Genomic DNA, 49,972 nt, shown 5'->3' on the forward strand with positions numbered 1-49,972 from the left:
CTGATTGGCTTGCTGATACAGATGCTGAGTGACTTGCACTTACTGATGCTGAAGCTGATTGGCTTGAGCTTACAGAAGCACTTACGCTTGCACTTGCTGAGGCACTTTGGCTCGCACTTGCTGAGCTTGAGGCTGATTGGCTTGCACTGATGCTTGCTGAGATAGAAGCTGAAGCGCTTTGGCTTGCACTTACTGATGCTGAAGTTGAGTGACTTGCACTTACTGATGCTGAAGCGCTTTGGCTAGCCGATACAGATGCTGATTGACTAGCACTTACTGACGCTGAAGCGGATTGACTTGAGCTTACTGATGCTGAAGCACTTTGACTTGCTGATACAGAGGCGCTGGCTGATTGGCTTGCAGATACTGATGCTGAAGTTGAGTGACTTGCACTTACTGATGCGCTAGTTGATTGGCTTGCACTTACTGATGTTGAAGCACTTTGACTTGCAGATACAGACGCTGAAGCGCTTTGGCTAGCTGATACAGATGCTGATTGGCTTGAACTTACAGAAGCTGAAGCTGATTGACTAGCTGATACAGATGCTGATTGGCTAGCACTGATGCTTGCTGATACTGATGCTGATGCGCTTTGGCTTGCACTTACAGACGCTGAAGCTGATTGACTTGAGCTTACTGATGTGCTAGCTGATTGGCTTGAACTTACAGACGCTGAAGCTGATTGACTTGCAGATACTGATGCTGAAGCCGATTGACTTGAGCTTACTGATGTGCTTGCTGAACGACTTGCGCTAAGCGATGCGCTAGCTGACGCACTGGCCGAACGGCTCGAACTTACAGAAGCTGAAGCTGAGCGACTTGCAGATACTGAAGCTGAAGCTGATTGGCTTGAGCTTACTGATGCGCTAGTTGATTGGCTTGAGCTTACAGAAGCCGAAGCTGATTGGCTTGAGCTTACAGAAGCCGAAGCTGATTGACTAGCTGATACAGATGCTGATTGGCTAGCACTGATGCTTGCTGATACTGATGCTGATGCGCTTTGGCTTGCACTTACAGACGCTGAAGCTGATTGACTTGAGCTTACTGATGCGCTAGCTGATTGGCTTGCACTTACAGATGCTGAAGTTGATTGACTTGAGCTTACTGATGCGCTAGCTGATTGACTTGAGCTTACTGATGCTGATTGGCTCGCACTGATGCTTGCTGATACAGATGCTGATGCGCTTTGGCTCGCACTTACAGACGCTGAAGCTGAGCGGCTTGAGCTTACTGATGCGCTAGCTGATTGACTTGCACTTACTGATGCTGAAGCTGAGCGACTTGCAGATACTGATGCGCTAGCTGATTGGCTTGCACTTACAGACGCTGAAGCTGAGCGACTTGAGCTTACTGATGTGCTTGCTGAACGACTCGCGCTGAGCGATGCACTAGCTGAGGCACTGGCCGAACGGCTTGAGCTAAGCGATGCGCTAGCTGACGCACTGGCCGAACGGCTCGAACTTACAGAAGCTGAAGCTGAGCGACTTGCAGATACTGAAGCTGAAGCTGATTGGCTTGAGCTTACAGAAGCCGAAGCTGAGCGACTTGCGCTAAGTGATGCACTCGCTGAAGCACTGGCTGAACGACTTGAGCTTACAGAAGCTGAAGCTGAGCGACTTGCGCTAAGCGATGCGCTGGCTGATGCACTCTGACTAGCACTCAAGCTTGCTGAGTGAGATTGACCGGCGCTAAGTGAAGCACTCGCTGAAGCACTTTGACTTGAACTTACTGAAGCTGAAGCACTTTGACTTGCAGATACTGATGCTGAAACTGATTGGCTAAGGGATCCGCTTTCTTTAACATTTACTTGAATGTCCTTAAAGTTAAGCTGTCCCGCTTCGTCAGTGATCTTATATTTAAGTGTTACAGTTCCTGTTCCAGTAGGCGTTCCAGAAATTTGGATAGATGGGATATAGCCAGTTTTACCAGCCCCTGGTTCATTGCTTTTAGTAGTAACTGTTAATCCAAGTGCTTCTAGTTCTTTCTTACCATGAATCAGTTCAACCGCTTGATCTGCAAGGTAAGAACTTTGCCAAGAGCCAACAGACTTATCTCCTTTGTTATTACCATCATGAACATATAAAGTTTCATTAACTCGTTTACCGACTTCAACCTCAGGAACTAGTGGTTCAGGGGAAGGAGTTAGTGAGTCTTTGCTCTTGTTGATAATTGACTCCTGCGCAGCCTCAGTTACAACTTCTTCTGGACGGCCTAGATAGGTAAAGAATTCAGCATCCTTACCTCCCGATCCATTAGTATGTCTGACGAGCATATTAGGATTTTCAGTTAAAACCGTCCCTGTAATAGTGAGTTTTGGAACATAGGTGAAATCAGCACGCCTTTCCACCCCTGTAACAAACCTCAAGCCACTATATTTGGTTGTACCACCATTACCAGTGTACAAACGCATAGAATTTTTGGCATCTTGCTCATATCTATACTGTTTATCATTATGGAAATATAAAGTTTCATTAACTTTTTCGCCTACTTTATATTTTGCAAGAGGAGCCAATGCTTCTTTTTTCCCTTCAGCATCATACGTTACGGCAGGACCCTTAAACTGAGTAGTAGTAAGGTTTATGAATATGCTGGTTTGAGGAAAGCTACGTCCATCAAAGGTCACATCCAGATTGATACTACTTCTAAATGCTTTTGGATTATCACTCTTGAAAGTTACATATGGAATATAACGTCCAGGAGCCACTTCCACACGACCTGTTTCCGAGGTAATATTATATTTCTCTTGTGCTTCTTGCCAGTTTCGAGTCTCTAGAGTTTGTCTTGGAGAAAGTCCTGCAAACTCACTATCCTTATATGAACCGTAAGGATATTCGTCCGCATCAAATTGAGACTTATGCATATAATATGTCACTGAGAAAGGAACACCTGCTCGTCCCAGAAAGACCCGTTGTCTATTTAAACGACCACTTGTTTCTGGAGAGTTGATGCTATATGGATCGGTATTTAGAAAGAAAGGTTCTTTTGATCCAGTATCGATCGGATTTGCTCTAAATCCAGAATACCCTGTCTTTGGTGCAGTCGCTACAGTATTGTCAACCTTTTGGTTTTTCTCAGCTTGCTTGGTTGTATCCTTACCTTGGGCTTGGTTCTTATCTGCTACAACACCAGCTGCGATGTTGTTGCTAGTCGTTGCTGCTTGGCTTGTGCTAAGAGCTGCACTTGCCAAACTTTGGTTAGCACTACCTGATACAAGACTTGCCGCAGGGTTGACCTTAAGGTTGAGCGATGCAGAAGCTGAGGTAGACACAGAAGCCTGAGCTGATGGTTCGCTAACAACTGATGTACTCTCAACTACAGAGGCAGGTGCTTGAGCGCTTGCTGACGCTGATGGTGTAGAGCTTACTGATGCAGATGCTTTTGCACTTGCTGACTCAGATGATGGAGCAGTTGACTGACCTGCTGATGTTGAAGCACTTGCAGATGCCGACTGACTTGCTGAGGCAGATTGACTGACTGAAACTGACTGACTCGCACTCGCTTGATCCTCAACAGATTGACTGACTGATACAGAAGCTGTTGCAGATGCTTGTTCTGCTTGAGCTTTCTTTACTTCTGCTTGCGCTTGAGCGATGATTGAGTTAGTACTTGTTTCAGTTGTTTCAGCCGCTTTCGGTTCAGCTGCGATGACTGTTTTATCCTTTTCTGCATACTCAGATGTTTCATCCGCATAAACAGTTTGCTCTTGAGTCATCACAAATCCTGCAGCCCCCGCGGCCAGGATTCCCCCTATACCCGCTAGCGTGTTAAAACTAAGGTGTGCGTGATCAAGTTCTTCAGTGTCTGACAGGGTACTAGAGACAACTTCGCCCATCCCACCGATACGGAAGAGATCCAATTGAGAGTTCGAGGCTTTTACCCAGTCTTTACCCGACTTGTAAAGCTTATAACGCTTTTTCTCATCTACGATCTCGAAATCTTTGTTAAATTTTTTACTTCGAAACATTCGATTCCTTTCTTTTATCCAATTGCGACCCTTTGTTAATCTCATGACCATTAACAAAGCGTAGTTGCGCTGTCCTCTCAAAACCAAAGCCAATAAAAGCCACAGTCAGTCTCAGTTTTTATCCCTTTGACTCAGAAAAAGCAGATTTCAACTGGTATATACCAGTTGCTTTTATCTAATATATACCACCTATTATTTTACCAAGACGGCTCCTCCTTTTCAAGTATTTATACTCTAAATAACCAATGAAAACGCCTAATTTTTACCTAAAATTCGCTTTTAAGTTTCAAATTGTTGAAAGCGTCTTATTATCTTTTGAACCCCTACTCCCCCCTTTCACACTAGTTCAATTAGAGAGAGGCAAAAAAAACCTTGACGATTTGCTCGTCAAGGTTCATCTTTTCCAGAGACCTCCTCCATCCAGAAAAAATCCTAGAAAAAGTGTCCCAACTGCATGAGTAGCGTGACCAAAAGGGTGATGAGAAAGAGAACTCCGCCCAACACAGCAATCATGCTAAAATCTTGCTTCTCCCTTTTTAGGGGTTTCTTTCGATTATCTAGCTGTTCTCGTATATGTTCTTGTAAAATGCCATTGTCCTTGTTAGACATCTGCTCCTCCTTTTCTGTTGATAGAAAGGAACTTGCTTTCATCAAAAGCAAGCCCTTGTCTTATTAGCTTATAAAATTGCCTTGTAGGCTTCCAGATCAGCCTGATTCGCCACCTGTTTTTGCTTAGCAAGAGCAGCCTCCATTTCAGACGGAAGAGAGAGGACTCCCTGAATCTTACCCACCATTCCTGAGACATTTTCTGGTGTATAAATGTGATCATCCGCAATAAATCGACGGCTATGACAAGTGTTTGTAAAACTGAGAATCAGCATGTTGTTCTCAAAAGCTGTGCGACATGCATTGAGGATTTCATCGCTGATATTGATATCTAGATACAAGTCACACCTCTCAAAAAGCTCTGCAACCTTTGCCGGACGAATATTTGGATAAAGCGAAACATTCGGATAACGATTGAGCCCCATCAAATGGCCAGACATTTCTGTGATGGCTCCAATATGGAAATGCACAGTTGGCAGCTGGGTCAAGAGTTGCTCTATTTGCTCAAGCTGATCGCTATTGGTCAAAATCAAGGCTTCTGGATTCATATTATTAAGGCGTTGGTATTGATAGATATAACCAATATTGTGGAAATAGATTTTTTCTTCTGGTGTTGCCAAGCTTTGAATTTTCTCATATACCTGCCTGTCCTGAACAGCGATGCGGATATTGCGATGAGGCATTTTCATAGCTACTTTCATATTTCCAGGTAAGGCTTCTCCGATAGGCTCCTGCCAGAAAAGAACATCTTCTGCACGACCATTTTTAGGACGAAGAGCGTAGGCCACCAAGAAGGGGGTTGCTAGAGAATTATAAATAATACGATCTGTATCATATCCACGATATTGCAGATAAAAGACGACAAATTCTTGTTTGGATTTAAAGATGTGACGCTTTCCTTCAAGTGTCAAGATGATATCACCAGTCAGATGATTTTCCATAATGACCACGACATTGTTCTGGTCAAAATAGCGAGTATGGGTCGGGCGTTGTGTCTGATCGTAGGTTATTTGTGCGAAAAGGCGTCCTTTGCGATTATAGATATCTGCTGCTCGAACCTGCCCCTCTGTATCCAACCATTCGACAGCCCGTACACGTCTTTCATGCGTTGGTTGGCGATAGAAAATATTCGCACGCTTCTTGCCCATATCCAAGATTTCGCCATTTACATTGCTGGAGCGAATCTCCCATAGGTGCGGTTTAGGGACAAGGTTAAAATAAATTGGCCGGCCTTCTGGTGTATCCAAATCTCCCGTGAAATAGCTGTAAGGAGACTCGACATCTGGTGAAAGATAGCCATCGTCTTGTACAACAACAACAGGACAATCAAGTCCTGTTGCTTTTAATGAACGTAACAAATCAAAACTTGCTTGATCATAGCGGTCAAACAAACAAATCATAGTGGTTATGCCTTTCTTTCTGAATCCTACTTACTTGGTCTGAGCCGATCGAACCAGATCAGACCAGCGCTGGGCAATATGCTCATCAAGGTAAGGCTCAGCTACCTCATAGGATACACGGGACAACTCTTCTTGAGAATGTTGAGTTAATAGCTGAACAATCTTTTCTGCATACTCTGTCGTCATAGCATCTAGATCATCTGGACGAGCCTTAGGAATCAGGTAGCCATTTTCTCCATCGCGGATAAAGGTCGGATTGCCATAACGAACATCAAAACCAATGATGGGCAGGCCAGAACCAACTGCTTCCAACAGAGTCAGACCAAAACCTTCACTTGTAGATGCCGCTAGATAAGCGGAATAATTTTTGTAAATATCCGCCATATGATGATGCCCCATCAGACGGATATACTCTTCTGCTTGCAGATCCGCAATCAGCTTCCGCAGCATAGCTTCCTCACCACCTGTACCATAGATATCAAAGGTGATTTCCGGTAGTTGTTCATGCGCCTTCACTACAGAGTGAATCAGCCAATCAATATGCTTTTCACTGGCCAAACGAGAAGCTGTCATCAAACCAAAAGGTTTCCGCTGACCTTCTGGTCGGCGCAGCTGATCCAAGCTACCCACAGGAATAGTTAAAATATTCTTCGGCTTGATGTCGGTATATTGAGCAAACTGCTCTTTCAGAAGCTCTGTTTGGGCAGCCGTCGAGTTGATGATGTAGTCCACTTCTTCTGCGTATTCAAATTGATACTCGTAGTAATTGTTCCACAGGATATAGTCTTGTTCCGCGGGATTTTCACTGAAGTGGTCTGCGTGAACGATAACAGCTAGTTTAGCAGCCCCCTTATTGGCGAAGATTGGCTGGCCAATATCTGTCTCTCGGTCTAGAATCAGTAAATCCTTATCTGTCAACTTCAAGCTTCTCATGAAATGAGCAACAAACTCCTGCTTGGAGTAAAAGACCTGATCTGGAAAGCGATAAACTTGAGTTTCCGGCTTACCGTCTACTTCATCGATAATCTCTTCGTAAGCCACGCTGCCATCTTCATTGAGCCAAGTCCGTTGGTAGAGACGAGCCCGACCATCTACAGGACTATAATACTCAATAAAGTTTTTGGTATATGTATAATATTCTTTCTGAATGAGGCAGCCACGCGAAACAATCTCAGCCCGCTCAATCAGCTCATTATCCATATCGCAAGCATAGCACGTTACGAAATCATTGTCTCCAAACATGACTCGGAAGGTCTTGTTCTCAGGATTCCGAACGATTTCTAGAGGTTCTCTATTAAAACTAGCTAAAACATGTGCTAGAGTGTAGGTCGTTGGAGCAATCTTAACATCTGTAAAATACTGATAGAGCCAAATGACCTCAGAGTCTTCAAAGCCGATATTCTTCGTCAAATGTTCAATATTATCGGCTGAAATAAAATCCATAAAGATGAATTTTGCCTCTAAGCCCACACTGCGAAGCAATTTTGCACGATAAATCTGCGCATACTCTACTCCACTGCTTGCCCAACCAATTCCTAGGTTGATGTTATAAATTGTCATAAACCATGTTCCTCTTACAAAAGATTATCTTTTTTAATTCTTGAAAGGCGTTTGATGATTTTTCCTTTCTTCTTTTTGTCTTTTTCTTTATCTTCGTCTTTAGACTTCTTGACAGGAGAAGTGAAGTAAGTAACGGGAACAGAGCTATCTGTACCTGTCTTAGCAAATGTTTGCTCGATATTGACAACTTCTTTTTGTGGAGCAGAGATTTCTACTGGGACTTCTTCCTCACCAAAAACATCTGATTCATTTACTTCTTCTTCGTGCGCTTCAAGAGAAGCTTCATCAAATAAACTTTCAGCTTCAACTTGCTCATTTGAAGCCTCGTCTTCTTCCAAAGGCGTATCAAACAAACGCGTAGCTTCATCTTCCTCTAAAGGAGTATCAAATATGCTTGCAAATTCGTCATCTTCCGAAGCTTCCTCGATTAGACTTGCGATGTCAATTTGACCCTCTAAAGTTTCTTCGTCTAGAATCTGACCAATTTGACTAAGAAGCTCTTTGATTTTTTCCTTTTGTGCCTTATAAAGCTGTTCCGTTTCAAGACGTTTTTTCGTCAATTCATCGATTTCTTCAAGGATAGACGATCTTACTTGTAAGAAGTCTTTCTGAGCTTTTTCTAGAACCTCTTGAGCCTCTTTTTCTGCCTTTTCATGTGCTTCAATAATCAGCGATTTAGCATAAACGACGGCTTCACCGATTTCTCTTTCTTGGTTCTTTAAAGCATCAATTTTTTTACGTAAAGATTCAATTTTCTCATTCTTTTTACGAATTTCACTATCAAATCCTTCTTCTAACGATTCAATGTATTCTTCAACTTCCTTGGCACGATAGTTACCAAATAGGGTCTTTTTAAGTCTCATTCTGCTCCCTCTATTCTTCATTTATTCTAATTATATACTATCTTATCAATTGTAGCATAAAATGACGCTTATTACCATTGTTTTATAAGTCTCCGAGCAAAAAAATCCAACACCACAGGAGCAAATAAGATTCGATTTATCCACTAGCTCTATGCTTTTCTTAGTTTTGTAACCTTATTCTTTTATAAGCAAAAACACCTGAATAGATGACATATAATCCATTCAGGTATTTTCTTAAAAGGTAACTAGATGTAAACGCATCTAGTTTAGAAATTGAGATCTACCCAGCTAAGAGGTGTATAGCCAAGAAGCTCAACGCCATCATATTCTACTGTTTTAACGATCTCTTGAATATTCGTTTTTAGCTCTTCTATTGATCGGCTGTCTGACTCATCTAATACTAGATCATCTTCCACAATAAATAGTGGCTTTTGATAGCGGTCATAAAGATTATTCATAGCTAGGCGAAGACCTACAGGATCAATTGGATTTTTATCGGTATTATTATAGCCATATTTATTGATAAAGACTTCTTGAGAATTACTAGATGCATGGTAGCTAAAGCTAACAAAATCAACCTTTCCGACTCGTAGGTCAAAGAAGTCATCATTTTCAATATCTAAAGCAATCTGCTCACGTTCTAAACGGCGCAAGAAATGGTTTGGATAAGAACCACGAACTTGTACATCTGTAAAGACATAGTTTTCACGGTTCTTAACTTCTGCTTCCATCGCATCAATCGCACTATCTAGATTTTGACTATAGTTACGACTAACTACCAACATGCCGCCAAATTGAAATTCTGGATTGATTGATTTTCCAAGCTTAACAGCACGTGCCGAAGCGACCAATTGATAGTGAGCTACCTGCCAGATTCGTTGGTTCCGATTTTCTCCATCCTCAAAAGACAGACCGCCACCAAGATATGGTAAATGGTGTAAAATATTAAATTCATTAAAAGTAATCCAATATCTTACCTTGTCTTTAAAATGTCTGAAAACAGCTTCTGTATAATGCTCATAAAGTTCAATCATCTTGCGGCTCTTCCACGCGCCGTATTTTTCATACAGGTGGAGAGGAAGATCGAAATGACTTAAAGTTACAATCGGTTCAATGTCCTTTTGCAACACTTGATCAATGATAGCTTCATAATATTTCAAACCTTCTTCACTTGGCTGCACTTCTTCTCCAGTTGGGAAAATTCGTGCCCAAGAGATAGAAATTCTGTAAACATTGAAGCCCATCGATTGAATCATATTCAAATCACTAACATAATCCGGTTGACTCGCTAAAGTAAATTGTCCCAGAAGATCATAGGCACCTATTGGTACTTTTTTGTAGTTGATTTCCCCTGTCAGTACTCCTATACGTGGTTCACTAATTGGTAATACATCCGTCGTTCCCAAACCTTTATTGCTGTTGGGCATCGTATTTCTAATCATAATGACTCCTTTTGATTTTGTGAATATATGTGGATACTATTGCATCCTCTAGTATCTTTAAAATTATCGCTGATCTTTCTTATTTTGAGCGATAGAAGCCAATCCAGATAATGTACTAGCGACATTTTTTAAGTCAGGAGAAATTGGCTGTAAACCTGGTCTTACCATCTGATATGCCTCTTGATCTGTCACGCTCAAGTTTGGAGTTGTAGAGACTTGAACAGACAAGCTTTCTTGATATAGTGCAACTGCCTCTGAAAGTTCCTGAGATGCAAGGTTCATACTATCAAGCGATTCTTGTTGATAAGCAAGAAGCATTGATTCTGTTCGAGACAAGCTAAGTGACAGAGATTCTGAAACTTGTAAACTATGTGATACTGACTTAGACTCTGAAACACTCTGTCTGTAAGAAAGCAACTCTGAGACTGAAACACTATAAAACTCAGATAAGGAAACTCTCACAATACTTTGACTGAGGTGCTCTGATTCACTTAGGGAAATCGACTCACTCAAACTAAAGGAAGTTGAGATGCTGACACTATGACTAAGAGATTCTGAAAGACTAATAGAGACTGATGTACTCTGACTAACTGACTCTGAAACTGAAATTAACTTGCTCTCATATGCAGATTGGGCAACAGAAGCACTAACTGAGAGTGAAGAACTGATCCAATTATACTCTGAAATTGATTGACTCAAACTTAAAGAAGTTGAAAGGCTTGCACTTTCACTTAATGATTCAGAGATACTGAGACTCTGGCTAAGACTTTCAGACTCACTCAAACTCAAGGAGCTTGAAACACTCAGGCTTTGACTCAAGGATTCTGAAACACTGAGGCTCTGGCTAAGGCTCTCAGACTCACTCAAGGAAACTGATTTACTTAAACTAAAGGCAGTTGAAAGGCTTACACTCTGACTGAGAGATTCTGAAACACTCAGAGAGATTGAAGCACTCTGACTAATAGAGTCGGAAATCGATGTTAACTTGCTTTCCAATTCAGATTGGGCAACAAAAGCACTAACTGAGAGTGACGAACTGAGCCAAGTATATTCGGAAAGCGATTCGCTCAAACTAAAGGAAGTCGAAATGCTTGCGCTCTGACTCAAGGTTTCTGACACACTAAGGCTCTGGCTCTCTTGTTCAGATTGACTGACTGAAATTGACTCACTGAGGCTCAAAGAGAGTGAAGTGCTGACACTCTGGCTCAAGGATTCTGAAAGGCTGAGACTCTGACTAAGGCTTTCAGATTCACTCAAGAAAGTTGACTCACTCAAACTGAAGGAGCTTGACGCACTGAGACTTTCGGATTCACTCAAGGAAACTGACTCACTCAAGCTGAAAGAAGTGAAGACGCTCACACTCTGGCTGAGAGATTCTGAAACACTAATAGACTCGGAAATTGATGTCAATTGGCTTTCCAATTCAGATTGAGCAACAGAGGCACTAACCGATAATGAAGAACTTAACCAAGTATACTCAGAAAGTGATTGGCTCAAACTCAAAGAGCTTGAAAGGCTAAGACTTTGACTGAGAGATTCTGAGACACTAAGACTGAGACTATCTTGCTCGGATTGGCTCAAGGATTCAGAAACACTGAGACTTTCATATTCGCTCGAGGAAGCCGATTCACTCAAACTAAGAACTTCTGAAAGACTGGTACTTTGACTAATAGACTCTGAAATTGAGGTCAACTTGCTCTCTAATTCAGATTGAGCTACAAAGGCACTGACTGACAATGAAGAGCTTAACCAAGTGTATTCAGCAATAGACTCACTCAAGGATGTTGACTCGATAAAAGAGATGGACTCGCTAAGACTGAGAGATTCCACTATCCATCTACTCAAAGATTCTGAAGCAGAAAGTGATTCACTAGCATAAGCTGATTCTGATAGCTGCTGACTCTCCTTGGCTGATTCAGACTCGAAAAGAAGTTGAGAAAATGCTTCACTCAAGGATATAGATTGACCGATACTCAAAGATTCAGATGCCGAAAGGCTAAGTGAAGTAAACTCAGACTGAGCCAACCACTCAGAAATAGAGAGGCTCAGACTAGTGCTGAGAGAAGTCAAGAAGGTATCTGGATTACTTTCACTTACTGAAGATGATTCAAACTCGCTCGAATCTGAAAGGCTAACTGAGGCCGCTTCTAAGGCACTTAAAGACTCAGACTCAGATAGGCTCTCACTCTCGCTAATAGAAGCAGAAAGTGATTCACTAGCATAAACTGATTCTGACTCGGAAAGACTGAGAGACTCTGACTCTAACAGACTCCAGTAAACAGACTCAGATAGACTCTCACTCTCGCTAATAGAAGCAGAAAGTGATTCGCTAGCATAAACTGATTCTGACTCGGAAAGGCTGAGAGACTCTGACTCTAACAGACTCCAGTAAACAGACTCAGATAGGCTCTCACTCTCACTAATAGAAGCAGAAAGTGATTCACTAGCATAAGCTGATTCTGACTCTGATTCTACTAAACTCCAGTAGGTAGACTCAGATAGACTCTCACTCTCGCTAATAGAAGCAGAGAGTGATTCACTAGCATAAGCTACTTCTGACTCAGATTCTACCAGGCTCCAGTAGGCAGACTCAGATAGACTCTCACTCTCGCTAATAGAAACAGAGAGTGATTCACTAGCATAAGCTACTTCTGACTCAGATTCTACCAGGCTCCAGTAGGCAGACTCAGATAAACTCTCACTCTCGCTAATAGAAACAGAAAATGATTCGCTAGCATAAGCTACTTCTGACTCAGATTCTACCAGGCTCCAGTAAATAGACTCAGATAGACTCTCACTCTCGCTAATAGAAGCAGAAAGTGACGCGCTAGCATAAATTGATTCTGACTCAGAAAGACTGAGTGACTCAGACTCTACCAGACTTAATGATTCTAATTCTGAGCTTATTATAGTTGATTCATGGGAAGCAACTTCATGAATGTCATCAGAACTTTCCGATGTCCATAGTTCTTCATGATATTCATTTGAACCATTGTAGACTTCTGTTGACGCTGAAAGTGCCGCATCCTGATAAGAAGATTGACCTACCAAATAATCTTCATCCGACTGTTCAACAATGTGAGCAAGAGAATCCTGAGAAGAGACCTCTAAGGAATCATTCTCCCACAGCGAATCTTGAAGAGAACTCTCGCTTGTTGAAACAGAGTCACTATCGAAATGTTCAGCAGACAAACTCATTGAGGTCGAAACGCTCATTGATAAACTTTGGCTGACATTTTTTATCAGATCATCTACTATCAAGCTATTGTTGGCTTGAAAATCCTCAAAGTCTTCCATAATAGAAATTGGTTCTGTCTGTGGTTTTAATTCTTCATTAACACCTAACACAACCTGATTCTGTTCTTGAGGTTTTCGGCTAATCGGTTTTAAGATGGCTGCATCCGGATCATAATAATTATCATCCTCCGTCACCAATCGTTTAAACTTCGATATAACGCGCTTAAACCCCTTTGCTTTTGCTTTATTATTCTTACCCATAAATATACATTTTCTCCCGAATGCAGTTATATCCTTATTATAAAGTGTATAGCACAATCTGTCAAAACTTTAGCCAAAGAAAACCTCTAATTTCCCTGTAGGCTGAACATTGACATAGCTAAGCGCCATATTTTTTATAATTTTAAGATTCATGTCTGCATTCATTCTCTTATATGACTCAAAAGCCTCTTTATGAAACTCATATACCGGATTCTTTTGCGCATAACCTTGACTAACCACTAAAGTTTGAAATTGTTGGAGGTAGTCAACTTGCTCCACCCAGCAATCATCTACTGCTCTTAGCACTGCAATGCGTTGAAGCTGCCCAAACAGTTCTGAATCCTCAATTCTATCGCGTTTTCGCTGATATTCTTCAATGAAAAGCTTAGATAGAAACTTTTTAACTTGACGAATGTTTGTCACATCTAAATCTCTCGGAATGCCTTGACAATAGTAGCTAATGTTATCCAAAACAAATCGATACAAATCGGCCTGCTCTCTAAATGGATGCTTCTTCATATAGGCGTCCATAGCATCTGATAAAACAGATAAAAAATATTCTAGTTTAAAGTCAGGATGAGCAATAATGTCATTGCGCCTGTTATAAATGATCTGCCGTTGAATTCGGATACTTTCGTCATACTGCTCCGTTGATCGTCTTGAAGTAGCTGCCGCATTATCGCTGTTTCTCTGAGCTTCTGTTACCTCATATTTAATACGAACCGATTTTAGACGAACCTTCTGTTTTTCCTCTGGCTTGGCGACTTCTTTTTGATAAAAATCATTGATCCACTTACTGCCAGTCTTTGTGATAATATCATCTTCAAGTGAAACAAAGAATTTACTTAGTCCAGGCGCGCCTTGACGGCCTGCACGACCACGAAGCTGCAAGTCCACTCGTTCACTGGACATTCTCTCTGTTCCAATAACCGCCAGTCCGCCTAATTTAGCAACACCTTCTTCTAGGATAATATCCGTTCCCCGACCAGCCATAGAAGTTGCGACGGTTACCGCAGAACGCCGGCCAGCCTGTGCAATCATCTCTGCTTCTTTTGCTGCATTGTAGGCATTTAGCACGTTATGAGCAATTCCTTCCTGCAACAGGAGCATGGAGTAAATTTCTGACATTCTTACCGATCCTGTCGCAATCAGAACTGGCTGCCCCTTTTTGTGTAGTTTTTTAATATAATCCAAAGAAGCATAAAGTTTTTGAGGGATCGTTAGATAGATCTCATCTGGATAATCAATCCGTTGATTGGGTTTTCTAGTTGGTACAACAACCACTCCCAAGTCATACACTTCACGAAATTCATCTTCACAGACCTTCCCTGTACCCGTCATCCCCGCCAATTTAGGGAACATCTTGAACAGATTTTGATAGGTAATAGAGGCCATGGAACGTGTTTCTAAGGAAATCTTTACGCGTTCTCTCGCTTCCAATGCTTGGTGCAAACCAGATTGGAGTTTATTCCCTTCTAAAACTCGCCCTGTTGCCTCATCCATCAACTTGACTTCGCCATTTTCTACAGTATACTGACGATCTTTTTCAAATAAATGATTGGCCCTTAAAGCCAAATTGATTTGGCGGATCAGTTGGTAGTTATTTGGATCGTAGGCATTTTGTACACGGAAGTATACTTCTGCTTCTTTGACACCTTTTCTCGTCAACCAGACTGAAGTCCGAGTCGAATCCAGCTTGAAGTCTTCCCCTTCTTTCAAGGTCTTAACAAACTCATCACAGGTAATAAATAGATTGGACTGAACCCGCGGAGAGCCTGATATAATCAGAGGCATTTGCGCACTGTCTAGGAGAGCTGCATCAACCTCGTCAATCAAACAGAAATAGAACTTAGGCAAGAATTTCTTTGCTTGAGAGGTTGCTAAGTTTTCCTCAAGGTAGTCAAAGCCCAGCGCACTATGTGTAGTATAAACGATATCACTTTGATAAATCCGCTGCTTTTGCGCAACCTTCAATTTTTTAGCTGGATTTTCTGAAACACCAATCCCAACTGTCATCCCTAAGTAATGAAAAACAGGAGCCATTTGTTTAGCATCGCGTATCGCCAAATACTCATTGGCCGTAACTAAGATGGTGCTGTTTCCAGTCAAAGCATTTAAATACAAGGGAAGAACCGCTGTCAGCGTTTTGCCCTCTCCTGTCCTCATCTCGGCAATCTGATTGTCTTGCATGACTAAGGCACCTAAGATTTGTACATCGTAAGGATAAAGCCCCAAGACGCGCTTAGCCGCTTCACGAATAGTGGCATAGGCTTCTGGTAAAATTTCCTGCAGCCTTTCTCCCTTAGAAAGACGGCCTTTAAACCATTGAGTTTTAGACTGCAATTCTTCATCTGACATGTCTGCATAATCGTCAGAAAGCTGATTAATCTTTTCTAAGATCTTTTTATACCGCCTTAGTTTAAAGGAATTAGCTAAATGTAATTTTTTAGGCTTCATTCTTTCTCATCCACTCTTCCGTTTTCCCCAAGTCTATTTTTTGAAGCAAAAAGGACTGATCCAACAAATAATCAATTTTGGTTAGTACCCGTGGCCTATTTTTCAGATGGGCATATTCTTTTACTCTAGCTGAGTTGAAGCGTTCCAGTAGCAAATCTCTAAATAAAGGATAATTCACCCTATTTCGATAGCGATCAAGAACATGCTGATAATCCAATTCTGACATAAAATCATCAGTCACTAAAGCATAGGCATTTTCAAATTGCTGTGAGTAGAGTAAGGCTGCCATATTTGAAATCGGCCCATAGCCAGCAAAAGCTACCTTTTCAAAAGAATATTCTCGCGACAGCTTTTCAATTGTTCCAAGCAAGATTTCGAAGAACTCTTTTTCCATATACAAAAGAGCGTCTTTATAGGAAGAATTGACTACCAGCAAATTTGGAAAATGTTCCCGAACGATTTCTGGAATGTAACCCGTCCGATTGAAATCAGGCTCTGTAAAGCATACGTAAATCGTATCTTCATTCACATCCTTATGCAACAATTTCGAAATCCAATAGCGATCGATTGTATAATCTGCCACACCTTCTTCGGCAATATAGATGCTTTCAAACAAGAAACGATGGCAACCAGAACTCACTAATTGAATTTTATAATGATGGGTATTGTTCGGAACGCGAACGCTCATGGTTTCACCTTGCTTAATGATTTGATTAAAAATCTCCTCATCACGCGCATTCATAAATTCAATCTTCAAGTAAGTCGAATTTTCAGGAAGAGTCTCCAGATGGCTGCCAAAGATATATTTTTCTCCTCGCTTCAATTCAGGAAGCTGGCTCGTATTTCGTAAAGCCTGATAGTTTGCCTGCGAATGCCATTCATGAATAACTGTCCCAGATGGCATGAATTGATTCTCATATAAGACACGCCCATCTGCTAGCAGCTTAACAGACGATCCATATAGATACTGAGATACACTTTGCATATCCCAATAAGCAGAATAGATTTCTTCCTTGTATCTCACGAATCAAACTTCCTTTCAAAACTATTCACTAATAAAGTTTTATATTGATTAAAGAACCATTCGACAATTCCTTGCGTATCATCATTGTGTCGTCCAGTCAATCCTTTACTAATGACATTAACGCGATAAGCTCGCTTCCCTAGCTCTTCTAACATATCAGGGTAGGCCGTACCATCGTAATCATCATGATACATATAAGACACAATAAATTTCGTCCTTGAAAAATCAGCCTCTTTGAATGCTGACCAGAAGTGCTCATTAAGTTGAGCTGTTCCTTCCTCTGATAATTCTCCTGTTGTACGAAGCACCAAATCTAAAGAAGTAGGAAAACCTCCAGGACGAATCGTGGATTCATTCTCTGCAATATCGCCTAAATTTACTAAGGGCTTACCAACAATCACTGCATGAGGCTCTAACTTGGAAGCATAATACAGGGCTCCAAAGGTCCCCATTGATAATCCAGATAAAGTCAACTGATCCCTTGTAAAGCCTAATTCATCTAAACAATGATGGATGACTTGAATCAGCTTTTGCTCAAGCTCCTCTGAGCCGAGATAGAAAGCTCCCCCCTCAGATCGCGGATCTCCAATCAACAAGAACGGGGCTCCCAAATTGTTCATCATCCAGTATCCCTCAAATCCTTCAGCTGGACGATAACCAGAAAAATAAATATTGAGAGGTGGCTTCAGATCACCAGGATGGAAGTAGTAAATCAATTCCTCCCGATTTTTATCCACAACACGATTTCCACCAATCAACAAGTCCCCATAACCCAAATGAGACTGGCGATGGTGGAATGGTCCAATTTTCACAATTCCTTGACCTTTTACTTGAACACTGACGCTTAGGTAATAAGAATCGCTGGTATCCAAAACGAGAGGCTTCTCAAAAGATTCTTCATCATAAATCCATTCTTGCATAGGAGAATTGCCAACTGGATAACCCTTGATGACATAACGAATTGCGCAATCTTCAGAATTTCTGAACTCTGGCCATAAATCCAAAGGGGCATCTGAACCCAGGAAGATATTGTACTGATAGGTTGCTACAGTTTGATAATCCTCACCATATTGACCACACAGACGGAGATAGTTAGTTCCTTCATAGTTAATCTGACCTGAGAAGGAGGGATTGACGGCTAGATGATTAACACTGAGCTTGGTACCACTTTGCTTAGAAGAAAAGCCCCGTGAAAATAGATACAGCATCTGAGCTGGATCTTCAAAAGTAGACTGAACTGCCCTTTTGCGTAAAAGGAATCTTTCCAAAGTTTTTGTAGTGATCTGACAGCGCTCATGATAAAACAAACGATAAACCTGAATTAAGCTGTCCAATACTGTGATGTACTCAAAATGCTCAACAGTATCTACCAAGACAACATCATAGGGCTTAGTAGCCTTTGGTTTCTTCCCATCATTTTTTAAAATACCAATATCTTCTGGCAAGAGAGACATGATATCTTCTGGTTTAACAAATGTCCATGCGATATTACTAGGAATCTCATATTGGTGCTGCCAATTCTCATTGGCAATCTGTAGGACACTAATTCTGTTCATTTAGCTTTAATTCCTTTATCGTATTTTTCCACATTTCGACAATTTCTCCCCTTGTATACAGCTCAATCCTCTTAACCGAATGTACCAAAGACTGATTCCAGTGTTCCAAATCTGTGAGGTAATACAAGAGTGCCTCTTTCAGGTTAGAAATATCATTCATGATCCAACCATTTTCGCCATGCTTCACATAGGAAGAATTATACAAATTCACTTGAGGAATCCCTCCGCTGATACCTGCAATTTGAGTTCGGATATCTGCCGGGCTTCCCAAATCCAAGATGACGCGAACATACTTCAGAGCCTTCGCCAAATCGGTATCACTATGAATCACCACAGTATCAATTCGCTCTCTGAGGCTATCATCATCTTCTAAGCGTGGATCACCACTCTTGGCAGCCTTATCTTTGTCAACAAGGAGCAATTTTTCTGCATACTTTGTTGATGATAAAGATTCCTCAAGAAACTGTAGAATAGAAGCTTCTCGACCAAAATCCTGACTCTGCGTCCCAACCAATAAGTCAATCCACTCATGTTGCAACATCATATCAAACAAGGAAGTAAAAACATATTGAAGATGATGTTCTGGTAAAGTATCGAAATTGACATAGATAATCAACTCTTTTTTCCGCTGACTATGCCCAAGATTCAACTGTGTATCATAGGGTGGAATCTCATAATAAGCAGGGAGTTGCTCGTCTTCTACTTCTCCTACTTGTTCTGCAATCTTCACGATTTTATCTAAGCTATCTACCACAAAAAATGGGGTGTCTTTTAAATCAGAGAATAATTGTTCTGTATTCGTAATCGGATAACGATTGCCAAAGAAGGACTGAACAACAAGATGGTCCTTCTTAATCTGTTGGAAAAAATGATTATGCTGCACATCTGCTGAAACAATAATCGAATCATCCTTGGTTAAAACAGAAGCCAAATGCTGCTCTAGCTTTTCTTTAACAAGCTCCTCAATATTCTGATAGACATCCTTAGCAAATGTGCCCTGTGCCTCAGGATTGATAATGACCTGCTGGTTATCAGCTGTCAAAAATTCTCTGAATTGCCATATCCCTTGTGCATTCAGATAGTCCTGATAATAAGGCTGATTATGCTCAAAATAGATAATACTGGAGACAAAGCCACGGTCATCAAAAACAAGCTGATAATCTATCTGATTATTTTCAAAATAGGTAATATCAAAAATATTACCTATTTGTGAAAAATTAATCTGAGCATGAGGTAGGTGATCGACGTAAACATCTACAATAAAAGGAGTATAAAAGATTTCTGCTCCCTGAGGCCATTTCAAATCATCCAAACGAATTTTTCGTGCAGGCACATCTGTCAGACCTTGTATGCTATCAAATAGATTCCACATTTCATCTGATGAAAGTCTTTGTTGATAAAAGAAAGTCCGGATATGAGGTGAATAATTCAAAATCAGGACAGAGTTGGCTTCTCCTGATTGTTGAAACATCCGCAATAAATTTACGGCATCATCAAACATCATATTTTTTGGTTGCAGATAGAAAGGTAGGGCAGTAGAATACCATTTTCGATCTTGTTTATACCAAGACGGTACAAAGTAAAACATATCCCTCTATTCTCCTTTTACTTCTAGTTCTTTATGATAATAAGTCCCGATTCTTAAGATTCGTATTTCTTCACGCAAGGGCAAGAGCATGCTGATCAAAATGACTAGTGTGCTTGGCAAGGTCAAAAAGAAACTTGGTAAAGGCAAGAAGAAATTAATAAAATAGGGCAGGCCGACATACAAGATGAGATAGATAGCTCCTATATTTGATTGCAAAGAAATATAGTGTTTTAACACTTTTAAGGTTTCTTTCCCAGGCTGAATATAGTCAAAATACTCACCCTGACGCTGCAAGCGTTTCGCTGTCTCTTCCGGTTCCAAATTGATATAAGCAAACAAAATAGCCAAGAGGTAAATTGCAACTAGATAAATAAGGAGACTCAAAGGTTTTGTAAAGTCAAATACATTTCCAATTTTTACTGAAAATCTTTTTCCCGTCCAGTCTAGTAATAATTGGAACAACATCAAGACACTTGTTGCATACATAATGGGCATTCCACCAGAAGGAATGAACTTAATTGGCAAATAAGATTTATCATAATAGCGACTGCTTAACATGATCCGATTGAGAGGCAGACGTATCTCGGCTTTCTCACATACGACAGCAACAAAGGTCAAGAGAAGATAGGCCAATAGAGCCACAACTAAAATCATTCCTCCTCGGACAGAAGACAAGGATTTCCCAAGCAAGACTATTAATTGGTCAGCAAACTGGAGTAAAATCCCTGAAATGATAATAATGGTTGACCCTCCCACTCCTTTACGAGTATTAAGACTTGACAACCAAATAATGATAAAACTGCCTGTCACAACTGTGAGTAAAACTGCTAGATTATAGAGCCAATCATCCACGAGAAGTAGAAAGCGACCATTTCCTCTATAAGCGGTGTACATAATGGCTAGTCCCTGCACAATCGCAAAGAACAAGGTTAGGATTTTTTGAAAGAAATCTGTTTTTTTAAGAGACCAAGATTGTATATTCCAGCTTTTCTTTAGGTTCATGACTTGCCATACAATCATGGTCGTAATCCAAGGCCCTAGGCCCAAAGAAAATACTGAAATCTGAGAAACATCAATTCCTGCCAGCAAATACAAAGCGGCCAAGGGATTGTCTTCCTTTACCCGAAAAGCTTCCATACTGCCATTGTAGCCTGGAAGCAAGATATGTCTTCCTAATATATAAATAGTAATGATGAATAGGGTAAAGAAGATTCTCTTTCTAAAAATATTCTGACGCTTCTTTTTCTTAAGACCAAAGTGCTCCATTTATTATCCTTTATTTGCATTGTGGACTTGCCCAGAGCCCTCTTTTCATACATAAACTTGTCTTTTAAGTCAAAGACTTAAGAAAGCAAGCCCATTCCATAGAATTATAGATAAGGAATCAACTTGCTTTCTCTATTTCGATTACAAAATGTGGGGCAATTCGTCATTTAATTAAAATCTGATCGAATTTTTTCCACCATTTCCTGATAATTCTCATGTGAGAATACTTGCTCTGAAACCCCTTCTGTTTGAACATTATCAAAGGCGTAGACAGGCTTACCAGACTCTTGAAACTCCCTAATCACATTGTCGAATTTCTGGTCATGATTGATATCTAGATAAATATCACTGCTCGCAAGTAGATCTCTTAAAGGATAGGGTAAAATCACAGGGTGCAAGCGAACATTTTCATAAGCCATCAGTTTGAGTAACTTATCAGACATCTGTGTGTAGGCAGCAATATGAAACAGGCAGTTTGGCAATGCTTTCACTAAATATTCAATTCCCTCTAACCTATCCGAGTTAGTCAAGGTTACGCAGTGGAGAGCAAAGCCTTCATCCCTCTGTTTAATAGCTTTCTCGATACCAAATTCATCTGTCTCGATAATGGTCGACCAATCAAGAGTATTGTAAAACCACCATACTTCACGCAGACGCATGTTAGAAACAGTGTTCCATGGTTTTTGACCAGAAATATAATGCAGAACAGCAGGCAGTGGGGAAAGCGGAATTTCGAAAATCCAGTCATGCTTATCTAGCGCAGCTCCCATGTCAAAGCCGATTTGAAAATTGTAAGTATCTTCCAAATCAAGTTTTTTGCCCTCAAACATCAAATTCAAGATGGACTGATCACCTTCAGTAAAATTGGCTAATTCTCTATCTGTCAACTCGACCAATTGCTGAGCCATGTTTTCTTCACGCCAACGCTTATTATTGATGAGCATCACTCCAGAATTAAAGCCCAAGCCTACTCCATACGTCGCGCGAATCGTTGCTACATAATAATCTTCCAGATCCATCTCAAAAAGATGATCCAGATTTCGTGTCACAACAATATCACAATCTAAATATAAGACTCTATCTGCTTCAACATAATTCGGTATAAAATAGCGCCCGTAAGCCATGTAGTTGATGTGAGCATAAGTTCCAGCTTCCCATTTCGATTTCACCTGATCGTCAATCTGATCATTAAACAATTTCACATCGTTCAACTGACTACCAGCTGCTTCTACCTTCTGACGCGTATAGTAAAACCATTCTTGAGGAATGTCCTGATTGAAAACATAAATATCTAAATTTTTATGATGACAGCAAAGAGATTTTATGGTCGTTTCAATCTGTCTGATATACCCATAATCTCCTGAAACCACAATGGCTTTTTTATTTCCCAAAATACTACTCCTACTATGTTTATGATATTCTCTAAAAAGATCACTATTAGGGCTCATTATACCATAAATTCCGCCTTTATTCAAACGCCTTCTTGGAAGCTAGACCTAACTTTTCTAGCCTTAAAAGAGAGGTGAAAGCTAAGCAGGCAAAAAGAAGAAAGCTTGCTATAAGCGCTTCTAATATATTCATCCTTTTAAAATCAGACAGACGCCACCTGTAACGTATTTAAATAGGTGCTGATCATGCTATCAAATTTTATAAAATTAGGCCATCCCAAAAAATTAATAGATATTTTCTTGAGAAAAATGAGAGTGGGATAGAAATCGGTAATTCGTTAGAATTCGATTTCGTCGTCCCACCTCCGCACAGTTGAGTAGGGCTATAAAGGCTGATGAAATCAGCGTAATAGAGCCCATTCAACCACTGCGTCTTGCTCGACAATCCAAAGACAATTGAGAGGCTAGGACTTTTGTCCCAGCCTCATCTTACCCTACTTACATCACTTAGTTATTATGCACTCGATTCATGTATTCGGTGTAAGATTCTGTATGCATCAATTCCTTGGCATTCTTGACCCGGTCAGCAGTCGGTGGCTTCACACCTTCCAGTGAATAAGGAATGCCCAGCTCCCGCCACTTAAATTCTCCCATAGTATGGTAAGGAAGGATTTCAAACTTATCAACGTTCTTGAGTGTTTTGACAAACTTACCTAGCTCAATCAAGTCCTCATCACGGTCTGTTAAGCCTGGCACCAGAACGTGTCGAATCCACACTGGCTTTCCAATATCTGAGAGATATTTTGCACAGGCCAAGATGTTTTTATTGGTCTGGGTAGTCACGATCCTATGCTGCGCCTCATTAATTTCCTTGATATCCAGCAAAACCAAATCCGTCACCGCCATCAGTTTATTAAACTTTTCTAGATAACGAGGCGTATTTCTAAAAGGCAGGGCGCAAGTATCCAGCGTACAATGAATCCCCAGCTCTTTGGCCTTGGTAAAGAAAGCAATCAGAAAGTCGATTTGCAGAAGGGCTTCTCCCCCGCTGACGGTAATACCACCTTTATTACCCCAGAAACCTTTGTAACGAAGGGCTTCTTGTAGGATATCATCCACAGTCCGCAGTTGAGACTTGTTAGTCTCCATCTCCCAAGTATCTGGATTGTGGCAATATTGACAACGCATATGACAGCCCTGTAAAAAGACGATGAAGCGGATACCTGGTCCATCCACTGCTCCAAAACTCTCCGTAGAGTGCACCATTCCCGTTACTTTCCCATAATCAATCGCTTCTTCAACCATAATAATCCTCTTGTACCTGAAAACGTTTTACTATAACTACATTATACCACGATTTGACTAAAAATAGATAGATTCTGCCTATTTTTTAGAAAACAAACTGTTTTTCAATTTCATTTTCATTGTGTTACAACAGATAGAGTTTTTCAGTTTTTCTAAAAACTACTACTCTCCGTTTCCATCTTTCTCCATAAAAAAAGCCGCCCTAGAGGCGACCTTTTCGGAGATTGTTATGAAAAAAAGGTGCGGAACTATAGCTATAACAGCTGCTCATCTGTTAAACTAAAGGACTCCTTCTATCAAATAAAGTTAAGAGGTCTTCATTTGATGTTTCTAGTATACTGCACCATACTTAAAAGAAGCTTAAGCTGGTTTTAATCATTATTTTACCAGAATAGCCAAGGTTTAGTATGGCTGCAGATTCATGGTCGTTGTTACCGTTGGCTCCTCATAATTCGAAATCAGCACCTGCCTAATTTGATAATATCTAAAAATGCTCTATCTCCTATCTCTCCGATGGCCGCCAGTTTCAATACACGGAGAGCCGGCACAAACTAGATAAATTTCGCTTTGTGGATTTTGCTACTCGGCAAAAAGAATGAGGATTCTATTCAGCAAATATAAAAAATCTCCTCTGTCAGCTAAAATCTAGCGAGCAGAGGAGTTTTCCTGTTCTTTGGTTTGTTTTTAGTTTTATACGTTGTTTATATTTAGGAGATGATATGAAAAATGTATGAAATGTTGATACGAGAATCTATTTCTTGCTTCTATTGCTAGTACTGGTTAGGCTACTTCGTTTAGCTTGGAGCGAATGAATGATTTCTGATAGGTTACTTTATATGTCATTGGACTGCCCTCATTTCTTATTTGTTGGGACTAGTATAAGACTTTTAGCTTAAGCATTCCTTATAAAAATCTTGCGGAAAACCTAAAACAAAAGAAGCTGAATTTATTTTTCAGCTTCTTCATCTTCTTCAATCATTTCAGATATTTCCACTTTCACCTTGGTGACACGGCCATTTTTAACCTTGTCATTGGTCAAAATCAGTTTTTTATTCTGGCTTTCAACTTCATAGCTGAGCCGTTCTGTTGGATTTGGAATGGTTCCAACACCAGTCAGATAATAACCAGCAATAGTATCCACATCATCACTATCGATTTCAACTTCAAAATATTCATTAAAGTCATTGAGGGTCATCGTTCCTAAAACAATGTAGGTGTTCTCACCGATTTCATGAACCTCGATAGCAACCTTGTCTGTTTCATCTTCAATTTCACCGACGATTTCTTCTAGCAAGTCTTCAAGCGTCACGAGACCTGCCATACCACCATACTCATCCAACAGAATCGCCATTTGATTTTGGGTATTCCGGAGAGATTTGAGCAAATCATCTACAAAAATCGTTTCAGGTACAAAGAGTGGCTCTTGCAGAATCTTGCGGAGGTTTAGATTGTCGAATCCATTGGCGAAGGCTTCATTTAGCAAGCGTTTGGTATGAATCAAGCCGATCACATTGTCCTTATCGCCATCATAGACAGGAATTCGTGAGAAATTTTGCTTGAGGATACTTTCGATGATTTCCTTGGTATCATCCTGAATATCAACCATAAAGGCATCTGTCCGTGGCACCATGAGTTCACGCGCCACCATTTCATCCAGCGAGAAAATCCCCTGCAACATTTCGATTTCGTCTGCATCCAGCGTCTCCTCGCTCTTGGTCAGCATGTACTCAATCTCATCTCGGGTCATTTTTTCATCCGCATCATCAAACTTCATCGGCGTCATCTGACTGAGAAGATTGGTAGAAGCTGAAAGCAACCAAACGAAAGGACTGACGATTTTGCCTAGGAAGATAATCACTGGCGCAGTGCGAATCGCCAAACTATCCTTGAGATTCATAGCAATTCTCTTAGGATAAAGCTCCCCCAAAACAATGGAAATATAGGTCAAAAGAGCAAGTGCCAAGAAACTAGCAACTGCATGCGCCGTTTTGGAATCACCCATCCAAGAAGCAAAGATTTTCCCTAGATTATCCGCAAAGCTTGCCCCCGACAGGATATTAATGACGGTGATACCGACCTGAATCGTTGACAGAAAGTTATTGGGACTTTCAAGAACTTTTAATAAACGAATGTATTTGACATCGCCTTCTTCGGCTTTCTGCTCGACGCGAGCTCGATTGAGCGACACCATCGCCATCTCAGAAGCTGAGAAAAAGGCATTTAGTAAGGTTAAAACAAATAGCAGTATTGCTTGCAATAAAATACTCTGACTGCCAGGGTCTTCCATGGATTCTTCTCCTAAAAATTATAATCAATTTTGATTATAACATATTTTGGGGATTCGTGCACAAGGATTTATAGGAAAGCGTTTTGCAGATTAATCCTCTAAGTCCTGCAAGACTTTTTCTAGCCGGGAAATAGCTCCAACAGGTAGGGCTGTCTTGGGATATTTCTGATTAAAGGCCAATAGGAAGTTTAAACGGACCTGCATTCTTTCACGAATGAGCTGTCTGTACTTGTCGTCAAAGTTTGGAACAGCATAACCCTTATAATCCAGATATTCAAAACCTTCCAAAGGACCAAAAGGCTTAAATTGAGCCCTTCCCTCTACAATCTGCTCGATAATGTCTAAAGATACTTCCTTTGAGATACCTTTGCCCATATAAAAGCCAGTATTGATAATGTAGCAAGCAACTCCCGACTCAAATAAATGACGGAATTTCCGATAATCTTCCACCAATGGATAGACTCGGAAAGGATTGGCATAAGGCTCAATAACCAAGTCTTCATGCAAGCCAGTGACATTCTCGGCGTTGGAGCGCTTGGTCATCAGGGTGCAGCCCATTGTGGAAGCCATCAGCGGATCATTGATCTTAACCAGAGGCGGCAGAGAGTCATCTTTCATAATCCAGAAGATAGCATTGATGGGCTCATCAATCCGGTCTACGCGATTTGGAGTCGCAAAGCGCGATTTGACAGTCCGTCCATTCCCATTGCGGATGTCCTCTGTTACTAGCTTTTTCCGCCCATTTTCATCCAGCGTCACTCCACAATTCTGCACGGTGACAAAGAAATCCTGCTCACTGTGACCCGTAGGGTAGTCATTTGTCTTGTCAAAATAAGACGGTTCGAGGGCAATAGAGGAGCCATCCTTGACCGAGATAATGAAGGCATCGTCATGGAGAACCTTGATGTCATATTTATGGTCATGTTTAGCATGCGTCAATGTAGATTTTCCTGAACCCGACAGTCCAAAGAAAGATGCAACATAGTCCTCTTTGTCCGTATTTTGCTTGAAAATTTTCAGACCTCCGTGGCAGGCAACATAGCCATTTCTGGCAGCTGTTCCCCACGCCAAAGTCAAGGTTGCCTTTTTCAGCTCCCCGAAATAATTTAAGCCCAGAATAACAGCGCAATTATGATTGGTATCAAAGTAAACCAAACCTTCTGGATAGTCTGGATGCGTCCACTTAGGATCAAAAAAGACAAAGATATCATTTTCCTCGTACTTTTTAGAAGCTCGTAGGCGATTCTTAAATTCCTCATCCAAAATCTGGAAATTCAAAAGCCAAGAATAGAGATTGTTGATTTCTTCCTGAGGCACCATCAGGTGGGCGCAAACCATGAAGTCCTCATCCAGCCCCACGACTGCATCTGCCTTATAAAAGGTCCTCTGATGTGCTTGGTAAACAGCACTACGAACCAGAAACAGCAAATGCTCGTCTTCCTGACGATCTCTGCCATAAATCCGTCTAGCCTTGGCAGTTCGGCCGACAACCGCCCCCGAATTAGTCAATAAAACGCGGGCATAAGAAGGAAGTCCCAGCTCCTTAGTATGAATCACCGGCATGTCCAGCACAACCGTTCCAGCAGCTACCGAAGCCAGCTGATAGGCTTCTTCTACTGTCTTGATTGCCTGCACCTGATTCTCATAAAAGGCTGTCTCTACAATGGTCTTCAAGGGCGAAAAATAAGAAGAATCTTTTCTTATTTCTTGCGGAGAAAATTTACGACGTGTTACCATAATGATACCTCCTTTATGCTATTACTATTATTTTAGCATAAATATTCAATTATACACCATAAAAAATGCAGTAAAAAAGAGTTTTGGACAAAAGTCCGACCTCAAATATAAAAAGCGAACAAAACTAGTTTTCTGGTAATCAGAATTCTGCTTTGTTCGCTTTTTGCATTTAATTATAGATTTGAAGGGCTTAATAATTAAGATTTTTAAAAATTGAAATCTTTTTGTCCCAGACTCCTCAATTGTCTTTGGATTGTCGAGCAAGACGCAGTGGTTGAGTGGGCTCTACTACGCTGATTTCATCAGCTTTTATAGCCCTACTCAACTGTGCGGAGGTGAGACGACGAAATCGAATTCTAACGAATTAGCGATTTCTGTCCCACTTTCCTATTTTTTTATAATACCAAATTCTTCATTCTTCTTTTGTTGCTGAGCTTCCTTGTGATTATCATAAAGATTGGCAAGGAATTTCACGATTTCCTTGAGGATAGAGTAGGTCGGAATCGCTACAATCATGCCCATAATACCATAGATATTACTTGAAAGAAGCAAGAGAACCATAATCGTAATAGGGTGCACCTTCATAACGCTCCCAACAATACGAGGATAAAGGATATTCCCATCAATCTGCTGGATAATCAACATATAGATCAAGGCCACCAACATTTTATGAGGATCGGTAAAAAAGTAAGTGATCAGCATGGGAATCAAGCCGATACTAGGACCCACATAAGGGATCAAGTTAGCCAAAGCCGAGAAAATAGCAAAGACTAAGGCATACTTGAGTCCAATAACACTGTAACCAATATAAGCTAAGGTCCCAATCAGCAAGGCATCTATCGAAATACCACTGATATAACGGGCAACGGTCGCATTGAGATTGGTCAAAAGACTAGATATATTGAGCTTATCGCGCTTGAGAACGGTCCGCTCCAACATTGGTAGGAGCTTGTGTCCATCCATCAGGAAGTAGACCAAAAAAATCGGCGTCATGATAAGAATCATGAGGGTATTGATGACAGCAGACACCACACTACCCAGACTATTGGTAACACTATTTAAAATATTTTGCAGAATATCTACATAGGACAGATTGAGTTGCTGGATAGTAGACTGAATATTTAAACTCTTAAATAAAGGATTTTTGGATAATTGATTGACAAAACTCTGGATTTCCCAATAGAGATTTTGCGTCGAATTAATCAAGCTGGACAGCTGGTTAATCAAAATTGGCAAGAGGTAGATGACTCCGACTGTCACGAGGCCAAACAGCAGGAAAAGAGTGATTAAAATCCCAAAGATACGATTAATCTTCAACTTTTTTTCGAGCAGTGTCACCAGAGGATTTGTGATATAGTAGAGAAACCCTCCCATAACAAAAGGAATTAAAATCGTATTGATAACGCTCACCACCGGCGTAATCATATCTCCCATCTGGCGCCAGATAAAAAAGATAATCGTCAGCAACAAGACTTCACTGGTCCAAAACATTAACTTACTTTTATGAAACATCTTTACTCTCCTCCAAGTTATTTTACCATAATTTATCATAAAATAAAGGTGATTTCATAAAAGAAAGAATAAAAATGGAAACATTATTAAGTTCGAAGAATTTGGCTAGTCAGAAAAGATCACGCAATTTAAAATCTAAATCAGACAAGTAAAAAATCACCTGAAAGCAAGAGCTAAAAAGCACGGTCTTTCAAGTGATCTTTGATATCACTTCCATCAGGAAGCAAATGGTGCAATGATAATGTTACAAAAGTTTAAAATCTTAAGCAGATGATTAGCCCTTAATCGGGATTGAAATCTCAATCAGACTATTAGCATAGATCGTCCGAATGGCAGAGGCATCAATATTCTTTTGGTCAATTTTTCGTTTCAAAAAGAATTCTCTAATTTTTTCAATTTCTTGCTCTCGTATCGCACGATGCTTATTTGAAATGAGAATTTCGTAATGGCTAGGGGCCTCTGTGAAAATAACATCGCTATTTCCAGCAGAGTAAACCTCTACCAGCGTTGCGTCTGTGCTTTCCAACTGATTTTTTACTAATTCTGCGTGGGTATTCGTCGTATTTATAAGCTTCATTCATTTGCCTCCTACCTTAAATCGTCGCTATTATTATAACACGTTTTTCAGGAATTGTGAACGATTGCCTGTAATTTATATCATTTTAAATATAGCAGGCTAGTTATTCTGATATTTGCGCTTCCACTGCTCAATTCCCCATTTATGGCTGCCACGTTTCAATTTTTCAATGGCAAGATCTACAGGAAACCATGCCAGATTATTAAAGTCTTCCAGTGGCCTTTCTACTTCTTGATACGAAAGTGCTTCGTAAATATAGGCTGGATTATAAAAATGCGTGTCCCGATGGCGTGAATAAAAATATTCGTCCGCTTGACCAAAGTAATCTCCTACTTGGATGCTAAAACCAAGCTCTTCCAGCAATTCCCGCTCGAGAGTAGCCAGCTGGTCTTCTCCTTCTTCCATTTGACCTCCAGGAAGAAACCAAGCGCCATTAGGAGCTTGCACTAAAATAATATTTTCTTTCTTTTCATCCGGAATTACTGCATAAACTCCATAGCGCGTCACATATTCGACATTTTCCTCATGAAATCCAAATACTGGATGTGTCATCATCTTTCCTCATTCCTTCTAATCTTTACTACTATCATAAAAAACTTATACTAGCCTGTCAAGAGTTTGAACTTATTTTTTCAGCTTCCACAAAGAAGTCAAGCCCTTAGTTTTCAAGTGAAAAAGTCCGCCTCAAATGAGACGGAACTTCTTTTACTTATCAGTCAAATCCAACAAGATTCGGCTGGCTTATTTTTCTTCAAATCCTTCTTCGACTGCTTCCGCAAAGTTTTCTTCTACGATGCTTGCACAGTGGTCACAGATAACTGCATGGTAACTACGGTCTGCAGTAGTTGGATCGATACGACGGCAACGGTCACATACTTCACCTGCAGCGCGTTCAACTGTAAAGGCAACATCCTCAAAGCTAACTGCACCTTCTGGAGCTACTCCCTCTGCGATGGTCAATTCTGACACGATCAAAAGTTGAGCTACATTGCTGTCCACTGCTCCAAGAAGAGTTTTCACCACTTCATTTGGATAGACGGTCAGGTGTGCTTCTAGTGATTTCCCAATAACCTTTTCATTGCGGGCTTCTTCCAAGGCTTTCTGAGCCTGGCTGCGGAAGTCCATAAAGGCAGACCAAGTGTCCAAGATTTCTTCTTGATTTGGGAAAGTCTGTGCTTCTGGCAATTCTGACAACTGAACAAAGTCTTCAGCTTCAAACTCAAGATATGACCAGATTTCTTCCGCAGTGTGAGGAAGGATTGGTGTCAAGAGTTTGGTGATTTTCACAAGAATGTCATAGAATACAGTCTGCATTTGACGGCGTTCGAGTGATTTGGCACCTTCGATGTAGACAACGTCTTTAGCGAAGTCAAGGTAGAAAGCTGACAAGTCAACGTTGATAAAGTTTACCAAGGCCTTGTAGATGGTTAAGAATTCAAAGTCAGCATAAGCATCACGAATGGTCTTAACAAGCTGGTTAAAGCGAATAGTCATGTACTTATCAACGGAACGTAGTTCTTCGTAAGCCACGGCATCCTCAGCTGGGTTAAAGTCAGATGTGTTAGCAATCAAGAAACGAAGAGTGTTACGGATCTTACGGTAAGTTTCAGAGACTTGGCTCAAGATATCCATAGAGATACGCACGTCGTTGCTTGAGTCAACACTTGTCACCCAAAGACGCAAGATTTCCGCACCAAATTGTTTTTCAACATCACTTGGAGCAATAGTGTTGCCAAGAGATTTGGACATCTTTTCACCCTTACCGTCAAGAGCAAATCCTTGTGACAAGATTTGTTTGTATGGCGCTACGCCATGGTTGGCAACAGATGTGATGAGTGATGAGTTGAACCAACCACGGTATTGGTCAGAACCTTCAAGATAAAGGTCAGCTGGATAAGTCAGATTTGGACGATTTACCAAAACACCATTCCATGATGAACCTGAATCAAACCATACGTCCATGATGTCTGTTTCTTTCTTGAACTCGCCATTTGGTGAACCTGGGTGGCTAAATCCTTCTGGCAAGAGGTCTTTGGCATCACGTTCCCACCAGATGATAGAACCGTGTTCCTCAAAGAGTTGAGCCACGTGCTCGATCGTTTCAGCAGTCATGATTGGTGTTCCGTCTTCAGCATAGAAGATAGGAAGGGGAACTCCCCAAGCACGTTGACGAGAGATAACCCAGTCGCCACGGTCACGAATCATATTGTAAAGACGCACTTTACCCCATTCTGAATGGAATTTCACTTTTTCAATTTCATCCAAGATTTCTTGGCGGAATTTTGAAACTGAGGCAAACCATTGCGGAACAGCGCGCCAGATGATTGGTTTCTTGGTACGCCAGTCAAATGGATATGAGTGAGAGATTTCTTCTTGGGCAAGGAGAAGATTACCAAGTTTCTCGATAACAGTTGGTATAACCTTGTCGTAGAATTGACCTTCGAACTCAGCACCTGCATTTGCCATCATAATCCCGCGTTCGTTTACTGTTACAGCAACTTCAAGGCCGTTAGCAACACCGACATTGTAGTCATCTTCACCAAAACCAGGGGCTGTATGGACGATACCAGTACCTGAGTCAGTGGTAACGTGGTCACCAAGGATTACCAGTTCATCTACTGCTGTATCCCAAGGGTGCTTTGTCACGATGTGGTTCAATTCTTGCCCACGATAGGTCGCCAAGACCTGAACATCAGCCCAGCCAAATTTCTCAGACAAGCTGTTCAACAATTCTGCAGCAACCACGAACTTACGAGCTTCACCAGCAGGTTGTACGACTACGTAGTCAATATCCGCGCCAACTGTCAAACCACGAGAAGCTGTGATGGTAAATGGCGTAGTGGTCCAGACAACGATGTAGGTATCTGTATCTAGGACACCTTTTCCGTCTTTGACGGGATTAGCATAGTAAAGGGAAGTTGAAAGCAAGTCATGGTATTCAATTTCTGCTTCTGCAAGGGCTGACTCAGATGACCATGACCAGTAGACAGGTTTAGCACCGCGATAGATATAGCCTTTCTTAGCCATTTCACCAAAGACGCGGATTTGAGCAGCTTCATAGTCAGGCGTCAAGGTCACATATAGATTTTCCCAGTCACCAGAAACACCCAAACGTTTAAAGTCTTCGCGTTGTTTATCAACTTGAGAAAGAGCGTAATCACGGCAAAGTTTCAAGTACTCAACCAAGTCCATTTCTTTGCGTTTAACACCTTGTTTTGCCAAAACTTGCTCGATTGGCAGACCATGTGTATCCCAACCTGGAATATAAGGCGCATAAAAACCTGACATCGATTTTGAACGAACAATAATATCCTTAGAAATCTTGTTCATCGCGTGTCCAACGTGGATATTTCCGTTTGCATACGGAGGGCCATCATGCAAGGTGAAATGTGGTTTTCCTTGGTTCAATTCTTGACGACGTTGGTAAAGTTTTGCTTCTTCCCATTCTTTTTGCCAGATTGGTTCTTTAGTAGGAAGGCCAGCACGCATTGGAAATGCAGTTTTCCCAAGATTCAGGGTTTCTTTGAGTTTCATTTAGTCTCCTTATTCCATTATAATTTTCAAAATAAAAAACCACAAACTTCTCCGAAAGGACGAAAATTCGTGGTACCACCTTTGTTTAGACAGGAAAAAGCCTGTCCCTCTTAGCCTGTAACGTAGGCAGACGTCGTTTCTTACTCGATTCAGAAACGATGAAGCAGAATGATAAGTCAAACAAAAGGGATTACAGGTCTTTCACCACCACCTGCTCGCTGAAAATATTTTATTTGCCTTGTGTTTCTGCACTTATAAAAGATCTACTTGAACTTTAGAATCTTCATCCAAATCTGAAAGTTCTCCAGATTCTAAAATTTCTTTCTGTTGTGCTTGGATCAGCTCTTCATCTATAGTCTGAAGAGTCTGAGTTTCTGCCAATTCTCGATTTGCTTGCTCAATTCTTTCTTGCAATTCAGCTAATTCTTCAGGTGAGAATTGGCGCGTAACATCCACTTCTTCCTCTAGCTCAACTTTTTCTCCAAGCGCTTCTTCAACTACCATTTTAAAGGCTTCATCACTAGTTTGAAGATAGGTAGCAGTCGGGCGAAGGATATCTTCCCAATCTGGAGAGTCAACAATACTTAGTTGACTTTCAATCGTCGATTTGAGGCGCTGATGGAAGACGCGTGTTTTATTTTTTAATTCTTCTGTCTCAACAGCTACTCTTTTCGCATTATCTGTAGCCTGACGAAGAATATCATTTGCCTTATACTTAGCTCTATCTAACAAACGTTGCGCATCTTGCTCTGCTTGCTGCACAATATTTCCTGAACGTTCTTGTGCTGCCTGCTTGACCCGCTCTGCTGTATCTTGTGCAATCAAAACAGATTGGCTGAGCGAATCTTTCATTTCATCAAAATAAATTAGACGCTCTTCAAGATTGCGGATTTTTGCTTCTTTCTCATGATTCTCGCGGATTAGCTCCTCATAATCATTGACAATGATATCAAGAAATTCTTCAACTTCATCAATATCATACCCTCTAAATTTGGTCGAAAAAGCTTTATCTCTAATATCTAATGATGTTAGTGCCATATTTCCTCCTTATTTGCTAGGTAATAATTCAACTGTTAGTTTATGCTTCCCGTTTTTGGAAAAACCATTTTCTGTTAAAATCTTAAATCTTCCATATTTCCTAACGCTAATCAAATCCCCCAGAGAGAGCTGGTGACTAGGGTTATCAATGGTTCTGTAGTTCTGCTTTACCTGCTTCCCCATGATTAGTTCCACAGCTTGACTACGTGATAATTTAAAGACTGTCGCTACCAGCTTATCCAATCTGAGACTAGAGACCAAAACATCTGTTGTTTTAGTCACCGGTGCATCTTGTAACTGATCTTTGAAATCAACTCTTCTTAGCCGAACTGGAACTTTAGCTATTTTAGAAACATTCGTAATGAAATATTCTTCTAATCTTCTATCCACAAATACTTGTGCATGGTCATCCACGACGATGATATCGCCAAACGTCCGCCTCTCAATCCCTAGCTGATGCAAAAGAGTTCCCATAATTTGTGAATGAGTTACCTTGTAGAACTTACTTGCATAGGTAATCTCTAGCAAGACCACATCGAAATCTTCGAGTTCTAATTGATAATAGCTAGGTGCAATCAACACTTTAGCAAACTCACTTGGAAAATAATCTGAACCAGCAAATACTTGCACATCATATTGCTTACTCAAATTTTTGAGAATATTGACCTGATGAGGATTCAAAAAAGCAGTCGTCTCATAGCTATATTGATTTTCTACTCTTTGAAGCAATTCCATGCTTTTATCCAGAAAATCTTGATCATCCTGAGAAAAATGCTGATAGATATTGTTTACCATAGCAATAACAAGGAAGCGAGGAAGTGTAGAAATAAGGTATCAAGCACTCTCAAGGCAAAAAGTGCCACCAGAACAGTAAAGTCTAATCTACCAAACTGCAAAGGTAACCTGCGGAATAAACGCAAAAATGGTTCAACCAGAGAACCGACAAGCCTTCCTAGGGCTGTTTGGTAAGCTCCAGGGAACCAAGACAAGAGTGCATAGATGAAGACGAGAAGAGAGTAAAGATCAATTAGATTAGAAACTAATTTTAAAATAAAATAAATCATTAATTATCTGCTGCGTTTCATATCAAAATCGTATTCACTCAGATCCACATCGTTTGGAAGGCGAATATCTTCTACATTGACGACAACATTGATTGGAGTAAGTAAGTACATGGTACTAGCAACTTTTCTCAAGTTTCCAGCTAAAACATAGCGTGCTCCATCAAGATAATCCAAGCAACGTCTTGCTTGTACCTCTGTCATATATTGAAAATCAATTAAGATACTCTCATTCGCCACAAGTAAATCAACAACCTCTGTTGCTTCCTCATATTTTTTCGGATAGCGAACATCAATCGTAACCTTCTCACTAGATTTCACTCGATGCTGAGCCAGTTCTTGTTGGCGAGCATGCAATCTAGTAATATTTTCCGTTGCAGGCTTTTGTTGGACTTGTGAAGAAGCTGAACGAGTACGTGCGTTTTCCTTTGCTGATGCAACTGGAACCGGCTCGACCTCTGCCTGCTTCAAAACAGAATCAGATTCATCTAAAGGCTGTACTGGTAAGTCAGACTTTTCTCCATCTTCTGTAAAGTATTCTATAAATTTATCAAATTTATCTTTTAATGACATAGTTCTTTCCTATTTAAAAAATGCTGTTCCGATTCTGACATAGGTTGAGCCGTTGGCAATCGCTTCTGGATAATCACGGCTCATTCCCATACTCAAATCAGAAAAGGGCATGTTTTTTAACTGTTTGCTTTGTAAGTTTAATTGAAGCTGATGTGCCTCTGAAAAAATCTGATTCAGCTCTTGATGATCAGCTTCGAGTGGAGCCATGGTCATCAGGCCAACAATACAAATATTTTCTAAGGCTACAAGCTCTGGTAAAACACTATCTAGTTCTTCAACTAAAAAACCGTGCTTGCTTTCTTCTTTTGAAATATTGACTTGCAAGAAACAATTAATCACATGATCCGCTCGCTTGTTGATTTCTTGAGCCAATTTGACAGAGTCTAAAGCATGGAAATAATCAACATAGTTGATCACATCTTTTACTTTCCTTCTCTGCAAACTACCAATCAAATGCCAAGTAAGATTTTCTTCCTTTAAAGCATGATATTTTTCAAGAAACTTATCTACTCGATTTTCTCCAATATGTTTGATTCCTGTATCCACGAGTTTTTTCGCTGTTTCACAGTCAACATACTTGGTAACCGCAATAATGTTTACGGAGTCCTTCAATCGATTTTCTTTTTCAACTATTTGAGCAACATTTTGAAAAATTAAATCTTTATTTGCTTGAAAATCCATTTAATTAGCGATTTCTAAAGAATGGCGGTGTTTCAAGTTCGTCATCTTCTTCCTTAATATCTGTAAAGCGCTCTACACGGCTAGAAGGCACAGGTTCTGCTTGACGAACGATTGATTCACGACGTAAATCCCAGTCTCCAAAGGCTGAAGCTCTAGAAGTTTCTAGAGTTGAGCGATGAGAAGGAGTTGGCATTTCTCTTGTTTCTGTCATATCAAAGTTTCGATCATAATGAGCAGATGATTGTGCTGGTCGTACTTGCTCAGCTCGGCTCGCAGGTTTAACACCTTGCAATCCACTTACCTTATCAACCTTATCTTCTTTAACACCTGTTGCAACAACAGTCACACGGATTTCATCCTTCATAGATTCATCAATAGAAGTACCGAGCCAGATGTTGACACCATGACCAGCTGCCTGATTAACGATTTCAGAAGCTTCTTCTGCTTCAATCAAAGTCATATCTAGGCCACCAGTAACGTTGACGATCACGTCTTCTGCACCGTCAATAGTTGTCTCAAGAAGTGGAGAGTAGATAGCTTTGCGAGCTGCTTCGATAACACGTTCTTCACCGCTTCCGATACCGATACCCATCAAAGCATTACCTTTGTTTTCCATAACAGTCTTCACGTCTGCAAAGTCAAGGTTGATCAAGCCAGGGCTGGTAATTAAGTCAGTAATACCCTGAACCCCTTGGCGCAATACGTTATCAGCTTCACTCAAGGCTTCCAGAAGCGGAGTTTTCTTGTCAACAATTTCCAAAAGGTTGTTGTTTGAAATGATCAAAAGAGTATCTACATGTTCACGCAGTTCATTGATTCCTTCAACGGCAAAATTACCACGTTTACTTCCTTCAAAGCCAAATGGACGTGTCACGACTGCTACAGTTAGGGCGCCTACTGATTTAGCAATGCGAGCAATAACTGGTGCAGCACCTGTACCAGAGCCACCACCCATACCAGCAGTGATAAAGACCATGTCTGCTCCTTGAAGGGCTTCTGTCAAAACTTCTTCGCTTTCTTCTGCTGCTTTTCGACCAACCTCAGGTTGACCTCCGGCACCCAGACCACGAGTCAACTTAGGACCAAGCTGGATAACTGTTTCTGCTTTTGCACTGCTAAGTGCTTGCACATCTGTATTTGCTGCGATAAATTCTACACCAGCAAGACCTTCATCTATCATACGGTTAATAGCGTTTCCGCCGCCACCGCCGACACCGATTACTTTAATGACTGCGCCTTGTGCTGCAGCCGCATCAAATGAAAATGTCATAATCTATTTATTCTCCTTACTCAAACATATTACCAATTAAATTGCGCATCTTATCTGTAAGACTAGCCTTTGGTTCCTCTTGTGGTTCTTCATTTCTAAGCGGTGCAATTTCTGGTTCCACCTCTTGAACTGGTTGAACTGGTTCAGCCGGCTGATGATCAAAGCGAGGTACTCTATGACTTGGACGTTCAAAGCTAGTTGCTTGATGACGCAACTGCTCGTCTCCACGAACAGCAGCTTGTGCAATTCTATCCACTTCGGTCAGATTACCAGCATACTCTGAAAGACTAATCACGTGGGCAAAAGCTGGATTACGGATACCGATTTGATTTGGTACATATAATTTAGCGTGAACACCAAATACTTCCTGAGCTAATTCTACAACGCCAGGCAAGATCGCTCCACCACCAACGATGACGATACCACCAGGAAGATCTAACACGTGTCTTCTATCTAAATCTTGCTTGATTTGTTCAAAAACATGTTTGATACGAGCAGAGATGATTTCAGCTAGATAGGTTTCTGTTATTTCAACTGGATTAACTTCCCCGATGACTTCAACTGGGAAAGATTCAGTGCCTGCAAATGGTACATAAGCTACACCATAGTTAAATTTCAAGCTTTCTGCCAATTTCTGAGAAGTTTTCAAGACTTTTGAAATGTCTTTTGTGACATAGTCGCCGCCTTCTTGATAGATATTGGTAAATTGTAATTCTTGATTTTTTACAGAAGCAACTGTAGTTTGTCCGCCACCCATATCAATGACTGTCGCACCAAACTCTCGTTCTCCTTCGTTCAAGATGGATTTTGTCATCGCCAAAGGAGAAATGATAATATTTTCCAATTTCACTCCTGCACGCTCCACTGTTTTACGGAGATTATGCAGGATTGTACGAGGACCAGTGTAAAGTAGGCCGCGCATTTCTAGGCGAATCCCCATCATACCACGAGGATCACGGATCCCTTGGAAGCCATCAACAACAAACTCTTCTGGAATGAAGGTAATTACTTCACGGTCAGGAGTCATGCTCTTGGTCAAGGCAGATCTTACAACGCTCTCGACATCTTCATCGGTAATTTCTTTGGAGTCACTAGTCACAGGAATCATTCCTTGAGTTGGCTCAATTTGCAGTAGATTTGCAGGCAAACCAACATTCACTAGTCCAATTGAAATCCCCGCTTTTTCCTCTGCTTGAGAAATTGCTGACTTAATAGCCGCTGCTGCTGCTTCAATATCGACAATAATCCCATCTTTAACGCCAGCACTCTTTGCATTGCTGACTCCAATAACATTCATTTCACCGTTGATGTGCTCTGCCACCAACACTTTAATTGTGCTACTTCCTATATCTAATCCAGTAAAAAAGCCATCTCTAGCCATTACATCAGTCCTCTCTGTCTTCCACGTTTCCATTCTAATACAAATAACTCTAGAAAATAGGGTTATCCAAACTTTATTATATCATAAAAATACGAAATTGGCGCAGTTTTTTATCTATAATAATTAGTTATTTTCAGAAATCTCTGGCTTTTCTGCCTGAGATTGAGCAGAATGCTCGGTAGATTGCTCTGCATGTTGAGTTGAAGATTCTGTATCTTGCGCATCGTTGCTAGCTTCATGGATAGCTTCATTTTCTGTGCCTTGCGCATAGCTAAAAATACCAGCCTCCATATCGATCACACTTGGCACTTCCAACTGAGGATGAATTCCTTCATAGTAGGGAAGTTTCTTAGCAATATGAGAAATAGGAACCAAAATTTGGTGCTCATCAGACATGGTGATGGTCACTAAATCTTCTGTCACCTTGCTAGGAGTTAAATCAACCCTTCTCATACTTTTTTTGATCGAATCAGGGACATTCTTCAGTTGTTGAACGAATTCCTTGATCAAACCCGCATCCGAAAAGGTCACATCCATCCGCTCTTCCGGCAAGGCATCAGCCGCAACCTCATTTTTTACGTATTCTCCACTCGTTAAAATAGGATAATACTTAGAATCTTTCTGCAAATAACCTAAAATGCCATATTCCTGAACATCGATTTTGAAAGTCAGCGGAAATTGATAGGTCATCTCTACATTTTCAATCCAGGGGCTAGAAGCTTTCAGATTTTGCTCATAATGATGGCGATTTTTGTAAACAGTGATAGTATAATCGCGCTGATCGATTTTGCTACTGCTTCTTAGCTCCTCCTGACTCACAACCTTGTTTCCTATAAATTCAATGGTCTTCATAGTTGCAAGCGGTGTGAGGAAATAAAGGGAAGCTAAAAAAATTAGGGAGCTTGTCACTAAAACTGGCAAAGCTCGATACCAGTGAATTTTCTCAATTGGAACTTTTGGAAGCTCAACCTGCTCTATTTCTTCATCTTGCTCTTGATCCTGAACTTCGGCTTCATCCTGCTCCTCAACTTCAGATTCAGAATCAGAATCAGAATCTTGCACTTCAGTTTCTTCTTCATTTGTAGGAGAGTCTGTGTCAATTTCTCCGGAGACTGTATCTTCTTCGTTAGAAGGCTGCTGATTTTCCAGTTCCGCCTTCATTTCTTCTTTTTTCTGCTCTAGTTCAGCTCTTTTTTTCTCTAACTCAGCTTGCTTTTTTGCCTTTTCTTGAGCTTTTTTCTCAAGATACTCTTTGTTTCTGACTTGCCATTCAGAAAGAGAAAGTTGAGCAGTTTCTTGCTTATCTTCCTTGCTTTTTTTCATCTTTTCCCTTTGTCAATATCTTGCTTCAAAATTTCATAAAATTCATCTACTGATGTTAGTTCAGGCGCTTCTTCCATTCGTTTATAGTAGGCATCCTTTTCTCTTAGTAAATCATCCACTGCTACTTGGAGATTGACCCGATTCAAGTTTTCTTCATTGATTTTAAGCGCATAGCCTTTTTCCAAGAAGTAGTTGGCATTTTCAATCTGATCTCCTCGACTTGCCCCCAGCCCTAAAGGTACAATCACTTGCAACTTCTTCATAGCCAGTAATTCAAAGATGGTATTGGAACCACCTCTTGTCACGACGACATCTGCCATAGCCATTAGTGGCTGATACAGATCTGTCACATAGGACACCCGGTAGATACAGTGGGAAAGCTCATCCAAGCTAGCATCGCCTGTCAGATTGATAATATTATACTTTTCAATCAAGCGATCCTTATTTTTTGTAATAAAATCATTGAAAACTTTAGCGCCTCCTGAGCCACCAACAAAGAGCAAGGTAGGTTTTCCTTCTGTGAAATGAGCCTTGATTTTCTCAATCTCAGCTGGTTCTGTTTGAGAGGGGGCAGCAATCTTGGTCACCGCTCCAACATGTTCAGCCTTGCTCAGTCCTTCAGCTTGCTCAAAAGTCGTGAACATCTTTGTCGCGCATTTATAACCGATTTTATTGGCCAAACCAAGCGACAAATCAGACTCATGAATGAAAACTGGAACGCCGGTCACCTTCGCCGCAATCACTGGCGGAACAGACACAAAGCCTCCTTTTGAAAATAGGGCTTTGGGACGGACTTTTAACATGATGCCCAGCGACTGGAGAATGCCACCTGCCACTTTAAAAACATCCAAAAGATTCTGCCAAGAAAAATAGCGACGGAGCTTGCCAGTTGCAATCGAATGGAAAACAACAGGTAGACCTGATTTTTGAATTTCCTTGTACTCAATCCCATGACGGTCACCGATATAATGGACTTCCCAGCCCTCTTCGATAAATTTAGGCATCAGCAAAAGATTGAGGGTCACATGGCCAACTGTCCCTCCACCTGTAAATACTATTTTTTTCATTCTATTCCTTTAATTCTTTAAACACGGCAAGGAATTCATCGCCCCGCACTTCAAAATTCTTATACATATCCCAGCTGGCATTGGCTGGACTGAGAAGGACAACATCCCCAGGCTCCGCCACAGAAAAGGCTTTGCGAGTAGCATCTCTGACATCTGAAGCGTCCAGATAGCTTACTTCTGCCTGATCCGCAGCCCGCTTAACACGCGCAGCCGATTGTCCTAAAATCACCATCTTTTTCAAACCCTTGATATCTGGCACCAATTCATCAAATTCATTGCCACGATCCAGACCACCAGCAATCAGAATGACCTTACTATTGTCAAAGCCTGACAAAGCTTTTTGGGTCGCTAAAATATTAGTTGATTTACTGTCATTGTAAAATTTGACTTGATTGATGTCGCCCACATACTGGAGACGATGCTTGACACCACCAAAATGAGCCAGAGTTTCTTTAATAACTTGATTGTCAATCCCACGAAGTTTGGCTACTGCAATGGTTGCTAGAGCATTTTCTACATTATGACTACCAGGCACGCCTAGTTCAGAAATTTTCATAATGGCTTCCCCACGGAAAGTCAGCACATCGCCGTCCAGATAAGCTCCATCAACCTGTTCTTGGGTTGAAAAAGGAATCACTTTAGCAGCTGTTTTCTTAGCCAATTCTTTCGCCAAGTCTTGATTGAAATTCAAAACGACATAGTCAGAAGCTGTCATATTTTTTTGGATATTCCACTTGGCCGCCACATAATCTTCAAAAGAGCCGTGATAGTCCAGATGTGTCGGCATCAGATTTGTAATCACCGCTATTTCCGGATGGAAGGCTTCGATTCCCACTAGTTGGAAGGAAGAAAGTTCCATCACCAAAGTGTCTGTTTTACCCGCATCTTGAGCGACTTGACTAGCTGGAAATCCGATATTCCCAGACAAAAGACCATTTTGTCCGCCTGCTGTTAGCACTTCTGCAATCATGGTTGTCGTAGTCGTTTTTCCATTGGAGCCAGTAATCCCAATAATCGGTGCATCCGAAATCAGATAAGCCAGCTCCACTTCGGTAATGACAGGAATCTGCTTTTCCAAAGCCCTCATGACCATAGGATTGTTATAAGGAATACCTGGATTTTTCACCATCCATTCAAAATCTTCATCCAATAACTCCAATGGATGACCACCTGTCACGACCTTAATTCCTTCTTCTAGCAAAGATTGGGCAGCTGGATTTTCCTCGAAGGGTTTCCCATCATTGACCGTCACAATCGCTCCAAGCTTATCCAAAAGGCGGGCAGCTGACTCCCCAGATTTGGCCAAACCCAACACCAAAACTTTCTTATTGGCAAATTTTGAAATAGTCTTCATCATGTACCTCTTCATTCATACTACCTTCTATTTTACCTTTTTTTGCGAAAATAAAAAAGTCATATCAGGCTTTTATTTTAACTGTTATCAACATTTAATGAATAAGAAGAAATGTTATTCTATTTGAAATCTTTGAAAAACCTATTTATACAAGCAATGACTATCCAAAACATTTAATTGCCAGTGACTTATCAAACCTGACCTACTCACTGATGGTCAACAGCATTCAAAAGAATCGGGCCTTCTTTAAATGAAAAACATCGGTAACTGTATTATATTTCTACTCAGCCAAAACCACCATCGAAGAATCTCGCTTTAGATAAACAAAAGGAATTAGGATTTTAAAAGTCTACACGACCTTTGAAATCCTAATTCCTTCCTTATAGTTTATGAGTTTAAAGTTTCTTTTGATTTCTGAGATGGTACTAGACGCTCGATGTCCATCAAGGCCCACACTGTTATAATAATCAAAAAGATACTCACAAATAATTCTCCAGGCAATTTAAAAATTTGAAAAATTGCCAAAGCAAGCAAAATGATCAAGGCAACCAGCAAGAGTACAAATGTCAAGACATTCAACGTCCCCTTAATACTAGTTGGAATGGCAAATACATAGAAAAGCAGGATTAATATTCCAATAATCAGGTAAATCATGCTGCTCCTTTCTACCACCAGTCAACTCAATGGTTTATTCTGCTGCTTGTTTTTTCTTGTTTTTATTAGCTTTTTCACGTTCTTGCTTGTTCAAGATTTGTTTACGCAAACGGATAGACTCTGGTGTTACTTCCATGTACTCATCGTCGTTCAAGAACTCAAGTGACTCTTCAAGGGTCAAGATACGAGGTGTCTTGATAACTGCTGTTTGGTCCTTGGTAGCTGAACGGACGTTAGTCATTTGTTTGGCCTTGGTGATGTTAACTGTCAAGTCGTTTTCACGAGAGTTTTCACCGATGATCATTCCTTCGTAAACCTCAGTACCTGGGTTGACAAAGATTGTACCACGTTCTTCGATAGACATGATTGAGTAAGTTGTAGCCTTACCAGCATCGATAGAAACAAGGGCACCACGGTGACGTCCACCAATTTCACCTGGGATGAGTGGCAAGTATTGGTCGAAGGTATGGTTCATGATACCATAACCACGAGTCATTGACAAGAACTCAGTTGAGTATCCGATTAAACCACGCGCTGGAACAAGGAAGACCAAACGAGTTTGACCATTACCAGTTGAGATCATATCCAACATTTCACCCTTACGTTCAGAAAGGCTTTGGATTACAGATCCTTGGTATTCTTCTGGAGTGTCGATTTGGACACGCTCAAATGGCTCACATTTGACACCGTCGATTTCTTTTACGATAACTTCTGGACGAGATACTTGAAGTTCATAGCCCTCACGACGCATTGTTTCGATCAGGATTGACAAGTGCAATTCTCCACGACCTGAAACAGTCCATTTATCTGGTGAATCCGTTGGATCAACACGAAGGGAAACGTCTGTTTGCAATTCTGCTTGCAAGCGTTCTTCAACCTTACGAGAAGTTACCCACTTCCCTTCGCGGCCTGCAAAAGGTGAATTATTAACCAAGAAGGTCATTTGAAGGGTTGGTTCATCGATGTGAAGGATTGGAAGTGGTTCAATAGCATCCGTCGGCGTAATAGTTTCACCGACAAAGATATCTTCCATACCAGATACGGCAATCAAGTCACCTGCTTTGGCTTCTTGGATCTCACGACGTTCCAAACCAAAGAAACCGAATAGTTTTGTAACACGGAAGTTTTTAGTTGTGCCGTCTAGTTTAGAAAGAGTAACTTGGTCTCCAACTTTCACACTACCACGGAAGACACGACCGATACCAATACGACCTACGAAGTCGTTGTAGTCCAAAAGTGACACTTGGAACTGCAAAGGCTCATCTGAGTTATCCACTGGAGCTGGGATATGGTCGATGATGGTATCAAAGATTGGTGCCATTGTTTTTTCTTGATCAGCTGGATCATCTGACAATGAAGATGTTCCGTTGATAGCTGAAGCATAAACAACTGGGAAGTCAAGCTGGTCATCATCTGCGCCAAGCTCAATGAAAAGTTCCAAGACTTCATCCACTACTTCTGCTGGGCGAGCTGATGGTTTGTCAATTTTGTTGACAACAACAATTGGGACAAGGTCTTGTTCCAAGGCTTTTTTCAACACGAAACGAGTTTGTGGCATAGTTCCTTCGTAGGCATCTACGACCAAAACAACACCGTCAACCATTTTCATGATACGCTCAACTTCTCCACCGAAGTCCGCGTGTCCTGGTGTGTCCATGATGTTGATACGAGTTCCGTTGTAGGCAACGGCTGTATTTTTAGCAAGGATGGTAATTCCACGCTCTTTTTCGATATCGTTTGAGTCCATAGCACGCTCTGCCAACTCTGTACGTGCATCAAGAGTTTCAGATTGTTTCAATAATTCGTCAACGAGGGTTGTTTTACCGTGGTCAACGTGGGCGATAATCGCAATGTTACGGATATCTTCTCTTAATTTTGTCATGATTTCCTCTAAATCTTATTATTTATTTCCAACTAAAAATTATAACACAGTTTTTTCCAAAAAACACGGACTAACCAAGTGTAAATGTTTTCATAGGCAAATCGTAAACTGTAGCCATTTTTGCAATTTTACTTCTGAAAGTGTATGATAAAAAGAATCGATCCAAACCTTTGAAAGGAAAACTCATGCGCCTTGATAAATTCTTAGCCCTAGCTAAGGTTAGCCGGAAAGAAATGAAACAAAAACTGCGACTCAGACAGATTGTAATCGACGGTCAGCCAGCTCGCTCCCTCAGTCAAAATGTCGATAGTGGCCTCCAGTCCATTAGCCTAGCTGGTAAACCTTTAAACCACCTAGCCCACCATTATTTTCTGATGAACAAGCCCGCCGGTACTGTCACTGCCAATTCTGACTCGGACAAGATGACTGTCCTAGATCTAATTGCCCCAGAAGATTTTAACGACCAGCTTTACGCCATCGGCCGTTTGGATCGCGACACACGTGGCCTGCTCCTGATTACAGATAATGGGCCACTGGGATTTCAACTCCTCCATCCACAATACCATATCGCAAAGACCTACTATGTCGAAGTCAACGGTCCTCTTGACCAAGAAGCCACAATCGCTTTTCAGCAAGGAATTGTTTTTCTGGATGGCACTCGTTGCAAGCCCGCTCAACTTCAGATTCACACGACCAGCCCAGAGCACTCCACCGCCTCAGTTACCATTTCTGAAGGAAAATTTCATCAGGTCAAGAAAATGTTTCTAGCAGTTGGTGTCAAAGTCACCTATCTCAAACGTACTCATTTCGGTGATTTTCAGCTGGATCCTAATCTAACAGAAGGCAGTTATCGACCGTTGAATCCTTCCGAACTCGAGATTATCAGAGGCTATTTGGAACAAACCTGGTAAAAGAAAAAGGCTTATTCAAGCCTTTCTCTTATTTACTACATAAATCCATTCATAGTCAGAAGAATTCCTGCAATCCAGTTGATGACAGAAATGACAATACCGACGATATTCAGAATTCTTTCTGTTTTATAATCTAATTAAGTTTCTTTTTAATGAGAATTGTCCAAAATCAGACCGATAATATCTAAAACAAGGCCAATTAAATTATAAAAAGAATCAGCTTGTCTTAACCTTGCCACTCCATGAATCGAGGCCGTAAGACAGGATATAAATATCATTAAAGCCTTGCTTCTTCAAGTAGATTGCCGCATTGGTCACACGTTGCCCACGGCTATTTTCATAGAGAAGAACTGGTTTGTCTTTGCGAAGTGCATTGATACTAGACTTGAGCTGTTGAGACGGGATATTACGCGCCCCCAAGATATGCTTGCGATGGAAATCGGATGGATCACGCAGGTCAATCAATTGCCCCTGACGAATCAAAGCTTCAAACTCACTATTATCTACTACCTTAGCTGCACGACGAATACGGAAATAATTGAAGCCCATCCAAGCTAACATTCCCAGCAAGATTGCCCATAAAATCCAAATTCCCATTCTAGTTTCTCCCTTTATCTTCTAAATACTTCAACTCTACTTGATGCTCTCTGCGAAGGACAGCCTCAGCCTCCAGATAATCAAGCTTATCCATCAGGCCAGCATCGTAAATCCGCTCCAACTCAATTTTCATCATTTCAATATCATAAAGACGCTTGCCCATATAGATAATGATCCCGAAATTTTTAAGAAATTGCTGCACATCATAGAGTGTTTTCATGAGCTATATTTTATCAGATTTTAGCAAAGTTTTCAAGATGACAAAACAGAAAAGACAGCCACATAGGCTGACTTTTCGGGAGATTATTATGAAAAAGAAAAGTTTAGGAGTTCTATCAAACAAAGTTAGGAGGTCTTCATTTGATAATCTTAGTATAAAGGAAGAAGCTTAAACAATCCTTAAGAAAAAACAGAGAGTGGGACAGAAATCGGTAATTCGTTAGAATTCGATTTCGTCGTCCTACCTCCGCACAGTTGAGTAGGGCTGTAAAAGCTGATGAAATCAGCGTAGTAGAGCCCATTCAACCACTGCGTCTTGCTCGACAATCCAAAGACAATTGAGAGGCTAGGACTTTTGTCCCAGCCTCTTTAAACATCATTTTACAAACCTGGTGCTTGACCAAGCTCAGCTGTCAACATCCAGATCGTCTTTTCAAGGTCTGCCTTAGCACCAACGAAGATATCATTGGTTACATCATCGCCTTCTTCATCCGTCACATCCATAGCTTCTTGATAAAGATCTGTCAGATAACGGAAAATTTCAATCACGCGCTCCAAGCTTTCTTCAACATTCTTGCTAAATTCGCCAGCTTTTTCTTCAATTTTGCTGTGTTGAATAAACTCTGTCAGAGTTGAATAAGGCTTGCCACCCAGAGTAATCAAGCGTTCGCTGACTTCATCCAAGGTTTCATCAATTGTATCCATGTATTCGTCCATTTTTGGGTGCCATACCATGAAGCCTGCACCACGCATATACCAGTGAACTTGGTGAAGAGCGATACGAGCTGTATAAAGATCTGAAACCACTTGGTTAAGAACTGCTTTTGTTTTTGGTAAGGAATTTTGGTTAGTGAAAGTTGCTACGTCTGCTGCAGCGCCATGTTTTACTTGAGTCATAATGATACCTCTCTTTTTATTTGTAATGATTCTAATCTTTATTGATTATGTTTTAATTATAATGCTTCTAATTAAGAAAGTCAAGTATTAAAACTCAAAATTTTACTTTATTAGAAAAGTTGTAAAATTTCAGATTTTTCTACTCAAAATCACGAATAAATAAGTATGATTCATCTATACTTTTTTCTAGTCGGAACGGTTCTAGCCTCTTTTCTCGGCTTAGTCATTGACCGCTTCCCTAACCAGTCCATCATCTCTCCAAGCAGTCACTGTGATAACTGTAAGCAGATACTCAAAGCACGGGATTTGGTCCCAATCCTGTCTCAGTTGCTGAATGGCTTCCGTTGCCGTTTCTGCAAGATCCAGCTGTCTGTCTGGTATGCTGCTTTTGAGTTAGTGCTGGGCTTGCTTTTTCTAAGCTGGAGTTTAGGTTATCTTTCGCTAGCTCAGCTCTTACTGCTAACTATGGGCCTGACCTTAGCCATCTACGATCAGCGTGAGCAAGAATACCCTCTCCTAATCTGGCTGATTTTTCAGTTCTTACTGATGGCTACAGCAGGTATCAATCCGCTCATGATTTTCTTTTTGATCCTAGGACTTCTAGCCTTCTTTTTTAATCTTCGCATCGGATCTGGAGATTTTCTCTTTCTTGCTTCCTGCTCAGCCATTTTCAGCCTGACAGAAATTCTCCTTCTTATCCAAATCGCTAGCTTCGCTGGTCTCGCCTGTTTCTGCTTTAAAAAGAAAAAAGACAGGCTGGCATTTGTCCCCTGTCTTTTGTTTGGTGTTGTGGTGATTATTTCTTATAAATCCCTACTCTTTTACTGAACTGGAACCCAAAGCTCAACTTCTGCATCCATAGGATTCCCGTTTAAAAGTATTTCTAAGATAATTCCATCTTGGTAAAGGGAACTGCTTTCTTCCTCAAAAAAGTTATCCTCCAATTGGTCAAACAGGAGTCTTGATTTATCACCACTGGCTGAACTTACTAAATAATCTTTCTCTGGGACGAGAATGCTTTCGTAGTCTGCCACAGCATTCTTTGCCGCAACTCCTGCGTAGTATTGAATACCATCTTTATGAGGAACAATCAAAGCATAGCCTTTTTTATCTAGAGAATGGGGCATCAATTTCCCCAGCATTCCTTCCTTAAACAACTGAGCATAGAACGCGGTCTTCTCTTTAGAATAGTGCTGTTCATGAACCGTAGTTCCTTCTATCAAAATACTCCTGCCAATCAGGGTAAACGATGGTTTGGTTTGATGTTTCATTATATGAACTCCTTTCTTTATGGTATAATCATAACAAAAATAATATGACGGCTATCTGTCATATTTAAGGAGAAAATCATGAAAATTGACCGTCAAATGGGAATCATTTCTCATTTAGTAAATCAACGAAAAACAACAGCTAAAGAACTATCAGAACTTTTTAGAGTCAGCACCCGAACTATTATGAGAGACATTGATGATTTATCTCTTGCAGGCATTCCTCTCTATG

39 protein-coding genes, 2 pseudogenes and 1 other annotated feature are annotated in these 49,972 nt (G+C 40.8%); of the genes and pseudogenes, 4 read left to right on the plus strand and 37 right to left on the minus strand.

Features of this window, described 5'->3' with window-relative positions; genetic code table 11:
• The 14 genes from RWS39_RS03720 to pflA all read right to left on the minus strand — a co-directional run.
• A partial coding sequence (locus RWS39_RS03720) for a KxYKxGKxW signal peptide domain-containing protein (RefSeq protein ID WP_314480591.1) occupies positions 1–3,964 on the minus strand: 3,964 nt, incomplete at its 3' end.
• A 432-nt stretch (positions 3,965–4,396) separates the two neighbouring features.
• Positions 4,397–4,573: an XRE family transcriptional regulator gene (locus RWS39_RS03725; protein WP_143989835.1), complete on the minus strand. Its 177-nt coding sequence runs from the start codon at positions 4,571–4,573 to the stop codon at positions 4,397–4,399.
• Between the two features lie 68 nt (positions 4,574–4,641).
• The gene (gene gtfB, locus RWS39_RS03730) at positions 4,642–5,970 is read right to left on the minus strand and encodes an accessory Sec system glycosylation chaperone GtfB (RefSeq protein ID WP_314480595.1); all 1,329 of its coding nucleotides are present in this window, start codon (positions 5,968–5,970) and stop codon (positions 4,642–4,644) included.
• A gap of 30 nt (positions 5,971–6,000) precedes the next feature.
• Positions 6,001–7,530, minus strand: coding sequence for an accessory Sec system glycosyltransferase GtfA (gtfA, locus tag RWS39_RS03735; RefSeq protein WP_314480598.1), 1,530 nt, complete (start codon positions 7,528–7,530; stop codon positions 6,001–6,003).
• A 14-nt stretch (positions 7,531–7,544) separates the two neighbouring features.
• A complete protein-coding gene (locus RWS39_RS03740) occupies positions 7,545–8,393 on the minus strand; it encodes a hypothetical protein (RefSeq protein ID WP_314480600.1) in 849 nt (282 codons plus the stop codon).
• A gap of 266 nt (positions 8,394–8,659) precedes the next feature.
• Complete coding sequence (locus tag RWS39_RS03745) at positions 8,660–9,835, minus strand: family 1 glycosylhydrolase (protein ID WP_314480602.1); 1,176 nt, start codon at positions 9,833–9,835, stop codon at positions 8,660–8,662.
• A 63-nt stretch (positions 9,836–9,898) separates the two neighbouring features.
• A complete protein-coding gene (locus RWS39_RS03750; RefSeq protein ID WP_314480605.1) occupies positions 9,899–13,333 on the minus strand; it encodes a serine-rich family protein in 3,435 nt (1,144 codons plus the stop codon).
• 69 nt (positions 13,334–13,402) lie between these two features.
• Complete coding sequence (secA2, locus tag RWS39_RS03755) at positions 13,403–15,790, minus strand: accessory Sec system translocase SecA2 (protein WP_314480608.1); 2,388 nt, start codon at positions 15,788–15,790, stop codon at positions 13,403–13,405.
• The gene (gene asp3, locus RWS39_RS03760) at positions 15,780–16,814 is read right to left on the minus strand and encodes an accessory Sec system protein Asp3 (RefSeq protein WP_314480612.1); all 1,035 of its coding nucleotides are present in this window, start codon (positions 16,812–16,814) and stop codon (positions 15,780–15,782) included. Before asp3 ends, secA2 begins: the two co-directional genes overlap by 11 nt.
• Positions 16,811–18,370 (minus strand): accessory Sec system protein Asp2, encoded by a 1,560-nt coding sequence (gene asp2 / locus RWS39_RS03765; RefSeq protein ID WP_314480615.1) that lies wholly within the window; start codon positions 18,368–18,370, stop codon positions 16,811–16,813. The genes asp3 and asp2 overlap by 4 nt, the downstream gene beginning before the upstream one ends.
• Positions 18,357–19,958, minus strand: coding sequence for an accessory Sec system protein Asp1 (asp1, locus tag RWS39_RS03770; RefSeq protein ID WP_314480618.1), 1,602 nt, complete (start codon positions 19,956–19,958; stop codon positions 18,357–18,359). Before asp1 ends, asp2 begins: the two co-directional genes overlap by 14 nt.
• A 6-nt stretch (positions 19,959–19,964) precedes the next feature.
• Positions 19,965–21,224 carry an accessory Sec system protein translocase subunit SecY2 gene (gene secY2, locus RWS39_RS03775; RefSeq protein ID WP_314480622.1) on the minus strand — a complete coding sequence of 420 codons (1,260 nt, stop codon included), beginning with the start codon at positions 21,222–21,224 and terminating at the stop codon, positions 19,965–19,967.
• Positions 21,225–21,391: 167 nt separating this feature from the next.
• Positions 21,392–22,615 carry a glycosyltransferase gene (locus RWS39_RS03780; protein WP_314480625.1) on the minus strand — a complete coding sequence of 408 codons (1,224 nt, stop codon included), beginning with the start codon at positions 22,613–22,615 and terminating at the stop codon, positions 21,392–21,394.
• Between the two features lie 504 nt (positions 22,616–23,119).
• Positions 23,120–23,917, minus strand: coding sequence for a pyruvate formate-lyase-activating protein (pflA, locus tag RWS39_RS03785; protein WP_314480627.1), 798 nt, complete (start codon positions 23,915–23,917; stop codon positions 23,120–23,122).
• A gap of 503 nt (positions 23,918–24,420) precedes the next feature.
• Here pflA and RWS39_RS03790 point away from each other — a divergent pair.
• Positions 24,421–24,516, plus strand: a pseudogene (locus RWS39_RS03790) (trehalose operon repressor); the annotation flags it as partial.
• 347 nt (positions 24,517–24,863) lie between these two features.
• Here the strand turns inward: RWS39_RS03790 and RWS39_RS03795 are convergent.
• The 18 genes from RWS39_RS03795 to typA form a co-directional block, all read right to left on the minus strand.
• A complete protein-coding gene (locus RWS39_RS03795; protein WP_314480630.1) occupies positions 24,864–26,204 on the minus strand; it encodes a hemolysin family protein in 1,341 nt (446 codons plus the stop codon).
• A 90-nt stretch (positions 26,205–26,294) separates the two neighbouring features.
• The gene (locus tag RWS39_RS03800; protein WP_314480633.1) at positions 26,295–27,941 is read right to left on the minus strand and encodes a phosphoenolpyruvate carboxykinase (ATP); all 1,647 of its coding nucleotides are present in this window, start codon (positions 27,939–27,941) and stop codon (positions 26,295–26,297) included.
• Positions 27,942–28,328: 387 nt separating this feature from the next.
• A complete protein-coding gene (locus RWS39_RS03805) occupies positions 28,329–29,453 on the minus strand; it encodes an AI-2E family transporter (protein WP_015605492.1) in 1,125 nt (374 codons plus the stop codon).
• A gap of 274 nt (positions 29,454–29,727) precedes the next feature.
• Positions 29,728–30,030 carry a DUF1827 family protein gene (locus RWS39_RS03810; protein WP_005590795.1) on the minus strand — a complete coding sequence of 101 codons (303 nt, stop codon included), beginning with the start codon at positions 30,028–30,030 and terminating at the stop codon, positions 29,728–29,730.
• 99 nt (positions 30,031–30,129) lie between these two features.
• A complete protein-coding gene (locus RWS39_RS03815) occupies positions 30,130–30,582 on the minus strand; it encodes an NUDIX domain-containing protein (protein ID WP_314480676.1) in 453 nt (150 codons plus the stop codon).
• Between the two features lie 189 nt (positions 30,583–30,771).
• Positions 30,772–33,564, minus strand: a complete 2,793-nt coding sequence (gene ileS / locus RWS39_RS03820; RefSeq protein ID WP_314480638.1) for an isoleucine--tRNA ligase — start codon at positions 33,562–33,564, stop codon at positions 30,772–30,774.
• A 52-nt stretch (positions 33,565–33,616) separates the two neighbouring features.
• Positions 33,617–33,820 (minus strand) — a binding site (T-box leader).
• The gene (locus RWS39_RS03825) at positions 33,817–34,602 is read right to left on the minus strand and encodes a DivIVA domain-containing protein (protein WP_314480641.1); all 786 of its coding nucleotides are present in this window, start codon (positions 34,600–34,602) and stop codon (positions 33,817–33,819) included. (Overlaps the previous feature by 4 nt.)
• Before the next feature lie 9 nt (positions 34,603–34,611).
• Positions 34,612–35,397 (minus strand): YlmH family RNA-binding protein, encoded by a 786-nt coding sequence (locus RWS39_RS03830; RefSeq protein WP_314480644.1) that lies wholly within the window; start codon positions 35,395–35,397, stop codon positions 34,612–34,614.
• Entirely contained in the window at positions 35,391–35,666 is a 276-nt protein-coding gene (locus RWS39_RS03835; RefSeq protein ID WP_005590800.1) for a YggT family protein, read from the minus strand. The genes RWS39_RS03830 and RWS39_RS03835 overlap by 7 nt, the downstream gene beginning before the upstream one ends.
• Before the next feature lie 3 nt (positions 35,667–35,669).
• Entirely contained in the window at positions 35,670–36,236 is a 567-nt protein-coding gene (locus RWS39_RS03840; RefSeq protein ID WP_297665761.1) for a cell division protein SepF, read from the minus strand.
• A 9-nt stretch (positions 36,237–36,245) separates the two neighbouring features.
• Positions 36,246–36,917, minus strand: a complete 672-nt coding sequence (locus RWS39_RS03845; RefSeq protein ID WP_311164001.1) for a YggS family pyridoxal phosphate-dependent enzyme — start codon at positions 36,915–36,917, stop codon at positions 36,246–36,248.
• A gap of 4 nt (positions 36,918–36,921) precedes the next feature.
• Positions 36,922–38,187 carry a cell division protein FtsZ gene (ftsZ, locus tag RWS39_RS03850; RefSeq protein ID WP_314480647.1) on the minus strand — a complete coding sequence of 422 codons (1,266 nt, stop codon included), beginning with the start codon at positions 38,185–38,187 and terminating at the stop codon, positions 36,922–36,924.
• Between the two features lie 16 nt (positions 38,188–38,203).
• Complete coding sequence (gene ftsA / locus RWS39_RS03855; protein WP_314480678.1) at positions 38,204–39,568, minus strand: cell division protein FtsA; 1,365 nt, start codon at positions 39,566–39,568, stop codon at positions 38,204–38,206.
• Positions 39,569–39,691: 123 nt separating this feature from the next.
• Positions 39,692–40,891 carry a cell division protein FtsQ/DivIB gene (locus RWS39_RS03860; RefSeq protein WP_314480650.1) on the minus strand — a complete coding sequence of 400 codons (1,200 nt, stop codon included), beginning with the start codon at positions 40,889–40,891 and terminating at the stop codon, positions 39,692–39,694.
• Complete coding sequence (locus RWS39_RS03865) at positions 40,888–41,958, minus strand: UDP-N-acetylglucosamine--N-acetylmuramyl-(pentapeptide) pyrophosphoryl-undecaprenol N-acetylglucosamine transferase (RefSeq protein WP_314480657.1); 1,071 nt, start codon at positions 41,956–41,958, stop codon at positions 40,888–40,890. Before RWS39_RS03865 ends, RWS39_RS03860 begins: the two co-directional genes overlap by 4 nt.
• Before the next feature lies 1 nt (position 41,959).
• Complete coding sequence (gene murD, locus RWS39_RS03870; protein WP_314480681.1) at positions 41,960–43,312, minus strand: UDP-N-acetylmuramoyl-L-alanine--D-glutamate ligase; 1,353 nt, start codon at positions 43,310–43,312, stop codon at positions 41,960–41,962.
• 387 nt (positions 43,313–43,699) lie between these two features.
• Complete coding sequence (locus tag RWS39_RS03875) at positions 43,700–43,966, minus strand: DUF3165 family protein (protein WP_045499076.1); 267 nt, start codon at positions 43,964–43,966, stop codon at positions 43,700–43,702.
• 34 nt (positions 43,967–44,000) lie between these two features.
• The gene (gene typA, locus RWS39_RS03880) at positions 44,001–45,848 is read right to left on the minus strand and encodes a translational GTPase TypA (RefSeq protein ID WP_062122682.1); all 1,848 of its coding nucleotides are present in this window, start codon (positions 45,846–45,848) and stop codon (positions 44,001–44,003) included.
• A gap of 185 nt (positions 45,849–46,033) precedes the next feature.
• Here typA and RWS39_RS03885 point away from each other — a divergent pair, with 185 nt between their 5' ends.
• On the plus strand, positions 46,034–46,759 hold the full coding sequence (locus RWS39_RS03885; RefSeq protein ID WP_314480664.1) for a pseudouridine synthase: 726 nt from the start codon (positions 46,034–46,036) through the stop codon (positions 46,757–46,759).
• Between the two features lie 35 nt (positions 46,760–46,794).
• Here the strand turns inward: RWS39_RS03885 and RWS39_RS03890 are convergent.
• The 4 genes and pseudogenes from RWS39_RS03890 to RWS39_RS03905 all read right to left on the minus strand — a co-directional run bounded on the left by RWS39_RS03890 (position 46,795) and on the right by RWS39_RS03905 (position 48,472).
• A pseudogene (locus RWS39_RS03890) lies at positions 46,795–47,007 on the minus strand (DUF4190 domain-containing protein).
• Positions 46,976–47,356: a rhodanese-like domain-containing protein gene (locus RWS39_RS03895; protein WP_005590811.1), complete on the minus strand. Its 381-nt coding sequence runs from the start codon at positions 47,354–47,356 to the stop codon at positions 46,976–46,978. The pseudogene RWS39_RS03890 and the gene RWS39_RS03895 overlap by 32 nt, the downstream one beginning before the upstream one ends.
• Position 47,357: 1 nt before the next feature.
• Positions 47,358–47,576, minus strand: a complete 219-nt coding sequence (locus RWS39_RS03900) for a YqgQ family protein (protein WP_005590812.1) — start codon at positions 47,574–47,576, stop codon at positions 47,358–47,360.
• A gap of 380 nt (positions 47,577–47,956) precedes the next feature.
• Positions 47,957–48,472, minus strand: coding sequence for a Dps family protein (locus tag RWS39_RS03905; RefSeq protein WP_015605512.1), 516 nt, complete (start codon positions 48,470–48,472; stop codon positions 47,957–47,959).
• 165 nt (positions 48,473–48,637) lie between these two features.
• Here RWS39_RS03905 and RWS39_RS03910 point away from each other — a divergent pair, with 165 nt between their 5' ends.
• Entirely contained in the window at positions 48,638–49,300 is a 663-nt protein-coding gene (locus tag RWS39_RS03910; protein ID WP_314480670.1) for a prepilin peptidase, read from the plus strand.
• Here RWS39_RS03910 and RWS39_RS03915 read toward each other — a convergent pair.
• Positions 49,294–49,743, minus strand: coding sequence for an effector binding domain-containing protein (locus RWS39_RS03915; protein ID WP_011836639.1), 450 nt, complete (start codon positions 49,741–49,743; stop codon positions 49,294–49,296). The two genes, RWS39_RS03910 and RWS39_RS03915, sit on opposite strands and share 7 nt — an antisense overlap.
• 78 nt (positions 49,744–49,821) lie before the next feature.
• On the opposite strand from RWS39_RS03915, the gene RWS39_RS03920 reads away from it, so the two are divergent.
• Positions 49,822–49,972 (plus strand): helix-turn-helix transcriptional regulator (locus RWS39_RS03920; protein ID WP_314480683.1); only part of this gene is annotated, 151 nt, incomplete at its 3' end.

It is taken from the genome of Streptococcus cristatus, from assembly GCF_963529205.1.
GTDB classification, from domain to species: domain Bacteria; phylum Bacillota; class Bacilli; order Lactobacillales; family Streptococcaceae; genus Streptococcus; species Streptococcus cristatus_O.

Excerpts from the sequence above, each read along its gene's own strand:
- RWS39_RS03725 (WP_143989835.1), bottom strand. The coding sequence starts at position 4,573 with ATGTCTAACAAGGACAATGGCATTTTACAAGAACATATACGAGAACAG.
- gtfB (WP_314480595.1), bottom strand. The coding sequence starts at position 5,970 with ATGATTTGTTTGTTTGACCGCTATGATCAAGCAAGTTTTGATTTGTTA.
- gtfA (WP_314480598.1), bottom strand. The coding sequence starts at position 7,530 with ATGACAATTTATAACATCAACCTAGGAATTGGTTGGGCAAGCAGTGGA.
- RWS39_RS03740 (WP_314480600.1), bottom strand. The coding sequence starts at position 8,393 with ATGAGACTTAAAAAGACCCTATTTGGTAACTATCGTGCCAAGGAAGTT.
- RWS39_RS03745 (WP_314480602.1), bottom strand. The coding sequence starts at position 9,835 with ATGATTAGAAATACGATGCCCAACAGCAATAAAGGTTTGGGAACGACG.
- RWS39_RS03750 (WP_314480605.1), bottom strand. The coding sequence starts at position 13,333 with ATGGGTAAGAATAATAAAGCAAAAGCAAAGGGGTTTAAGCGCGTTATA.
- secA2 (WP_314480608.1), bottom strand. The coding sequence starts at position 15,790 with ATGAAGCCTAAAAAATTACATTTAGCTAATTCCTTTAAACTAAGGCGG.
- asp2 (WP_314480615.1), bottom strand. The coding sequence starts at position 18,370 with ATGAACAGAATTAGTGTCCTACAGATTGCCAATGAGAATTGGCAGCAC.
- asp1 (WP_314480618.1), bottom strand. The coding sequence starts at position 19,958 with ATGTTTTACTTTGTACCGTCTTGGTATAAACAAGATCGAAAATGGTAT.
- secY2 (WP_314480622.1), bottom strand. The coding sequence starts at position 21,224 with ATGGAGCACTTTGGTCTTAAGAAAAAGAAGCGTCAGAATATTTTTAGA.
- pflA (WP_314480627.1), bottom strand. The coding sequence starts at position 23,917 with ATGGTTGAAGAAGCGATTGATTATGGGAAAGTAACGGGAATGGTGCAC.
- RWS39_RS03795 (WP_314480630.1), bottom strand. The coding sequence starts at position 26,204 with ATGGAAGACCCTGGCAGTCAGAGTATTTTATTGCAAGCAATACTGCTA.
- RWS39_RS03800 (WP_314480633.1), bottom strand. The coding sequence starts at position 27,941 with ATGGTAACACGTCGTAAATTTTCTCCGCAAGAAATAAGAAAAGATTCT.
- RWS39_RS03805 (WP_015605492.1), bottom strand. The coding sequence starts at position 29,453 with ATGTTTCATAAAAGTAAGTTAATGTTTTGGACCAGTGAAGTCTTGTTG.
- RWS39_RS03810 (WP_005590795.1), bottom strand. The coding sequence starts at position 30,030 with ATGAAGCTTATAAATACGACGAATACCCACGCAGAATTAGTAAAAAAT.
- RWS39_RS03815 (WP_314480676.1), bottom strand. The coding sequence starts at position 30,582 with ATGACACATCCAGTATTTGGATTTCATGAGGAAAATGTCGAATATGTG.
- ileS (WP_314480638.1), bottom strand. The coding sequence starts at position 33,564 with ATGAAACTCAAAGAAACCCTGAATCTTGGGAAAACTGCATTTCCAATG.
- RWS39_RS03825 (WP_314480641.1), bottom strand. The coding sequence starts at position 34,602 with ATGGCACTAACATCATTAGATATTAGAGATAAAGCTTTTTCGACCAAA.
- RWS39_RS03830 (WP_314480644.1), bottom strand. The coding sequence starts at position 35,397 with ATGGTAAACAATATCTATCAGCATTTTTCTCAGGATGATCAAGATTTT.
- RWS39_RS03835 (WP_005590800.1), bottom strand. The coding sequence starts at position 35,666 with ATGATTTATTTTATTTTAAAATTAGTTTCTAATCTAATTGATCTTTAC.
- RWS39_RS03840 (WP_297665761.1), bottom strand. The coding sequence starts at position 36,236 with ATGTCATTAAAAGATAAATTTGATAAATTTATAGAATACTTTACAGAA.
- RWS39_RS03845 (WP_311164001.1), bottom strand. The coding sequence starts at position 36,917 with ATGGATTTTCAAGCAAATAAAGATTTAATTTTTCAAAATGTTGCTCAA.
- ftsZ (WP_314480647.1), bottom strand. The coding sequence starts at position 38,187 with ATGACATTTTCATTTGATGCGGCTGCAGCACAAGGCGCAGTCATTAAA.
- ftsA (WP_314480678.1), bottom strand. The coding sequence starts at position 39,568 with ATGGCTAGAGATGGCTTTTTTACTGGATTAGATATAGGAAGTAGCACA.
- RWS39_RS03860 (WP_314480650.1), bottom strand. The coding sequence starts at position 40,891 with ATGAAAAAAAGCAAGGAAGATAAGCAAGAAACTGCTCAACTTTCTCTT.
- RWS39_RS03865 (WP_314480657.1), bottom strand. The coding sequence starts at position 41,958 with ATGAAAAAAATAGTATTTACAGGTGGAGGGACAGTTGGCCATGTGACC.
- murD (WP_314480681.1), bottom strand. The coding sequence starts at position 43,312 with ATGAAGACTATTTCAAAATTTGCCAATAAGAAAGTTTTGGTGTTGGGT.
- RWS39_RS03875 (WP_045499076.1), bottom strand. The coding sequence starts at position 43,966 with ATGATTTACCTGATTATTGGAATATTAATCCTGCTTTTCTATGTATTT.
- typA (WP_062122682.1), bottom strand. The coding sequence starts at position 45,848 with ATGACAAAATTAAGAGAAGATATCCGTAACATTGCGATTATCGCCCAC.
- RWS39_RS03885 (WP_314480664.1), top strand. The coding sequence starts at position 46,034 with ATGCGCCTTGATAAATTCTTAGCCCTAGCTAAGGTTAGCCGGAAAGAA.
- RWS39_RS03895 (WP_005590811.1), bottom strand. The coding sequence starts at position 47,356 with ATGGGAATTTGGATTTTATGGGCAATCTTGCTGGGAATGTTAGCTTGG.
- RWS39_RS03900 (WP_005590812.1), bottom strand. The coding sequence starts at position 47,576 with ATGAAAACACTCTATGATGTGCAGCAATTTCTTAAAAATTTCGGGATC.
- RWS39_RS03905 (WP_015605512.1), bottom strand. The coding sequence starts at position 48,472 with ATGACTCAAGTAAAACATGGCGCTGCAGCAGACGTAGCAACTTTCACT.
- RWS39_RS03910 (WP_314480670.1), top strand. The coding sequence starts at position 48,638 with ATGATTCATCTATACTTTTTTCTAGTCGGAACGGTTCTAGCCTCTTTT.
- RWS39_RS03915 (WP_011836639.1), bottom strand. The coding sequence starts at position 49,743 with ATGAAACATCAAACCAAACCATCGTTTACCCTGATTGGCAGGAGTATT.